This window comes from Actinomadura roseirufa, assembly GCF_900659635.1.
Lineage (GTDB): Bacteria > Actinomycetota > Actinomycetes > Streptosporangiales > Streptosporangiaceae > Spirillospora > Spirillospora roseirufa.
This window is the reverse complement of sequence record NZ_CAACVB010000013.1, coordinates 1-57671: the sequence shown is the minus strand read 5'-3', so window position 1 is coordinate 57671 and position 57671 is coordinate 1. Positions and strand designations below refer to the sequence as shown.

General features: G+C 71.8%; 45 protein-coding genes, 4 tRNA genes and 4 pseudogenes. 16 read left to right on the top strand and 37 right to left on the bottom strand.

Annotation, left to right across the window (positions count from 1 at the left end; translation table 11 throughout):
* Positions 1-22: 22 nt before the first annotated feature.
* Complete coding sequence (locus tag E1291_RS04960; protein WP_131736342.1) at positions 23-883, bottom strand: helix-turn-helix transcriptional regulator; 861 nt, start codon at positions 881-883, stop codon at positions 23-25.
* A gap of 112 nt (positions 884-995) precedes the next feature.
* Here E1291_RS04960 and E1291_RS04955 point away from each other — a divergent pair, with 112 nt between their 5' ends.
* From E1291_RS04955 to E1291_RS43780, 3 genes are all read left to right on the top strand, one after another.
* The gene (locus E1291_RS04955) at positions 996-2348 is read left to right on the top strand and encodes an MFS transporter (protein WP_131736341.1); all 1353 of its coding nucleotides are present in this window, start codon (positions 996-998) and stop codon (positions 2346-2348) included.
* 288 nt (positions 2349-2636) lie between these two features.
* Complete coding sequence (gene phoA, locus E1291_RS04950; protein WP_242613949.1) at positions 2637-3923, top strand: alkaline phosphatase; 1287 nt, start codon at positions 2637-2639, stop codon at positions 3921-3923.
* Positions 3924-4479: 556 nt separating this feature from the next.
* Positions 4480-4887 carry a hypothetical protein gene (locus E1291_RS43780; RefSeq protein ID WP_165494962.1) on the top strand — a complete coding sequence of 136 codons (408 nt, stop codon included), beginning with the start codon at positions 4480-4482 and terminating at the stop codon, positions 4885-4887.
* Between the two features lie 29 nt (positions 4888-4916).
* Here E1291_RS43780 and E1291_RS45040 read toward each other — a convergent pair.
* From E1291_RS45040 to E1291_RS04930, 4 genes and pseudogenes are all read right to left on the bottom strand, one after another.
* A pseudogene (locus tag E1291_RS45040) lies at positions 4917-4970 on the bottom strand (hypothetical protein); the annotation flags it as partial.
* Positions 4967-5260: a winged helix-turn-helix domain-containing protein gene (locus tag E1291_RS45035; RefSeq protein ID WP_442316388.1), complete on the bottom strand. Its 294-nt coding sequence runs from the start codon at positions 5258-5260 to the stop codon at positions 4967-4969. The pseudogene E1291_RS45040 and the gene E1291_RS45035, both read right to left, overlap by 4 nt.
* Positions 5261-5277: 17 nt before the next feature.
* Positions 5278-5547 (bottom strand): annotated as a pseudogene (locus tag E1291_RS45030) (helix-turn-helix domain-containing protein); the annotation flags it as partial.
* A gap of 557 nt (positions 5548-6104) precedes the next feature.
* Complete coding sequence (locus tag E1291_RS04930) at positions 6105-6596, bottom strand: matrixin family metalloprotease (protein WP_131736339.1); 492 nt, start codon at positions 6594-6596, stop codon at positions 6105-6107.
* 1411 nt (positions 6597-8007) lie between these two features.
* Between E1291_RS04930 and E1291_RS04925 the strand changes: the two genes are divergently transcribed.
* Positions 8008-8550, top strand: a complete 543-nt coding sequence (locus tag E1291_RS04925; protein ID WP_131736338.1) for a hypothetical protein — start codon at positions 8008-8010, stop codon at positions 8548-8550.
* A 765-nt stretch (positions 8551-9315) separates the two neighbouring features.
* Positions 9316-9447, top strand: a complete 132-nt coding sequence (locus E1291_RS44510; RefSeq protein ID WP_278045228.1) for a hypothetical protein — start codon at positions 9316-9318, stop codon at positions 9445-9447.
* 162 nt (positions 9448-9609) lie between these two features.
* On the opposite strand, the gene E1291_RS04920 is transcribed toward E1291_RS44510, so the two are convergent.
* A complete protein-coding gene (locus tag E1291_RS04920) occupies positions 9610-10335 on the bottom strand; it encodes a dienelactone hydrolase family protein (RefSeq protein WP_131736337.1) in 726 nt (241 codons plus the stop codon).
* A 607-nt stretch (positions 10336-10942) separates the two neighbouring features.
* Between E1291_RS04920 and E1291_RS41775 the strand changes: the two genes are divergently transcribed.
* Positions 10943-11287: a site-specific integrase gene (locus E1291_RS41775; protein ID WP_165494966.1), complete on the top strand. Its 345-nt coding sequence runs from the start codon at positions 10943-10945 to the stop codon at positions 11285-11287.
* A gap of 955 nt (positions 11288-12242) precedes the next feature.
* Here the strand turns inward: E1291_RS41775 and E1291_RS04910 are convergent.
* The 5 genes and pseudogenes from E1291_RS04910 to E1291_RS04895 form a co-directional block, all read right to left on the bottom strand.
* Positions 12243-15506 carry an NACHT domain-containing protein gene (locus tag E1291_RS04910; RefSeq protein ID WP_131736335.1) on the bottom strand — a complete coding sequence of 1088 codons (3264 nt, stop codon included), beginning with the start codon at positions 15504-15506 and terminating at the stop codon, positions 12243-12245.
* Positions 15507-15558: 52 nt separating this feature from the next.
* Positions 15559-15903, bottom strand: coding sequence for a hypothetical protein (locus tag E1291_RS45025; RefSeq protein ID WP_370770940.1), 345 nt, complete (start codon positions 15901-15903; stop codon positions 15559-15561).
* A gap of 70 nt (positions 15904-15973) precedes the next feature.
* Positions 15974-16057: pseudogene (locus E1291_RS45020) on the bottom strand (NUDIX hydrolase); the annotation flags it as partial.
* A gap of 67 nt (positions 16058-16124) precedes the next feature.
* Positions 16125-16559, bottom strand: a complete 435-nt coding sequence (locus E1291_RS04900) for an NUDIX hydrolase (protein WP_131736334.1) — start codon at positions 16557-16559, stop codon at positions 16125-16127.
* Positions 16556-17314, bottom strand: a complete 759-nt coding sequence (locus tag E1291_RS04895; protein WP_165494965.1) for a GntR family transcriptional regulator — start codon at positions 17312-17314, stop codon at positions 16556-16558. Before E1291_RS04895 ends, E1291_RS04900 begins: the two co-directional genes overlap by 4 nt.
* On the opposite strand from E1291_RS04895, the gene E1291_RS04890 reads away from it, so the two are divergent.
* Together E1291_RS04890 and E1291_RS04885 are read left to right on the top strand one after the other, a co-directional pair.
* Complete coding sequence (locus tag E1291_RS04890; protein WP_131736332.1) at positions 17280-18446, top strand: YfjI family protein; 1167 nt, start codon at positions 17280-17282, stop codon at positions 18444-18446. The genes E1291_RS04895 and E1291_RS04890 overlap by 35 nt on opposite strands.
* Before the next feature lie 133 nt (positions 18447-18579).
* Positions 18580-19836 carry a site-specific integrase gene (locus tag E1291_RS04885; protein WP_131736331.1) on the top strand — a complete coding sequence of 419 codons (1257 nt, stop codon included), beginning with the start codon at positions 18580-18582 and terminating at the stop codon, positions 19834-19836.
* A 101-nt stretch (positions 19837-19937) separates the two neighbouring features.
* Here the strand turns inward: E1291_RS04885 and E1291_RS04880 are convergent.
* A tRNA-Val gene (locus E1291_RS04880) sits at positions 19938-20009 on the bottom strand.
* Between the two features lie 97 nt (positions 20010-20106).
* The gene (locus E1291_RS04875) at positions 20107-20535 is read right to left on the bottom strand and encodes a PGPGW domain-containing protein (RefSeq protein WP_131736330.1); all 429 of its coding nucleotides are present in this window, start codon (positions 20533-20535) and stop codon (positions 20107-20109) included.
* A 299-nt stretch (positions 20536-20834) separates the two neighbouring features.
* Between E1291_RS04875 and E1291_RS04870 the strand changes: the two genes are divergently transcribed.
* On the top strand, positions 20835-21254 hold the full coding sequence (locus E1291_RS04870) for an SsgA family sporulation/cell division regulator (protein ID WP_131736329.1): 420 nt from the start codon (positions 20835-20837) through the stop codon (positions 21252-21254).
* Between the two features lies 1 nt (position 21255).
* Here E1291_RS04870 and sthA read toward each other — a convergent pair whose 3' ends face one another.
* Positions 21256-22659: a Si-specific NAD(P)(+) transhydrogenase gene (sthA, locus tag E1291_RS04865; protein WP_131736328.1), complete on the bottom strand. Its 1404-nt coding sequence runs from the start codon at positions 22657-22659 to the stop codon at positions 21256-21258.
* A gap of 77 nt (positions 22660-22736) precedes the next feature.
* Positions 22737-23333 (bottom strand): TetR/AcrR family transcriptional regulator, encoded by a 597-nt coding sequence (locus tag E1291_RS04860; RefSeq protein WP_131736327.1) that lies wholly within the window; start codon positions 23331-23333, stop codon positions 22737-22739.
* A gap of 136 nt (positions 23334-23469) precedes the next feature.
* Between E1291_RS04860 and E1291_RS04855 the strand changes: the two genes are divergently transcribed.
* From E1291_RS04855 to ppgK, 3 genes are read left to right on the top strand one after another with little or no spacing between them, the layout of a single operon-like run.
* On the top strand, positions 23470-24210 hold the full coding sequence (locus E1291_RS04855; RefSeq protein ID WP_131736326.1) for an SDR family oxidoreductase: 741 nt from the start codon (positions 23470-23472) through the stop codon (positions 24208-24210).
* Positions 24211-24223: 13 nt separating this feature from the next.
* Complete coding sequence (locus tag E1291_RS04850) at positions 24224-24541, top strand: DMT family transporter (protein WP_131736325.1); 318 nt, start codon at positions 24224-24226, stop codon at positions 24539-24541.
* 58 nt (positions 24542-24599) lie between these two features.
* Entirely contained in the window at positions 24600-25367 is a 768-nt protein-coding gene (gene ppgK / locus E1291_RS04845; RefSeq protein ID WP_131736324.1) for a polyphosphate--glucose phosphotransferase, read from the top strand.
* A gap of 3 nt (positions 25368-25370) precedes the next feature.
* On the opposite strand, the gene E1291_RS04840 is transcribed toward ppgK, so the two are convergent.
* From E1291_RS04840 to E1291_RS04820, 5 genes are all read right to left on the bottom strand, one after another.
* Positions 25371-28130, bottom strand: coding sequence for a glycoside hydrolase family 38 N-terminal domain-containing protein (locus E1291_RS04840; RefSeq protein ID WP_207400560.1), 2760 nt, complete (start codon positions 28128-28130; stop codon positions 25371-25373).
* Positions 28121-29347: a CehA/McbA family metallohydrolase gene (locus E1291_RS04835; protein ID WP_242613948.1), complete on the bottom strand. Its 1227-nt coding sequence runs from the start codon at positions 29345-29347 to the stop codon at positions 28121-28123. Before E1291_RS04835 ends, E1291_RS04840 begins: the two co-directional genes overlap by 10 nt.
* Before the next feature lie 255 nt (positions 29348-29602).
* A complete protein-coding gene (locus tag E1291_RS04830) occupies positions 29603-30439 on the bottom strand; it encodes an aminotransferase class IV (protein ID WP_242613947.1) in 837 nt (278 codons plus the stop codon).
* Complete coding sequence (locus tag E1291_RS04825; RefSeq protein ID WP_242613946.1) at positions 30393-31403, bottom strand: chorismate-binding protein; 1011 nt, start codon at positions 31401-31403, stop codon at positions 30393-30395. The genes E1291_RS04830 and E1291_RS04825 overlap by 47 nt, the downstream gene beginning before the upstream one ends.
* Positions 31400-32104, bottom strand: a complete 705-nt coding sequence (locus tag E1291_RS04820; RefSeq protein ID WP_131736322.1) for an ArsR/SmtB family transcription factor — start codon at positions 32102-32104, stop codon at positions 31400-31402. Before E1291_RS04820 ends, E1291_RS04825 begins: the two co-directional genes overlap by 4 nt.
* Before the next feature lie 158 nt (positions 32105-32262).
* Between E1291_RS04820 and E1291_RS04815 the strand changes: the two genes are divergently transcribed.
* The 3 genes from E1291_RS04815 to E1291_RS04805 all read left to right on the top strand — a co-directional run bounded on the left by E1291_RS04815 (position 32263) and on the right by E1291_RS04805 (position 32551).
* Positions 32263-32334 (top strand) — tRNA-Gly (locus E1291_RS04815).
* Positions 32335-32374: 40 nt separating this feature from the next.
* Positions 32375-32445 (top strand) — tRNA-Cys (locus E1291_RS04810).
* A 34-nt stretch (positions 32446-32479) separates the two neighbouring features.
* Positions 32480-32551, top strand: a tRNA-Val gene (locus E1291_RS04805).
* A 100-nt stretch (positions 32552-32651) separates the two neighbouring features.
* Here the strand turns inward: E1291_RS04805 and E1291_RS04800 are convergent.
* The 7 genes from E1291_RS04800 to E1291_RS04775 form a co-directional block, all read right to left on the bottom strand.
* Positions 32652-35138 (bottom strand): AAA family ATPase, encoded by a 2487-nt coding sequence (locus E1291_RS04800; protein ID WP_165494964.1) that lies wholly within the window; start codon positions 35136-35138, stop codon positions 32652-32654.
* Positions 35139-35517: 379 nt separating this feature from the next.
* Positions 35518-37350: a 3D-(3,5/4)-trihydroxycyclohexane-1,2-dione acylhydrolase (decyclizing) gene (gene iolD, locus E1291_RS04795; RefSeq protein ID WP_131736320.1), complete on the bottom strand. Its 1833-nt coding sequence runs from the start codon at positions 37348-37350 to the stop codon at positions 35518-35520.
* The gene (gene iolB / locus E1291_RS04790) at positions 37347-38207 is read right to left on the bottom strand and encodes a 5-deoxy-glucuronate isomerase (RefSeq protein ID WP_242613945.1); all 861 of its coding nucleotides are present in this window, start codon (positions 38205-38207) and stop codon (positions 37347-37349) included. The genes iolD and iolB overlap by 4 nt, the downstream gene beginning before the upstream one ends.
* Positions 38208-38215: 8 nt before the next feature.
* Positions 38216-39100: a Cgl0159 family (beta/alpha)8-fold protein gene (locus E1291_RS43765; RefSeq protein WP_242613951.1), complete on the bottom strand. Its 885-nt coding sequence runs from the start codon at positions 39098-39100 to the stop codon at positions 38216-38218.
* A gap of 2 nt (positions 39101-39102) precedes the next feature.
* Positions 39103-40131, bottom strand: a complete 1029-nt coding sequence (gene iolC / locus E1291_RS04785) for a 5-dehydro-2-deoxygluconokinase (protein ID WP_131736318.1) — start codon at positions 40129-40131, stop codon at positions 39103-39105.
* Positions 40128-41042: a TIM barrel protein gene (locus tag E1291_RS04780; protein WP_131736317.1), complete on the bottom strand. Its 915-nt coding sequence runs from the start codon at positions 41040-41042 to the stop codon at positions 40128-40130. The genes iolC and E1291_RS04780 overlap by 4 nt, the downstream gene beginning before the upstream one ends.
* The gene (locus E1291_RS04775) at positions 41039-42037 is read right to left on the bottom strand and encodes a Gfo/Idh/MocA family protein (RefSeq protein ID WP_131736316.1); all 999 of its coding nucleotides are present in this window, start codon (positions 42035-42037) and stop codon (positions 41039-41041) included. The genes E1291_RS04780 and E1291_RS04775 overlap by 4 nt, the downstream gene beginning before the upstream one ends.
* Positions 42038-42188: 151 nt before the next feature.
* Between E1291_RS04775 and E1291_RS04770 the strand changes: the two genes are divergently transcribed.
* On the top strand, positions 42189-42926 hold the full coding sequence (locus E1291_RS04770) for a GntR family transcriptional regulator (protein ID WP_131736315.1): 738 nt from the start codon (positions 42189-42191) through the stop codon (positions 42924-42926).
* A gap of 335 nt (positions 42927-43261) precedes the next feature.
* On the opposite strand, the gene E1291_RS04765 is transcribed toward E1291_RS04770, so the two are convergent.
* The 10 genes and pseudogenes from E1291_RS04765 to E1291_RS04720 form a co-directional block, all read right to left on the bottom strand.
* Positions 43262-45970: a sugar-binding protein gene (locus tag E1291_RS04765; protein ID WP_131736314.1), complete on the bottom strand. Its 2709-nt coding sequence runs from the start codon at positions 45968-45970 to the stop codon at positions 43262-43264.
* 52 nt (positions 45971-46022) lie between these two features.
* Complete coding sequence (locus tag E1291_RS04760) at positions 46023-46814, bottom strand: carbohydrate ABC transporter permease (RefSeq protein ID WP_131736313.1); 792 nt, start codon at positions 46812-46814, stop codon at positions 46023-46025.
* A complete protein-coding gene (locus E1291_RS04755; RefSeq protein WP_131736312.1) occupies positions 46811-47785 on the bottom strand; it encodes a carbohydrate ABC transporter permease in 975 nt (324 codons plus the stop codon). Before E1291_RS04755 ends, E1291_RS04760 begins: the two co-directional genes overlap by 4 nt.
* A 91-nt stretch (positions 47786-47876) precedes the next feature.
* Positions 47877-49235: an extracellular solute-binding protein gene (locus tag E1291_RS04750; protein WP_207400559.1), complete on the bottom strand. Its 1359-nt coding sequence runs from the start codon at positions 49233-49235 to the stop codon at positions 47877-47879.
* A 65-nt stretch (positions 49236-49300) separates the two neighbouring features.
* Positions 49301-50560: a carbohydrate kinase family protein gene (locus E1291_RS04745; RefSeq protein ID WP_131736311.1), complete on the bottom strand. Its 1260-nt coding sequence runs from the start codon at positions 50558-50560 to the stop codon at positions 49301-49303.
* 171 nt (positions 50561-50731) lie between these two features.
* Positions 50732-52099, bottom strand: a complete 1368-nt coding sequence (locus tag E1291_RS04740; protein ID WP_131736310.1) for a 6-phospho-beta-glucosidase — start codon at positions 52097-52099, stop codon at positions 50732-50734.
* Positions 52096-52857, bottom strand: a complete 762-nt coding sequence (locus tag E1291_RS04735; RefSeq protein WP_131736309.1) for a DeoR/GlpR family DNA-binding transcription regulator — start codon at positions 52855-52857, stop codon at positions 52096-52098. Before E1291_RS04735 ends, E1291_RS04740 begins: the two co-directional genes overlap by 4 nt.
* Positions 52858-53132: 275 nt before the next feature.
* The gene (locus E1291_RS04730) at positions 53133-54440 is read right to left on the bottom strand and encodes a phosphodiester glycosidase family protein (RefSeq protein WP_131736308.1); all 1308 of its coding nucleotides are present in this window, start codon (positions 54438-54440) and stop codon (positions 53133-53135) included.
* A gap of 91 nt (positions 54441-54531) precedes the next feature.
* On the bottom strand, positions 54532-57021 hold the full coding sequence (locus tag E1291_RS04725; protein ID WP_131736307.1) for a P-loop NTPase family protein: 2490 nt from the start codon (positions 57019-57021) through the stop codon (positions 54532-54534).
* 31 nt (positions 57022-57052) lie between these two features.
* A pseudogene (locus E1291_RS04720) lies at positions 57053-57671 on the bottom strand (hypothetical protein); the annotation flags it as partial.

Genomic DNA, 57671 nt, shown 5'->3' with positions numbered 1-57671 from the left:
GGGCCCGGCCCGCTGACGCTGGTCAGGCAGAGCGTGCCTCCGGCGCCAGGGCCGCGCCCACCGAGAACCGGCGGATCAGGGCACGGTACGACGCAGAGCCCTCGGGGGCCGTCATCACGACCAGTTCCAGGTGGTCCGCTCCCGGCTGGAGGTAGTTGGCGTAGTCGAGGGTGAGCGGTCCCGCCTCCGGGTGCGTGAGTTCCTTCCGGCCGGTATTCGGGCCCCGCACATCGTGCCGTTCCCATCTCTCGGCGAATGCGGGACTTTCAGCGGTAAGAGCGGCGACCAGTTCGGCGCCGCGTTCGCTGTACGGGTCCGCCGCGAGAGCGTCGCGGAGGCGGTGGGCGTTTCCCGCCGCGACGCCCTCCCAGTCCACGTAGAGGTCCTGGGCGCGTGGGTCGCAGAATGCGAACCAGGCCAGATTGCACCGTCCGGCGGGCAGTTCGGAGAAGTCGGTGAGGAGCCACGCGGCCGCGTCATTCCATGCCAGGACGTCCCGCAGCGGGCTGACGACATATGCCGGCCACGGCTTGACGGACCGCAGCAGCCGCCGCGTCGTCTCCGAAACGGCCGGCGTACCGGAGGACGGGGCCGGGCGTGACGGGCGCTCGGCGAGGCGCCGAAGATGGCGGTGCTCATCCTGGTCGAGGCGGAGCGCGGCGGCCAGGGCGTCCACGACATCCCGCGAAGGGCGACGCTGCCGACCCTGCTCAAGGCGGGTGTAGTACTCGGGACTGATGCCCGCGAGGGCCGCCACCTCGGACCGGCGCAGGCCCGGGAGCCGCCGGACGCCCGCGGGATCCAATCCGGCGCGCTCCGGAGACAGGCGGGCACGCCGCGTCCGCAGGAAGTGCGCCAGCTCCGGCAAATCGTCTCCAGCCATGAGACCCAGTATCTGCGCTCCGCACTGGGGCGTCCCGCTCGGAGCTGGCCCTGGGAGGGCCTCCCCTCAGCGGTGTCTGGTGGCCTTACCGGGCCGGTAGAAGACTGCCGCCATGATCACAGAAAGACCGGCCCCGCCGGCGAAGGCGTCCGCCGTACCCTTGGCCGTCCTCAGCCTCGCGGCGGGACTGGACGCCGGAGGCGTGGCCGTCATCAACAGCGCCCTGCCGGCGATCGGACGGGAGTGGTCCGCGTCCGCGCAGAGCCTATCCTGGGCGGTCACCGGGTACGCGCTCGCGTTCGCGGGCCTGCTGCTCGGCGGCGGTGCGCTGGCGGACCGGTTCCCGCGCCGCCGGGTCCTGGTCGCCGGGCTCCTGGTGCTGGCGGCCGGAGCGGTGATGGCCCTGGCGGCCCCGGCCTTCTGGGCGGTCGCGGCAGGGCGCGTCGTGCAGGGTGCCGGTGCCGCGATCACGCTGCCGGCCGCGACGGCACTGGTCACCGACGTGTATCCGGCGGGTCCCGCGCGGGAGCGGGCGCTCGGGGTCTTCTCCTCGGCGCAGGCCGCCGCCTATGGCGCGGGACTCGTACTCGGCGGGGTTCTGACGAGCTCGACAGGCTGGCGCTGGGTGTTCGGCGTGCAGGCGGCGATCGCGCTCGCCGCCGTCGCCGCCTCCTGGCTGGTGCCGTCCGTCCGCACCGAACGCCCCGAGCGCGTGGACGTGCTCGGGGCGGTCTCACTGACCGCTTCGATCGCGCTGCTGATCCTCGGCGCGGACCTGACCATGCACGCTTCGGCGATGGGGACGCCCGCGCTGGCGGCGGCGGCCGGCTTCGCGGTGCTGTGGTGGTGGCGGGGCCGCGCCGGCCGGCCGGCCCTGCTCGACCGGGCACTGCTGCGGCTCCGTTCGGTCCGACTGGCGGCCGCCGGCGCGGTCGCGTTCTATTTCTGCGTCACGGGATCGCTGTTCTTCGTCCCGCTCTACCTGCAGGACGTCCGCGGCATGACGGCCGCCGCCTCGGGCCTCGCTGTGCTGCCGGTCAGCATCGCGGTCGCGGGCACGGCGGTGCTCACGGGACGGCTGCTGCCCCGCTTCGGGCTGCGAACAGTGCTCACCGCCGGCCTGCTCCTCACCGGTGGCGGCGTCGCGCTCTGGTGCCTCACCAGCGAGCACAGTTCGTACCGGTGGCCGATCCTCGCCGGTCTCGTCGTCACCGGCATCGGCCAGGGCCTGGCGTTCCCCGCCCTCACGGCCGCCGGTCTACGAGACGTCCCGGACTCCGCGCGCGCCACGGCCTCGGCGGTGACATCGACCGCCCTCCAGGTCGGCAGCGGCATCGGCCCGGCGGCGCTCGTCGCGATCGGCGACGGGAGCACCGCCCTGTCTCTCGGCGGCTACCACGCCGCCTTCGCCGTGGCCGCCACCGTCGTCGCGGCCTTCGCCGCGATAGCGGCCCGCACAGTCTGATCGGCATCGCGGCACCGACAATGGCGCCCCGTACAACCGCGGACCCGCCCACTTCCCTCGCCTCACGGCCGCTCGCCTCCGAACAGCCGTGCCACCAGGCGTATCACCTGCGCCTTCACTGAGGTTTCACCGTCACGTCACGCTCGACGGGGTCTGGGTCATCCGGGGCCTGATGGTCTCCTTCCCGGTATCAGAAGACCCTTACTCCAGGAGCGACCTATGACCTCTTCGTGGCGACCGACTCGGCGGGTGGCCGTTTCCGCGGTTGCTCTACTCGGGGCGCTGGGCGTGGCCGCCCTTCCCACGTTCGCCTCGAACGGCGATCACACCGGTGCGGTCCGTTCGGCGATCCACGGCGGGAAGGCGCGCAACGTCATCCTGCTGATCGGTGACGGCATGGGCGATTCGGAGATCACCATCGCCCGCAACTACACCAAGGGCGCGGCCGGGCGCCTGGCGCTGGACACCCTCCCGCTGACGGGCGCGTACACGACCTACGCCGTCAACAAGGACAACCCCAAGCTGCCGAACTACGTGACCGACTCCGCCGCGAGCGGCACCGGCTGGGCCACCGGCCACAAGTCCTACAACGGCGCGATCTCGGTCTCCCCGGACGGCAAGCCGGTTCCGACGATCCTCGAGATCGCCAAGAAGGCGGGTTTCCGTACCGGTGACGTGACGACCGCCGAACTGGGGGACGCGACACCGGCGGTGCTGGCCGCGCACGTGGCGGACCGCACCTGCCAGGGCCCGGCCGACATGGCCAACTGCCCTGTGCAGGACAAGGCCAACGGCGGGATCGGTTCCATCTCGGAGCAGCAGGTGCAGACGGGCGCCGACCTCTACCTGGGCGGTGGCAAGGCCCGCTGGGTGCAGACGATCAAGGGCGGCCCCTTCAAGGGCAAGACGGTCGTCGATCAGGCCCAGGCCGCCGGTTACAACGTCGTCACCGACGCCTCCGGGCTGCGCTCGGCCAAGCCCGGCCAGAAGCTGCTCGGCCTGTTCGCCGACGGCAACATGCCGCAGGAGTGGACGGGGCCCGCGGCCAAGGTCGGTGGCACCGACCCGGCCAAGTGCGCGCCCAACGCCTCGTTCAGCGGTCCGCACCTGAGCGACATGGCCGACAAGGCCCTCGGATTGCTCGGCGCTCAGACCAAGAAGTCCAAGCGGGGCTTCTTCCTGCAGATCGAAGGCGCCTCGATCGACAAGCGCGACCACGCCGCCGACCCGTGCGGCCAGATCGGCGAGACGGCGGAGTTCGACAAGGCCGTCAAGGCGTCCCTCGACTACGCCCGGACCCACCGCGACACCCTCGTGGTGGTCAGCGCCGACCACGGCCACACCAGCCAGATCATCCCGCTCGAGGCCAAGAGCCCGGGGCAGACCGCGACGCTGATCACGGCGGACGGCGCCCCGATGCAGATCAACTACGCGACCAACACCCCCGGCCAGTCGCAGGAGCACACCGGCACCCAGGTCCGGATCGCGGCCCAGGGGCCCCAGGCCGCCAACGTGGTCGGTGTCACCGACCAGACCGACCTGTTCCGCACGCTGCGCCGGGCACTCGGCCAGTAGCACTACGAGCCAGGCTCGCGAGCCGGGTAGTGCCGATCGCATCTGCGACCGGCACTACCCGGCTCCGGGGCTCTATCCGCAGCCGGAACTGCGGGCCGGTCCACTACCCGGTGTGCTTGCTGCCCCTGGCCGGCGGAGGCCTGGCGGTCGCGGTGTGGGTGGAGCGATCGCGGCGTCAGGTCCGAGCCGAGGGCGGTGCGATGTTCCTGGGAAGGCCGCGTTCGTCGCGCCGCGACAACGGAGAGTCCAACTCATGACGCATCAGGCCTCGCTCCGAGGCAGCACTGGGGCGTGGACCACCCTGGGGCGGCCAACATCAGTACCGGGTTCAGCAAAGCCCGGCGGATCAGCATGACGTCACACCGTACGCGGGGCGATCGTGTCCAGCGGAGATGCCTCCCAGCGTTGCGGGCGCCGTCCCCGGCCTTCCCTGCGAAGGCCGCGTGAGGGGCCTCACAACCCCGGCCGCGTGATCGTCGGCCAATGCCTGAAAAACATGCCTCATCCTCGGCTCTTCGAACAGCGCCGGCCGGGCGGCGCATGATTCGGAGACGTCATGCCCAAGGACGAACTGGCTCGACGCCGCGTCCGCTACACCGGCCAGGCCCACCAGCACGCATTGAACTCGGTGCGCCGCGACGGCCGCGAGCACAGCGCCATCCCGGTCGCGAGACCGCCGCAGTCCTTTCTGGAAGCCCTGGCCCTGGAACGCATTGGCGACTGGAATCCAGCGTTCTGGGCCCATAACATCCTGGGCGTCGGGCTCGCATGGGTGGATCCCGCACCGAACGGCATCGCCCTAGGTTGTGTTGCGAAATGTGTGGACCCAGGCGTTGATGGCGGCCATGTGAACCCTGGCCTGGTAGCGGACGGTGAGCTTGTCGAAGCGGGCGGCCAGGGCCCGGTGGTGTTTGAGGAGGTTGATGCCGCACTCGACTTCTGCCAGCGGCGAAACAGGCCGTAGACCGCCTGCCAGGACCCGCAGAACTCGGGAACATCACACCACGGAGCCCCGACCCACAGCCGCCACCGGACCCCGTCGATCAACTGGCGTCTGGTCCATCTCGACGATCGACCCGGCTGCCATGGTCACCGCCGTGCACCCTCACCCGCGGACGCCGTCCCCGCCGGCTCCAGGAGCCCCCGGGGCGGCTTGAGCCCTTGACCGGTCTCGCCCTCGAAACAGATCCAGGCGCCCAGGTCGCCCGCGATGGTTCCACCTGCGGCCACACCCGCTCTTTCCACACTTGGACGGCCTGGTCGTCACGCTCGACCGCCCGGCGTCCGGGAACCTGCACCGACCAGCCGTTACGCCGCAGCCCCCCAGCAGGGTGCAATCGACGGCGAACAGCTCACCGATCAGCGCGGCCATACGTCCCAGGGTCCACCGCTGGTCATCGGCGTACCCGTGCGCGGCCGGGCCGCGGTTCAGCTCCGCCTCCAGCCGCGCGACCATCGCATCGTCCAGGCGCTGCCGCCGGTGCGGGCCCTTGGAACGCAGCGCCCCGGCTCCGCCCTGCCGCCAGGCCTGGCGCCACTTCTCCACCTGCCGCAGCCCCACCCGCAACTCCGCAGCGATCCACGCATTGCGCCGGCCCTCACCGAACCACCGTGCGGCCTGCATCCGCACCTGCTCACGTCTCCGGCGGCCCGCGTCGGTCATCCCGCAGCCCTGGGGGGTATCTGGCCACACCACCGGCCCGTCCACTCACCCAACAGCTATGGCCAATTAACCCTGGTTAGTTCGGCGACCTTCCGTGTCCGTAACCGTATCCCGTATGATCTTGCCGGGATTTCTCAGTCGAGACTTCGACCCTGGAGCCCATTGGACACGTCTCGTCTTTCGGAAGAAGACGACATCGCCTAGACGAGGTGCGGGCCCTCCACGGGAAACCGCGATGGTAGTCACAGTGGATGCTCGGTGTCCCGGACAGAGAACACAGTGGAGTGATGTTGTGTCATTGTCGCGCTCGCGTATTGCAGCCGCCTTCATCGTGATGACGCCTCTACTTTGGTTCCTACTTGCGTGTGGGGAGCAACAGGGAGAAAGTGAGCGCGCTTGCAAGGCTCCTGCGCCGAACCAGAAGAACTATTGGTGCGCGGATACGCCTACTCCGGATCGGAGCTAACCTCCAGTAGTGTGGTGCCGCTATTCGCCGGGCACCACACCACGTGCCGCAGTTACCTTGGGTAGAGGTGCATCAGCCCGTCGCAATTGCCTTGGCCGCACGTTTCCCCTCTCTTGTCGCATGGGTAGGTGTAGGGGTACATCGTGAGTTCCTCATGGGATGGGTCTGTCACGTGTTCGAGGCCGAGGAAATGCCCGACCTCGTGCGTGGCCACGCTTATCGGGTCGTATGCCGCGCTGCATGTGGTCGGATGGTTCCAAACATCCCACCACTTGATAGTGTCAGACCGCATGGCGATGTCGGCCTCCCTGATGTATTTCCCTTCCGACCAACTGCAGGTGACTCCAAGTGTGCCTGCGGACTGCGGCATCGGAATCCAGCCCCACACGTTGAATCCATCCCGGTTCGCGCAGGTGGCGTCCGCTTTGATGTTGGGCTTGCTCTTCGTTGTGCCCGTCTCCTGGCCGGAACCGCCGTCCCCCAGAACAAAGTTCGACTTGGTGGCGAATCGATCATCGCGGGGTATGCAGTCGGTATAGCCCACGGAGTTGGCCCAGGCTCCGCTTCGCAGGGCTGCCTGGGCTGCTCCTTCGATGAGGCCGGTATCTTTCCAGGTTCCCGGGTAGTAGAGCCAGTCGATACTCAGGTCGGCGAGCGGGCAATCGCCTTGGTGCGCGATGTCCGTTCAGGCGGGAATTACGGGGTCGGTGGGAGCCGACGTCGGTAGAGGCGGGGAACGCCAGGCTTGTGGATCCCGTGGTGGCGAGTACGTCCATCGTGACCTTTGAGTCGGTCGACGGCACGACCACCCCTCCACCACCGCGGGCCTTGATCGTCCGGCCTCGCATATCACAGTTTGCGATACTGAACTTCCGCGAGAGATCCAGTGCTCGGACGTTGCCGTCCTTGCACCATGTCGGTCCGCTCTGCGCTCCTTGTAACTCGCCATGAAATTCTCGTCATTGACTCCCCTCTCGATTACCTGCCTTGGTGATCATCGGCCAGCCCGGAAGAGTGATCAACATGGATGACTGACCCACTTCGGCCAGAAGGAAGTGTTTGAGGTCATGACGATTTCGAGAGGGTTAACGATCGCCATCCAGCCGAATAAGGGCGGCACAATGGTTCCCTGGGCAAATTTCGACAGAAAGCGGCAGCCATTGCGGGCGTGCCGAAACGATGAGCGGCGTCCACCAAACCCCGAGGCAAGAGCAGAGACAACAACAGCCGTGCGCAGAACAGCCGCCCACCAACTCCGCGGCCAGAACCGTGACGGCACCGCAGAACCAGCGCTGCGCCGAATACGACGCCCAGCAACAACAACGCCAGCAGATCTCCGGGAAACCGTCCACCGGCGGCGGGCACGACCCATGGCAGAGGTGTTCACCGCCCGCCGCGACGCGTGGGTCGACAACGAAGACAGCGTCTACGGCGGCTCCCCGGCGGCAACCAGACGGCCAACAAGCGCGCGGACGCCGGGTCCGGGTCCCTCTACCGAGGTAGACCCCCGGTAGGCCCCCGTGAGAGAGGCGGTAGAGGGAAAAAGAGGACCCGCCGTGGCGCTGCGCACCAGGGCGTCCCGGTTCCGCAGATCGTGGCCGAGCTGAAGGTCTCCGCGGGGAAGAACACGGGCAAGCGGCCCTCGGTCGCCTCGCTGTACGGGCCCTGGCCGACACTGACGCCGCGGCCGCCGCCTCGGGCGTGGAGGTGACCGAGGGGGCCACGTGACCGGCGGCGGGCACGGTCGGCCCGTGGGACGCGGTCGGTCCGCCGGGACGACGCCGCGTTTCGTCGGCCCTGAACATGGTCCGGCTGGATGCTGTTCACCTGCACGGCAGCCCAGGGGAAGGGCACAGCGATGGGCAAGGGCGGCAAGGAACCGGGCACGGCGCGGTGGGGCCGAGTGGCGCCCCGCTGCCACAGACTGTGCGGGCTCACGACGGCGTCATGTGGTCGTGGAGACGATGGAGGCCGGCCATCGCAGCGGGATGGTCACGACGCGGATGGGCCTAGAGGACGACGAGCCGGTGCGCCTGGTGGTCCCGGCCGGGCAGGCCGCGTCGCTGCTGGACGGCCTGCGGGCGGCGCGGCTGGATGCCGAGGAAACCTACTGGACGCAGATCGCTCCCGGTGAGGTCGCCCGGCAGCGAACGGGCGTGCCGTTCCCGGTCGTGCTGGCCGAGCGCCGGGAGATGCTGCTGCGATCGGAGGGGACAAGGTTCTGGCCGCGGCTCCCGATAGCGAGCGGCCGCAGCGCACGCCCTGATCACCGCCACGGCCGAGCCGCCTGCGAACCCGGCCCACGGCCGGGAGCGGGGCGTCCTGCGTGGGCGCCCGGCCAGTGGTCCCCGGCCGAGGGACGCCAGCGGCTGCTGGATCTGCGGGAGAGCGACCAGCACACGGCACCGGCACCCGGCGCGCAAGTCCGCGCAGGAGGCGCAGCGCCGCGCGGACGCCTGGGCCCGGCGGGCCTGGGGCCTGTCGCCGCGCGAAGGTGACGCCGGGCTGCCGGCCGAGGTCGACGGCGAGCTCGCCGCCAAGTACGGCGTGCACCTGCGATCGGCGTGACGCCGCGGTGAAGGGCCGTGTCCTGGACGTGGCCGCCCTCGTCGACGTCGCCACCACCCGCACCCGCTACACCCGCGCCCTGGTCACCATCGCCCTGGAACAGATCACCCCGCCGGCCGTCCCCGTCACCGCGCCCGCCTCGGCATGGGTACAGGTCCCGGCCCGAGGACGCCTCACCCTCGCCACGCCGTGCGAGCAAAGCATGACCCTGAGCTTTTCCCTCGACCTTCCAGCGGCCGCCGCGATCGGCGAGATCGGCACGCGCCGACCACCGCACCGGTCCGCTGGACATCGCCTGCACGCATGTCGCGGTCATCGACGCCGACCGCGACTGGCCGATCGTCACCGACCGCGCTCCCCAGCTACGCGTCCTCATTCCCGGCCTGCAGGTCGAGTCCCTGCCCTGACCCGGCCAAGCCCCCCATGGGCCGGAGCACCCGCAAGCAGGGATAAGGCTCTCCCCCGCCTCGGTCCAGGGCGTCCCGCTGGGCGGCCGCCCCTGAGCAGCAACCGAACGGTCCACGGCGATAGCGAGCCGGTTCGGGTGGTGTTATCGCCGTCTACCGGTCCGATGTGAGTCGTGTCGCCGATGGTTCGGTCCTGTAACGGTTCGCTTGTGCGGTGGTCCGCCCTACGTTGCGGGGCATGCCGTCCGCCAGCCCAAGGCCCAGGGGTACCCAGTCCGAGACGAGAACATGGCCCGACTCAGCCCGTTCGTGCGCAAGCACCTCGGCGTGCACGGCGCCTGCAACTCCCTCCTGCCGGATCTGGCACCCGGCGCCATCCGCGACCTGCGCGACCCCGACGCACCCGACGACGAGGAATGAGACCCCCGTGACAGACAACGCCGGCGTCGCCGCAACCTCCGTCCCACCCCAGGCCACCAGGCTGCTGGGGATGGGCGAGCTCACCCACATCATCGGCCTCGGTGCACCAGTACAGCCGTTATCGGTGAGAACAATCATGGTCGGCTTGCGCTCTGATGTAGATCACTCCGGCACGGGTAGGCATTCGGCGAGCAGGTTGATGATGTCGTGCCAGGCTCGCTGGGCGTGTTGTGGGTGGTGGCCGACGCCGGGGACCGCGGCATGGTCGACCGGTGGGTGGTGGAAGGCGTGCAGGGCGCCGCCGTAGACCACCAGGCGCCAGTCGACGCCCGCGGCCTGCATCTCGGCGGTGAAGGCGTCTCGCTGTGCGGGCGGCATGATCGGATCTTGGGATCCGACTCCGGCCCACACCGGGCAGCCGATGCGCGCCGCCTCGCCCGGTCGGCCCGTGGTCACGGCGTTGACCGTTCCGATCGCGCGCAGGTCGGCGCCGTCGCGTCCCAGTTCCAGCGCGATCGCGCCTCCGGTGCCGTAACCGATGGCAGCGATCCGGTCGGGGTCGGACCGTGGTTCAGCGCGCAACACCTCGAGCGCCGCGTGGCCGATGTCGCGCATCCGGTCGGGGTCGGCGAGCAGCGGCATGCAGCGGGCCAGCATCTCTTCGGGGTCGGCCAGATAGCGCCCGCCGTGGATGTCGAAGGCCAGTGCCACGTATCCCAGTTCGGCCAGGGCTTCGGCCCGGCGGCGCTCGACGTCGCTGAGCCCCAGCCCCTCGGGCCCGATCAGGACTGCGGGCCGGCGCTCGACACCGGCGGGGAGGGCGAGGTGGCCGATCATTGTCAGGCCGTCGGCCGGGTAATCGACCGTACGCGTTGTAACCGTCGTCATGAGAGCGGACAGTAGTGACCCGTCGGGCCTGGTCGAGCCGGTGTTCACCGCTGGCGGACGGCGCTGTTCACGAGGACGGATCGCTCACCCTCCTACGAGGGTTCGCAACGGGCGCCCGGGGGGATGGGGCGGGCAGCGAGGCAGAGGTCGCTCATCATCCCTGGAGGGCTCGCAACTCCTCCTGGCCGTTGTCCTCCCGACCGGCATCGCCCGGTCGCTCATCATCCCTGGAGAGTTCGCAACGCGGCCCAGGTGTGGTGGCTACGACGTTGCGAACCGGCTCCACCAGGACGTCTTCCGGTGGCCCACCGCGAAACAGACACCGTCGATGACGGCCAGAAACGGCCCCACCTCCGAGCTAGGCGGACACCGATCCGCAGTGACGACGTGGGGCCATTTCGGGACGTCCGCCATCCGCCGAGGTGGAACCACCCGAGGACGTCACCCCGGGGCCAAGCGTGAACGTCATAGCCACCCCAAAGGCACCCGGCAGACCGGAAAGCGCGTCCTGGTGGACACGACGGCATGGCCGGGGACGCCGGTTCCGCCTTGGCCCGACGCCGTCTCCGGGCAGTCGTTCCTGCCGCCCAGGGGGAAGGGGATCCGGGTGGTGACCGAAGAACATTCTCCGTCGGTGTGGTTGCCTCTCATCGAGGGGCTCACGCCGCACGGACTGCGGCACAGCCACAAGACCTGGATGCTGGAGGACGCGGTGCCAGAGGTGCTCCAGGCCGAACGTATGGGTCACACCGTGCCCGGCATCCGCGGCGTGTACGCCCACGTCTCGGACAGCATGCGAGACGATCTCAAGGCCAAGCCCCAGAAACGCTGGGAGATCTCGCTACAGGAACGGCTCCGGCTCAGCGTCGGCTCGCCGATTCCCGTTCTGCACGGATTCCTGGAGGGTGCTCAGAGGCGGGTCCAGTCCCCGGTTTCGATCTTGAGCGCCTAGCGGCCGTCATGCTGGTGGGGGCTGGATGGGGCCTTGCTCTACCCCCACCACATGGCTACTCAGAGTGAAGAAGACCGGGGCGTTCTTGTGGCCTCGTTCGGGTGGGAGGGAGATGATCTCCCAGAATCCTCCCAGTTGATCAATCAAGCCCTGCCGCGAGTGCGCGGGAGGGCCTGTGTCATGGGGGTGGGCGATACTGGGTTCGAACCAGTGGCCTCTTCGGTGTGAATGATCCTGATCACCCTCTGACAACGTTCAACACGGCCACCACCTCGCCACCAGAGTCCCGCGCCATCCAGTCCCGTCCGCAGAGGTGTTGGCCGATCGCCACGCAGATAGCCACTCACCTCCGAGGCAGCGTGCAACCCTCAGCACCTTGGCCCCCAGGGCCTTGAAGTGCTGGGTGCGTGCACCAACCGATTCAGCCCAGGCAGCAGCCCTGCTTAATAGTGCTGCTCTCCGCCTGGCCCGCACTCGAACCAAGCGGACTTGCCCATAGAGCCCACCCGTTCGGTGCGGCGACGCCCCCGAGGGCACCACAGGCCCACGCCCGAGTGCCCGCTGAGAAGTATCGCCGCACTCTCAATGGCGCCCGCTTCGCGGTCGCCGCCGGTCGGTCCGGGCCTGGGCATGCGGCCTCTCCGGGCGGGTCTCGCCCAGCCGGCCAGCGAACACTTTGGGCGCATTTTGCCATAGATCGTTCGGTAATAGCTGTGGCCTGCGGTCGCAGGTCGGCTAAGGCTCAGGAGTACAGCCAAAGCCGGCACCGCTCTGGCTTGGCCATCCGCAACCTCGCCCATCAGTTACGCCCATCAGCTAAGCGATTAAGCCATACAGGTCTGGACGATGTGATCCATCCTCGAATGACGGCGGATATGACGTACGCGCCTCCTGGTCTCCGTTCGGCCCGTCACCAAGTCAGACCATCCCGATCCCGCAACTCATCGGTGACTCGTCACACCATCACGAGTCGACGCCCCAGAGCCTCTGCATTTCGCACCACCTGGCCAGACGAGACCTGGACAGTCAACTCCCGGTTCGCACCGAGCGGCTCCACGTCCACGCCGGGTGGGAGGCCAGTGATATCGAGCAGACGCAGGCGAGGCAGTTGTGCGAGCGGAGTCAGGTCCGGTATCCGCTTGCACAGACCCAGCCACAGTGTAGACAACCGTTTCAGTGTCGAGAACGGTTTCAAGTCGAGGACGGGCAGGTCGGGCAGGCTGAGAGCCTCAAGATCCTCCAGCTCTGCCAGCGGAGTGACATCGGAAATTCCCGTGCTATCGGCCAGGTAAAGTTCGCTAAGCGGGAGATTTGCCAGCGCCGTCAAATCACGAATCCAGTCACAATATGCGAGCTGGAATCTGCGGAGCTTGGGAGCGGCATTGGCGAACTCTGCGAGGTCACATGTCGCTTTGGTGTAGTTGAGGTTCAGTGCCGTCAGGTCAGCAAGTCTTGGCAATCTACTGGGATTGATATCCCGAGCCCCTTCGATTCCGAGTTGTTTCAAATTGCCAAGTCTCTGCAACGGCGTGAGATCTTGGATCTCAAGGCAGGGAAGTTGGATGGTTTCTAGACTTGGAAGTGAATCCACAAAAGTTATGCCAATCAATCCTGGCATTCTCAAACTAAAGTCCCGCAACTGCGGAAGGTTGGGTAGTTGCGCAAAATCTGGGCCGAACCCGTCTGGGTCTATAACAATACGGAGATTTCGAATCACGTCTGCATGATTCCGCAAAAAGCTAAAATTGGGCAGACTATCGACATATACGTTCAGATTGACGGTCTTGCGGCCGAGTAGAGGAACTGAGTTGAGCTGTCCCAGCGAACTTATGTTGACCATTCTCCCGGGAGGAGCCTTGGTCAGCACTCGTTGCGCATACTGCTCTGGGTCGAAATAGATCCACGCCTGCTGGAGTTGCTGTTGAACCCCCGGACGTGGGTCGTCCCCATAGTGGGCGAGGACGTTCAGAGCCTCAGGACCGTTGATCAGATAGGCCGTGCGGATGCTCGCCGACGCGGCCGCCACCGAGAGGTCGTCCAGCCGTTCCGGCAGCCTGGACAGCACCGGCTCCCCCGCCGCCGCGAGCGAACGCGCCGCGTTGGCGTCGCGCGGCGGGACGAACTCGGCCAGGCAGTTGTCCAGGCGCTCCTGGAGTTCGCGCGGAATCGATTTCAGCGTCTCAAGGCAGGCGACCGCTAGCAGCTTGAGCTGCCGTGAGCGCCTGCGTTCCGCGATCGCCCGGTCGAGAAGCCCGGTGATCAGCTCCTGCCGGAGCGGCTCGTTGGCGTGTCCGGCGGCCATGATGACGGTCTCCCGCCACTGGTCGCGGTGGGCATTGCCGATGAGCAGCTCCATGTCACCGAGGTCGGCGAGCTGCTTGGCTGTCAGGTATTCCTGGACGGTCCGATGCGCGAAGTCCATCCGTCCCGGCACCGGCTCGCGGATCACCCCGCTGCGTTGCAGAAGGTGATTTAGGACCGCGGTGGCGTCCGCCCGGACGCCAGGCATGCCGACGAGCCGCTCTTCGATCACTTGCTGGGCAGTGCTCTTGGGGAGCTCGACCCGTTTACTCACGGACAGATGCCACGCCAGCGCCTGAAGGATATGAATCCTCTGGTCGCGTGGCAGCGAGATATCCGAAGCGCTGGGGATGTTGCGTTTAGCATCGCGCGTCTCTAGGAGGAGTTCGAGCGCGGCTCCGTACAGGCTCATGCGATCACGCGGCAGTGTTTCCCGGTCGAGGTTGAGGGCGCAGAGCATGGCCGCCAGTAATGGCGAGGACGCGAGCACGCGCAAATGTGGCGTGGCCTCCATCCTCGCCAGCAATCGAGCCTCGTAGGTCGGCAATTTTTCCGGCTCGCATGGGAGATCGGCGCAATCACGTACAGCCCGATGCCAATGTTCGATCAGCGCGCGAAGTTCGGCCGGTCCCAGTTGTTCGAGAAAAATTGCTGAAAAACCTTCGGCACGCAGCCAGTCGGAGGTGGCGGCGGCGGGACGGGAGGTGACCACGACTCGGATGTTGGGAAAATCAGCGATAAAACCTTTCAGCCATTGCCGTACGGCGGCGCGTTGGGATGCGGTCACCTCGTCCACCCCGTCCACTAGGAGCAATGCACGGCCCGACCACAAGTGCCGGTGCACCCACCCCTTGGGCATGATTCCGGCCAAGTTGGGGGCGGTCAGATCGAGGAGCTCCTCGGGCCGAGGGAGCGGTTGGCCCGCGTAGTTTCGCAGCTTGATGAGGAGGGGGACGCTGCCGTTCCAGTTCTCCAGCGCGCCGGTGAACACGCCACGCGCCGCCGTTACCGCGAGCCAGCGCAACAGCGTGCTCTTGCCACCGCCCGCCTCACCGCGAATCAGCATCAGCCGCTGGTCGGCCAGGGCAGACTCGACCCGGACCGCCCCACGCCTGCCGTGGTCCTCGCGCCAGTCGGAGATGGGCACCGCTCGCGCGTCGGGGCGGCGCTCCCGTTCGTCGGAGACATTCAGGCTGATGTAGGCGACGCTGAGCGTGGTCTGTGGACGGGTGAAGCGCTCGAACCGGACACCGAACAGCTCGAGCGTATCGAGGCTCTCACTGATCAAGGAGAGGTACCGGCGGGTGAACTCCTCGTCGTGCGAGCTGCCCTCGGGAGCGGTCAGCGAACGGGCCGGCAACCGGGAGAGAACGGCGGCGACCTGGTCAGCGAGCCCCGTGAGCCTGCTAAGGGTCTCCGCCGCCGCGCGTGGCTGGAACTGCGGCAGATGGACGATGATACGGGCCAGGCAGTCGCAACATTCGTCCAGGACGACGTCATAGAGCCGCGTCCCGGCCTCACCCAGCTGTGCCTCGACCCGCCTGGCCGGAACGGTCGCCCGTAGCCGTCTGGCCAGCTTCACCGGGTCGGCGTCGTCGGTGAACAAGGCTTGGTCGGTCAGGTCAGCCTCCTCCAGCGTGAGAACGACCTCGTGCATCGCCGCCTCGCGGTCGCCGTCGGTCAGACCGCGGTACTCGTGGTTCACGAACGTCATCAGACGTTCCACGACCGAGTCGGCGATGTCCTCGAACTGGCGTTGGGTGCGGCGGCGCTTGATGTCGTCCGGCAAACCGGTCTTGACCAGGTCGATGAGATCCTTGGACGGGGATTTGCGGTCCATACGTCCACCGAGCAGGCGGCTCAGCGCAAGTTGTGCAACCGCCCTGCCGACCCCAAGGGCGGCCATTTCGACTGTCATGAGATCCCCCGTGGATGCGAGGCCCCAGTATTGCGGGGATTGGTCCGGCTTGTCAGGACAACGCAGGCAGACCGTGGGCGATCAGTATCCGCTGGACCACGGAGGTGCTCTTGCCGACCGCGAAGATCTTGGCATCGCAGTAGAAGCGGCCCTCCGCGTACTCCTTCATGAAGCCGTAGCCCTCGAAGATCGGGGTCGCCTCGCAGGCGCTATCCATGGCGGCGATGGACACGGCCGAGTGCGTGGTCAGGGCATCTTGGACTCGGATGGCGAAGGCTTCGTCGGCCAGTTCGGTCGCCTCGTCGACTGTGACCCAGCGGAAGGCGGTGGTCTCGTCGAAACTCTCGGAGGGAGCCGGGTGCGGCCTTGCAGCGAAAGACCATGGCCACGATGCCACGCGTCATGTTCTTGTAGACACCGGTCAGGGCGGTCGGCGCCACATCTAAGCCAATCTCCTCCTGGACCTCGCGGCGAGGGCTCGTGACGATGTCCTCGTCTTGCTCCAAGACGTCGTCGGGTGCGTCCCAGTGGCCGTTGTCACGGCGCTTGATCAGAAGGGCGCAGCCCTGGTCGCCGACGACACGCCTGCCGCGCTGGCGGAATGGCGACTTTCAGCAGTCACAGTAGGGAAGTTCCATCGTGGACTCGCACGAAGGGGCCGCCATCCCGAAGTGCATCCGTCACGCGGACTGCGCGGGCTTCTGGCATGGTTTCGATAGCCTCAGCGGGCAGCAGCCAGGCCACCGATACGGCTTCCTCCGTGGTATGGGGAATTCCCTCAATCGGTGTACACAAGATGGCCAAGGAAACCACTCCCCGGTTCATGTTCTTGTACACGCCGGTCAGGCGTTCGGGTTCGACCCTCACGCCAGTCTCTTCTAGTACTTCCCGAACTACGCCTTCGAACGGCGTCTCGTTCAACTCCAGAACGCCCCCAGGTGGAACCCAGCGGCCGTCGTCTGCGCGTTTGATCGCTAGGATGCGGCCGTCAGCGCGCCTGACGATGCCAGAAACACTGACCGAGTGCAGAGGAAGGCCGTTGTCCGATTTCACTCTTCAGCCGTCCATTCATAGGTCAGCTTCCATAGCTGGCTCGGGAAGACGTTGAGCACGATCTCAAGAGGCTTGCCCACTCGATCCAAAGCGAAACGGGTGACCTCTAGGACGTGTTGCGCTGAGCTGATCAGGAGGAAGTCTGCCTCTTCCTCTGTCGGTCGGCGAGACTCGATCTCCTCCGCGAAACGGACGACGTGGTGACCGCGTTCCGCCAGTCGCTGGTATAGCCCTGTTGGCCCAGTGTCGGGGAACGCGATGCTCACGTCGCCAGCGATCGACATCGGCACGTAGGACGCGGCTATTTGAACTGGGCGGTTGTCGGCGAACATGTGGCGCTTTCGAATCAGAGTCAGTTCGCCTTCATCGAGATTCAACCGCTCTGCCACTTCGGCGGGTGGCTTGATGGCCTCCGCTTGCTTGAGTTCGGTGCGAGGCGTTAGGCCAGCCTTTTTCATCTCTTCGGCGAAGCTGCTGCCGGTTCCTGGACCGCGAGAGGGGATCCGGCGGACTCGCTTGACCGTCGGGATGTCGAGGACGAACGAGCCCACGCCCCGCTCGGTCCGGATGAGGCCCTCGGATTCCAGCACACCGATGGCCCGATTGATCGAAGTCTGATTCAGCCCGTACTTTCGCGCCAACTCGGGCTGACTCGGCAGGGCGGCTCCGGGCCCGTATGTGCCACGGATAGCGCTGCAGCGCCGCGTCGCCGAGGCCGACATGGACAAGGCCGAGAAGGCGGCCATCAACGCCATCGATGCCATCGTCCGCGAGCAGCACCTGGCCGACGCCCGCATCGCCGCCGAACGCCTGGAGGAGCTGCAGGTTCCCGCCGAGCCGCGGCTGTTCTCCGACGACGCCACCCCCGAAGTCCTCACTTCTCTGCTGGCCCAGCAGGCGGGGCGCATGGCGGTGCTGTCGCCGGAGGGAGAGATCTTCTCCATCGCCGCCGGCCGCTACAGCGGCGCACCGAACTTCGCCGTTCTGAAACACGGCCACGCCGGTGAGGGCATGCGCATCGACCGCGTCGGACGCCCTTCCGAACTCATCGAATCCGCGCACGTCACTCTCGGAGTCTGCACCCAGCCCGACGTCCTGGCCGGTCTCGCCGACACCCCGCAATTCCGCGGTCAGGGGCTGCTTGGACGGATCCTGTACTCCGTTCCCGCGTCGCTGCTGGGCTACCGTGACGCCTCTCCCGACCTCATCCCGGCACACGTCGCCCAGACCTACGCCACCACCCTGACCAACCTCATCACCCGGCTGCACGGCCTCCCCGAGCCGATCGCCGTGTCCTTCGACGACCAGGCGATCGCCGCCGTGCAAGAGCTGCTGCGCGAAACCGAGCCCCGCTACCGCCCCGGCAACGACCTGGCCCACATGCACGACTGGGGCGGCAAATACCCCGGCGCCATCGTCCGCATCGCCGGCCTGCTCCACCTCGCCCAGCACCACCACGGCACCTGGCACCAGCCCATCACCGCCGACACCTTCGCCCGCGCCCGCCACATCGGCGACTACTTCCTCACCCACGCCCAGGCCGCCTACGACCTCATCGGCGCCGACCCCGACCTCGCCGACGCCCGCGCCCTGCGCGACTGGATCGCGCGCACCGGCATTCACCGCTTCACCGCCAGCGACGCCGTCCAAGCCCTCAGGCCCCGCTTCCGCAAGGTCGCAGACCTTGATCCCGGGGTGCGGCTGCTAGAGGCGCACGGCTGGATCCGCCGTCTCCCGTCGCCCCCTCGCGGCAGCGGCCCCGGACGAGCCCGTGCCTCGCTGTACGAGGTACATCCCGAAGCCCTTCACGACCCGGCACAGACGTGCTGCCCGCCCCACACGCCCGCTACGCAGAGTCACGACCCTGGCGGCCGAACGCGCGTCTGAGGGCCTGCATGCCTGCAAGTAATGCAGAGAAATCAATTGTTCTGCATTTCCTGCAGGCATGCAGGCCCCCGGACGCCGCTCAGACCCCGAGAGCACTCACGCACAGCGACGATCACACATGGAGGAACCACCCATGCCCGAGCACGTCCCGCCTGCCCCCGACGGCTCCGACGAGAGCGGCCAGAACAAGCGACTCGGCGAGTCCAAGCGGCGGCCGCGAGGCGATGGCGGCCTGCGGTGGAGCGAGAGTCGGCAGCGCTGGATCGCCGAGCTCACGATCGGGTACACGCCCGCCGGCAAACGCATCGTCCGGACGGCCAGCGACAAGAGCAAGACCAAGGCGCTCAAGAAGCTGCAGGCCAAGCTGCGCGATCGCGAGGACGGCCTGCCGAGCGAGGACACCAGGTACACCGTCGCCCAGGCCGTTGAGAACTGGTTGCAATACGGTCTCAGCGGACGGGCGGCCAACACCGTCAACACCAAGCGGATCCTCGCCCGCAAGCACGTCATCCCCGAGCTGGGCGCGCGCAAGCTCCGCGAGTTGTCCGCCGACGACGTCGACCAGTGGCTGGCTCGCGAGGCTGAGCGGGTCAGCACGCGGACACTGCAGGAGCTCCGCTCCATCCTCAAACGGTCGGTGGCCCGCGCCCAAGCCCGCGACAAAGTGAAGCGGAACGTGGTCATGCTCTGCGAACTCCCCCAAGGCCGGACCGGACGTCCGTCCAAGTCCCTGACCATGGCCCAGGCCGAAGCAGTACTGGAGGCGGCCGAGAGCGCCAAACCCTGGCTACGCGCGTACGTAGTCCTCTCACTTCTCACCGGGGCCCGCACCGAAGAGCTGCGCGGACTGACCTGGTCGCATGTCGTCGCCTATGAGGCCGAGCGGGAGCAATGGCGTCCGGTCACCGAGGCCGGCTGGGAGCATGACGAGTTCGCGCTGTACGTCTGGCGTTCGGTGCGCGCCACCGGAGACACCAAGACCCCCAAATCGCGCCGGACACTCAAACTCCCCCGGCTGTGCGCCCTCGTCCTGGCCGCTCTGTGGGACGACCTCAGCGCACGCGGCCTCACGCCGGGCGAAGGCGAGCACCTGGTGTTCGGCACCCGCCACGGCACCAAGAAGAGCGCCGGGAACGTCCGGCGCGAGTTCCGCCGGGTCATCAAGCGGGCCGGCCTGGACGAGGCCGAGTGGACGCCGCGCGAGATGCGGCACAGCTTCGTCTCGGTGCTGTCGGCCAACGGCATGGCCGTGGAGCACATCTCCCGGCTGGTCGGCCACAACGGCACCGCGGTGACCGAGAAGGTGTACCGGCTCCAGATCCAGCCGGTCATGGAGGAGGGCGCGACCGCCATGGACCGCATCTTCCCCGGCGCCGACGACGAGGCGTAGTCAGGCAGTTGGTCAGGTTCGACGCACGGGGCACGCACCACAACGCGAAAGAGGCCGCTTCCGGCGATCGGAAAGGGCCTCTGACCTGGCGTTTCTGGGGGTGGGCGATACTGGGTTCGAACCAGTGGCCTCTTCGGTGTGAACGAAGCGCTCTCCCACTGAGCTAATCGCCCCTGCGCGGTCCGCCGTGTGGGGCGTTCCGACTTCGGAAACTCTAGCGCATGTCGGCGGGTGTTCGCGCCCTGGAATAGGGGGCGGACGGGGCGTGGGTCAGTTCCAGAAGGTGGGGTCTTCGATGTTCCAGGGCAGGACCAGGCCGTACAGGACGAGGTAGGCGACCACGGCGGCGGTGGCCAGGGCGGCGCCGGCCAGGGCCAGGAGGCTGTTGCGGGCCTTCTTGCGGGGGTCGAGGGCCTTGTTCTTGGCGCGTTCGGCGGCGTCCTTGGCGCGGTGGAGGGCGCGCTTGGCCCAGGTGAACTCCGTCGCGAGGATCGCCAGGCCGAGGACGATCGCGACGAGGCCCGGGCCGGGGGTGACCATCATGATCAGACCGCCCACGAGGACGGCCGCGCCGACGGTGAAGACGCCGGCGCGCCAGGCGGTGTTCAGGACCGCGTTTCGGCGGACGCGCTCGCGGAACCGGTGGAAGGGACCGGGCTCCTTGTCGGGCGGGGCATCCTTTTCATGATTTATTGCCACGGTTTTACCCTAAGCCAGGACGTCGGGCGGCGACCATCTGGAGCGTTCCAGCTATCCCCTGGATCGTGACACATGGGACCCGCCGTTGGCACGCGTATCCTCCGGAAAGATCCGCTTTTGCGCAGGTCAGGGGATGGTTTTGCCAGAGTGAGATGGATCACAATGGGCCGGGGCGGCGGAATGTTCGGCCGAGTTCCGGCAGTTAGGCGTCATAGATCGCGGGGACATCCGTGAGGGGGAAGAGAAGCATCCACCGGAACGCCCGCGAGCCAGCGGTACCGACGTATGAAGGAATGGCCATGGACAGCAGCACCACCGTCTCAGCCGAGCTTGGCCTCCGCCTCGTCGTCCCCGACCGCACGACCGTTCCCCTGCTGGCCGGGCTGGAGTACGCGGCGGACGACCCGTACGCGATCAGGATGGCGTTCTACGTCGGCGACGACGAGCCGGTTGAGTGGATCTTCGCCCGTGAGCTTCTCACCGTCGGCATCGTGCGGAAGGTCGGGGACGGGGACGTCGAGGTCTGGCCCACCGCGCCGGACGACGACACCTCGCTGAACATCGCCCTTTCGTCCCCGTTCGGCAACGCCCTGTTCGAGGTGCCGCTGTCGCCGCTGGCCGACTTCCTGCACCGCACCTACCAGGCGGTGCCGGCCGGGCAGGAGTCGGAGTTCATCGACATCGACGCTGAGCTGGAGAACCTGCTCTGGCCGTCCTGAGTCAGCCGGTGAGGCGGGCGATGTGCCGCATCTTGTTCATGGCGTCGAGCGCTGCGACCTTGTAGGACTCGGCCAACGTCGGGTAGTTGAACACCGCGTTGACCAGGTAGTCGACCGTGCCGCCGCAGCCCATGACCGTCTGCCCTATGTGGACGAGCTCGGTGGCGCCGGTGCCGAAGACGTGCACGCCCAGCAGTGAGCGGTCCTCCGGGGAGACCAGCAGCTTGAGCATGCCGTAGGAGTCGCCGATGATCTGGCCGCGGGCGAGCTCGCGGTAGCGGGACACGCCGACCTCAAAGGGGATCTTGGCCTCGGTGAGCGCGTCCTCGGTGCGGCCGACGAAGCTGATCTCGGGGATGGTGTAGATCCCGATCGGCTGCAGCTCGTGGATCTCGGCGACGGGTTCGCCGCAGGCGTGGTGGGCGGCGAGGCGGCCCTGCTCCATGGAGGTCGCGGCGAGCGAGGGGAAGCCGATCACGTCGCCGACGGCGTAGACGTGCGGGACCGCGGTGCGGTAGTTCGCGTCGACCTTGATCCGGCCGCGGTGGTCGGCGCCGAGGCCGGCGGCCTCCAGGCCCAGCTCCGCCGTCATGCCCTGGCGGCCGGCGGAGTACATCACGGTGTCGGCGGGGATGCGCTTGCCGCTCTCCAGGACGGTGATCGCGCCGCCGTCCATCCGCTCGACGGACGCGACGGTCTCGCCGAACCGGAAGGTGACCGCGAGGTCGCGCAGGTGGTACTTGAGCGCCTCGATGATCTCCAGGTCGCAGAACTCGAGCATCCGCTCGCGCCGCTCGACCACGGTGACCTTGGTGCCGAGCGCGGCGAACATCGAGGCGTACTCGATGCCGATCACTCCGGCGCCGACGACGACCATGGTCTCGGGGATGCGGTCGAGGTGGATGATCCCGTCGGAGTCGATGACGGTGCGGTCGTCGAACTCCACGGTGTCCGGGCGGGCGGGGCTGGTGCCGGTGGCGATGACGACGCGGTCGGCGGTGACGCGGCGCTCGCGGTCGCCGCCGCCGGTGACGGCGATGGTGTTCGGGTCGACGAACCTGCCCGCGCCGGTCAGCACGGTGACGTGGTTGCGGGCGAGCTGGCTGCGGATGACGTCGACCTCGCGGCCGATGACGTGCTGGGTGCGCAGGCCGAGGTCGGCGACGGTGATCTCGTCCTTGACCCGGTAGCTCTGCCCGTACAGCTCGCGCTGGTTGAGGCCCGTCAGGTACAGGACCGCCTCGCGCAGCGTCTTGGACGGGATCGTCCCGGTGTTGATGCAGACGCCGCCGATCATCTCGCGGCGGTCGACGATGGCGACCCGCCGGCCGAGCTTGGCGGCGGCGATGGCCGCCCGCTGCCCGCCGGGACCCGACCCCAGGACCAGCACATCGAAGTCGCTCACGCCCCTAGTGTGCCGGGACGGGGCCGTTCCCATAAGGGCTTTCACCGGACCGATCCCGATCTTTCACCCCTCGGACGTCACGGGGCGCCGAGCCCGGCCAGCAGGGCGTCCAGGCCCGCCTTGATCCGCTCCAGCGGCATGGCCCGGACGCGGCGCTGGTGCAGGAAGAGGTTGGCGGCGAGCGGGGCCAGCAGGGCGTCGGCGAGGTAGGGGGCGTCGGCGGCGGGGGCGGTGCGGCCGATGAGCATCGCCAGGTGCCGGTGGTAGAGGCCGTACGAGCCGTCGCGGAACCGGGCGTCGGGCGGGCCGGACTCGGCCATGAGCAGCAGGTCGGCCTGGGCCTCGGTGCGGTCGGCCAGGGCGTGCAGGAAGGCGCGGAGCCGGACGAGGGGCGGGGCGCCCGGCCCGAGCGGCGGCGGGCCCTGGATGAACGCGGCCTGGAACTCCCGCTCGCGGTCGTCGATCACGGCGTAGACGAGCCGGGCCCGGTCGCCGAAGCGGCGGTAGACGGTGCCGACGCCGACGCCGGCGGCGCGGGCGACCTCGTCCATGGACACCGCCTCGACGCCGCGGGTGTCGATCAGCTCCGCGGCGGCCCGCAGGATGCGGCGGCGGTTGAGCGCCGCGTCCGCGCGTTCGGCGGGCGGGCGCCCGGTGACCGGCAGCTCCCGCATCCCGTCCTCCTGTCTCGGCGTTCCCGGCAGCGTACCGGGGCGGACGGAGCGCGCCCGGCCATCCCGGGTTGTATCCGGAGAATTCTCCGGTTAACCTCTGTAACCGGAATCTTTTCCGATTAGAGCGGGGACGGCGATGACGGATCTGACGGGACGGGCGGCGCTGGTCACCGGCGGCGGCCGGGGCATCGGCGCGGCGATCGCGCTGCGGCTGGCGCGGGACGGGGCGGACGTCGCGGTGACCTACGTGCGGGCCCCGGAGCGGGCGGCGGAGGTCGTCCGCGGGATCGAGGCGGCCGGGCGGCGCGGGGCGGCGATCGCCGCCGACGCGGCCGACCCGTCGGCCGTCGCGGCGGCGGTGGACGTCGCGGCGGAGCGGTTCGGCCGGCTGGACGTCCTGGTGAACAACGCCGGGATCGCCCCGTACGGGCCGCTGGAGGACGTGCCGCTGGAGGAGGTCGACCAGACCCTCGCGATCCACGTGCGGGCGTCGTTCGTCGCGGCGCAGGCGGCGGCGCGGCACCTCGGGGAGGGCGGCCGGATCATCACCATCGGCAGCAGTCTCGCCGAGCGCGTCCCCTATCCGGGGTGGACGCTCTACGCGATGAGCAAGTCGGCGCTGACCGGCCTCACCCGGGGCCTGGCCCGCGACCTCGGGCCGCGCGGGATCACCGCGAACGTCGTGCACCCGGGGTCGACCGACACCGAGATGAACCCGGACGGCTCGCCGGACGCCGAGTTCGAGAAGGGGTTCACCGCGCTCGGCCGGTACGGTCGCCCCGACGAGGTGGCCGCGATGGTCGCCCATCTCGCCGGGCCGGGCGGAGCCTATGTCACCGGGGCGTCGATCGCCGTCGACGGCGGATACGCGGCCTGAGGGGAGAACGACGATGCCGTGGGTCTTTCTCGTGATCGCCGCGTTCATGGAGCTGGTGTGGGCGACGGCGCTCAAGCAGTCGGACGGGTTCACCCGGCTGTGGCCGAGCCTGATCGGCCTCTCGGTGGCGCTGCTGAGCGTCGTCGTCCTGTCGCTGTCCCTGCGCGACCTCCCGGTGGGGACGGCGTACGCCGTCTGGGTGGGCCTCGGCTCGCTGGGCGTCGCGGTGACCGGCATGATCGTGCTCGGGGAGAGCGTCACCGTGCCCCGGGTGGCCTGCCTGGCGCTGATCCTCATCGGAGTGATCGGCCTCAAGGCCGTCGAGGGCTGAGTGCCGCCGGTCCCGGGAGATCGTCTTTAGCGGGCCATGATCGGGGCACAGGAAGGTCATGGGCGAGGAGATGCTGGGGATCGACATCGGCGGGACGGGCATCAAGGGAGCGCCCGTCGATCTGTCGGACGGGACGTTCACCCGCGACCGTTTCCGGGTGGAGACGCCGCGTCCGGCCGAGCCCGGTCCCGTCGCGGAGGTGATCGGCCGGATCGTGGACCACTTCAGCTGGGACGGGCCGGTCGGCGTCACGTTCCCCGGGGTGGTGATCGACGGGGTGACGCTGTCGGCCGCGAACGTGTCCCGGCACTGGATCGGGGTGGACGCGCGGTCGCTGTTCGCGGAGGCGACGGGGCGGCCGGTGACCGTGCTCAACGACGCGGACGCGGCCGGTGTCGCGGAGATGCGCCTGGGCGCCGGGCGCGACGTCCCCGGCACGGTCGTGCTGCTCACGCTGGGCACGGGGATCGGCAGCGCGCTGTTCACCGGCGGGGTGCTCGTGCCGAACACCGAGTTCGGGCACCTGGAGATCCGCGGGAAGGAGGCCGAGAAGCGGGCGTCGGCCAAGGCGCGCGAGGATCACGACCTCGGCTGGGAGAAGTGGGCCAAGAAGCTGGGCGAGTACATGGCGCATCTGGAGGCGCTGGTCTCGCCGTCCCTGATCATCGTCGGCGGCGGGGTGAGCAAGAAGGCCCATCACTTCGTTCCGCTGATCGAGGGAGTGCGGGCGCCGATCGTGCCGGCGCGGCTGGTCAACAACGCGGGGATCGTGGGCGCCGCGATGGCCGCGGCCGCCACCCAGTCCGCCGGGACGGCTCCCGGCTGACCGTCAGCGCATGTCGAGCCGGACGGTGGCGATCTCCCAAGGGCGCAGCGGCAGCGTGAGCGTGCCGGACCGCACGGCCAGCGGCGTGCCGGGCCCGCCACCGAGGCGGTCACCGAGGCCGGTGCGGACGGCTCCGGTGAACGGGCCGCGCAGGACGGCGGTGACGGGCGCGTCGCCCTGCGCCGTCACGCGGACCTCGACCCGGCCGTCGTCCCGGGGCCGCAGCGCGGTCATGACCACGCCCGGCCCGGTGATCTCCAGTCCGTGCAGGCCGGGCGGCGCGGGCGTGTCCACCGGCCCCTGGCCCGCGGCGGTGAGCAGATCGTGCCGGAACGCCTCGGCCGCCCGGAGGACTTCGAGGCCCGGCCGGTCGCCGTCGTACGGCAGGACGGCGAGGTCCACCGTCCGCTCGCCCCGGCACTGCGCGCCGGGCACCGGCGTCTCCGGGCCGGCGGGCTGGTCGCGGCAGGCGTTCCGGTCGCGCGACAGGAGACCGATCGAGCGCAGCAGCGTCAGGGCGATCTCGTCGCCCGCCCCGCCGGTCTCGCCCGCCCGGCCGCCGACGATCTCGTACTCGGTGACGTGCTCCAGCAGGACGGCGAGGCCGCCGGCCGCCACGAACCCGGACGTGGGGTAGGTGGGGACGGGCCGTTCGCCGAAGCCGCCCTCGGCGGCCCGCCCGCGCTCGGTGATCGCGAACTGTCCCTCGGCGAACGACGAGCGGGCGCGGCGCGGGAGCGCCATGTGCAGCCGCACCCAGTGGTCGTCGCAGCGGTTGTCGAACGTGACGCGCAGCCGCAGGAACGGCTCGTCCGCGCGCAGTTCGGCGCGCATCGCCACGGTCACGTCCTCCTCGTCCGCCGACCGGGCGTCGCCGGGCAGGTCGCCGGTGGCGGGCCAGCGGTAGGACCGGACGATGTCCAGCGCGGCGACCAGCGGGCCCTGGTGGACCGGGTCGACGCGGATGTCCAGCGGCGTCGCGATGAGCCGGTCGTGCGCCGGGGACGCGTGGTTGTACGTGTCCCCGAGGTCGCCGCCGTCCACGACGCGTCCGACGCCCTTGAGGAGATGACCGTCCGGCGTGCGCACCTCCAACGTGCCGTCGTAGCGCACCTCCGCCCTCACCAGCCCGTTGTCCAGGACCCGGGGCCCGGCTTCGGCCGGTCGCCCGGCGAGCACGTCAGACCGCTCGCCCGCGGGGGCGGGGGCGACGGAGACCAGGCCCAGGGCGGGGACGGTGACCATGGCGGCCACCGTGCGGCGCGGGTCGGCCAGGATCCGCACGCGCCAGTCGCCGTCCGCGCCATGGAGGGCGGCGCGGACGTCCTCGATGTCGAACGGGGCGTCCGAGCGGGCCGTGACGCGGAACGTGAGCGTGCGGTCGGCGCGAGAGACCGTCCAATCTCGGATCTCCCGCCCGAACAGGACGCGCCCGTACACCCGCTCCAGCACGACGGGCAGCGCGGACGCGGGGTGCACGGCGTCGTCCAGCACGGTCGGCGCCACCTCCAGCGTCTGGACGGGCACCGGGCGCCCCTCCCCCGTCACCAGGCGGGGCTCCACGCCCTCCGCCGCCGGGACGTCCAGAATGGTCAGCGCGGTGCGGGGCTCCGGCGACGGGTTGAACACCAGGTGCCCGCCGAGCGGCACCGCCGCGGCCCGCTCCGCCAGCACGAGGTCGCAGACCGCGCGGCCGAGCTGCTCCGCCTCGGCCGTCCGCGCGGCGACCTGCGCGGCCGTCTCGTCGGAGCCGCAGCCGGTGACCGAGTCGTGGCAGCTCGCCTCGATGATCCGCCGCCACGCCAGGTCGAGGTGGAACCGCGCGTCCCCGCCGTACCAGAGCGCGGCCAGCGGCTCGGCGTACCGCTCGACGCGGCGCTCGGCGCGTCCCAGCAGCCGCTTCAGCCCGATCCTGGCCGAGAGAACGCCGGGCAGCAGGTTGGCGCGGGCGTGCGAGCGCAGCTCGCCGCGGACGCGGACCAGCCCCTCCGTGGACGGGTCCTGCGCCGCGAAGTACCCGGCGAGGGTGTCCAGGCGCATGTCCGTCCCGGGCGCCGCGACCCGGTCGGCTAGATCGGCGGCTGGCGCGGTGTGGTCGGCGCCGTACATCGCCAGGACGGGCGCGCCGTCCGCGCACCAGGGACGCATCCGCTCCGCGAACGCGGCCGCGCGGGCTGCGGGCGACCCGCCGCGGTCCTCCAGCAGCAGCGCCGCGTTCCCGTAGCCGCCCTCCGCCAGGTACTGGGCGCGCACGGCCGTCCCGTCCGGCGCCTCCCAGGCGAACGAACGGGACCGGACGCGGGCGGGCACCCCGCGCCAGACGCACGCGTGCTCGATGCCGGCGGACCGGAGGATCTGCGGCATCTGCGCGCAGTGCCCGAACTGATCGGGCAGGTAGCCGACCATCATCGCCGCGCCCAGCTCCTCCGCGCGGCGCAGCCCGAGCTCCAGGTTGCGGACGATCGTCTCGCCCGAGCAGAGGAACTCGTCGCCGAGGATCTGCCAGGGGCCGACGGCGAGGCGCCCGGCGCGGACGAGCGCGGCGACCCGGTCCCGGCGTTCCGGGCGAACCTCCAGGTAGTCGTCGACGGCCGCCATCTGGCCGTCAAGGGTGAACCGCCAGCGCGGGTCCGCCTCCATGGCCTCGACGACCGCGTCCATCAGGGAGACCAGCCGGAGGCGGAACCGCTGGAACGGCAGGTACCACTCGCGGTCCCAGTGGGTGTGGGGAACGACGACGATGGCCGGGCCGGTCAACCGCACAACGCGAGCACCTCGTTCTCGTGGGACTCCAGCCGGTACATGCCCGGCCCGTCCGCCGGGAACCGGACCCGGTCGCCGCGGACCGCGGCGCGGCGGCCGTCCGGCCGCACCAGCACAGCGCCGTCCGCGCCGTCGGCGATCAGGTCGTCCTCGACGCGGAGCAGCACCGGCGCGTCCCGGCCCGCCGAGACGGACGTGCGGCCCGCCGCGAGCGCGTCGAGCACGCCGTCCTCGTCCTCGGCGAGCACCCACGTGGTGGGCTCGCCGAGCGTCTTGTGCTGGGCCGGGTCGTGGAAGTCGCTGCCGCCTAGCGGGACGGCCCCGCAGGGCAGCCACAGGTCCGTCCAGGCCAGCGGGGCGCCCCAGCGGCGGTCCCACCAGGAGGAGTGCCAGATCTCCACGAACCGGGGCCGGGCGGCGGCGGGCAGCGGCCGCCGCCACGCGCAGTCGCCGCTGAGCGGATGGTTGATCGACATCAGGCCGCCGCGCGCCGCGGCGAACGCGGCCCAGTCGGCGCTCGGCCGCCGGAAGTCGACCCAGCCGGTGTCGCCGAACACGTTGGCGTGCCCGAGGTCGGTGGTGACCTCCTGCCCCGGCACGAGCGCGACGCCCGCGTGCGCGGCGGCGGCGGGCAGCTCGGCGTGGTGGCTGACGGTGTTGTGGTCGGTCACCGCCAGGAAGTCCAGTCCCTGGGACGCGGCGAGGCAGGCCAGCTCGTGGACGGTGAGCGTCCCGTCGCTGTGCACGGTGTGGGAGTGCAGGTCCCCGGCCAGCCAGCGGAGCCCGGCGGGCGCGGGCAGGTCACGGCGGGGCGGGCGGTCCGGCCGCGGCGGGGGCGGCGGGACGTCCGGGCGCGGGACGGGCGACGCCGACGTGGTCACCGTGACCTCGTACGGGACGCCGCCCGGCGGGACGCGGTGCAGCCCGAGCCACACGTGCCAGGTGCCGGGCTCCGGCTCGCCGGGAAGGTAGCCGGGCGTGGCCCAGTCCGCCGCGACGGTGTAGGCACGGCGCGCGCCGCCCGACCAGCCGCGGAAGCCGCCGGGGCCGTGGCAGCCGAGGTCGATCACGCCGCCGTCGAAGGACAGCTCGACCGTGACGGACGCGGTGCCCGCGGGGACGTCGAAGGGCAGTTCGCGCAGGCCCCTTTCCAGCCGGTCCTCCAGGCTCCAGCGCCCGCGGTGCACGACCATCCACGTCTCCCATCGCTCGATCATCGGCACGGCCGTTGACACGGCCCGGAACAGGGCGCGCACCGCGTCCGCGACGCGGCCCCGCGCCGGGTCCGCGCGGTGCGCGCACAGTGCGGGGGCGGGCTCTGAGCCCGCCCCGTCCCGTACTCGCGATGCTCCGCCTCGCCGCCCCCGGGATCAAGCGGTGCGCGCGATCAAGGGGGTGCGGACGATCAGCCGGTGCGGGCGATCAAGCGGGGGCGCGCGATCGAGCGGTGCGCGCGGCCGGAGACGTGCCCGTCAGGGATCCCGCCGCTCGGCGGCGCGGGCCGCGAACGTCTCCTGGGCCTTCGCGGTGACCGGGCCCGGGGCGGCGGGCAGCGCGGTGCCGTCCACCGCCCTGATCGGCTGGATGATGCGGGTCGTCGAGGTCAGGAACGCCTCCTCCGCCGTGTAGAGGTCCTCCAGCGGGATCTCCTCCTCCACGCCGTCGCACCACTCCAGGATGAGCCCGCGGGTCACGCCCTCCAGACAGCCCGACGTCGACGCCGGCGGCGTCAGCAGCCGCCCGCCCTTCACCACGAACACGTTGCTGCCGGTGCCCTCGCACAGGTCGCCCGCGAGGGTACCGAAGAGCGCCTCCCCACAGCCGCGCTGGCGTGCGTAGTCGAGCGCCAGCGCCATCTCGGCATAGGAGGTCGTCTTCAGGCCGGCCAGTGCGCCCCGCTCGTTGCGCGGCCATGGCGCCACCGACACCTCCTCCGTCGACGGGAACGGGGCCTGCTCGGCGACGATGATCGATATGGTCAGGCCGGAGTCGCCCCGGTTCGAGCCGAGCGGTCCCACCCCGCTCGTCACGGTGACGCGGATCCGCGCCAGCGGCCACTTCGGCGCCGCGTCCAGCACCTCACGGGTGCCCCGGGCGAGCGCCTCCTGATCGAGCTCGGGCAGGTTGAGCCCCGCCGCCGAGCGGGACAGCCTGCGCAGGTGCCGGGTGAGCCCGAACGGCTCCCCGTGCTCGGCCCGCACGGTCTCGAAGACCCCGTCACCGACGAGCATGCCGTGGTCGAACACCGACACGACCGCCTGCTCAGGGTCGACCAGGTTCCCGTTCAACCAGATCTTGGTCTGCGTCACCCGATGCCACCTCCAGTAGCCGAGCCGCCTTCAGCTCGGTCTCGCGCCACTCGCCGCGTGGATCCGACCCCCAGGTGATGCCCGCGCCGGTACCGAAGCGGAGCAGGCCGTCCGTGATCCAGAAGGTCCGGATGCCCACCGCCAGGGCGCCGCGCCGGGAGTCCGCGTCCACCCAGCCGACGGCCCCACAGTACGGGCCGCGTGGCACGGGTTCGAGCCTTTCCAACAGGGACAAGGCGCTCGCCTTCGGCGCACCCGTGACCGAGCCGGGTGGGAACGTCGCGGCGACCAGCTCCGGCCAGCCGCCCGTCAGACGGGCCCGGACGGTTGACACCAGATGAACCAGGCCGGGGTGCTCCTCCAGCTCGCACAGCCCGGGCACCTCCACCGTCCCCGGCCGCGCCACCCGGCCGAGGTCGTTGCGGACGAGATCGACGATCATGACGTTCTCGGCGCGGTCCTTGGGCAGCAGGCCGTCCGCGGTGCGGGCCGTGCCCTTGATCGGCCGTGACTCCACCACGTCCCCGTCCCGCGCCAGGTACAGCTCGGGCGACGCCGACGCCACCGCCAGCCCCGGCACCCGCACCGTCATCGCGTAGGGCGCCGGATGCAGGCGCGCCAGCCGCGCCCCGAGCCCCTCGACGCCGGCGCCGGGCGCGAGCGGCGCCGACAGCACCCGGCACAGGTTGGCCTGGTAGACGACGCCCTCGGCGATCGCCGCGCGGATCCGCTCCACGCCCAGGACGTAGGCGCTCTCGTCCAGGGAGCTGGTCCACTCCCCCGGCGGGCTCCACGGGCCGTCCGGGTGGGGCGCCGGCCGTACGTCCGCGAACCGGGCGCAGGTGATCTCGCCCTCGTACGTCACCACCACGGCCCACCAGCCGCGCGAGTCCAGCGCGGCCGGGTCGGTGGTCACGTCCACAAGGCCGGTGGCCAGCAGACCCCCGGCGTAGGCGAAGCTCACGGCAGGACGCACCCGAACGCGTCCGCCAGGCCCCGCCGTCCCGCCTCCGTCACCTCCAGGGCCCGTGGCGTACGGCCCCGTTCGAACCAGCCGAGCTCGATCATCCGCTCCGTCAACGCCGCGCCGAGCGCCCCGTTCAGGTGCGGGCGCCGCTCCGTCCAGTCGAGGCAGTGCCAGGCGAACCGGCGCCGCGACCGCCGCACCGCCGCCAGGTCCAGCCCGAGCCCGCCCAGCCGGTCCTCGCCCTTCTCCGTCACCGCGTACGACTCCGGGCCGTCCTGCTCGATCATCCCGCCGGACAGGAGCGCCTCGAACAGCGTCACGCCCGCCTCGCCCGCCAGGTGGTCGTAGCACGTCCGCGCCTGGTGCAGCCGCCGCGCGTCCCGCGACTGGCGCAGGCTCCGCGCCCGCACCGGCGGACTGATCCGCGACAGCGCCTCGATCACCTGCGCGACCTCGGCGCCCCGCAGCCGGTAGTACCGGTGCCGCCCCTGCCTGAGGACGGTCACCATCCCGCCGTCCAGCAGCCGGGCCAGATGGGCGCTGGCCGTCTGCGCGCTGACGCCCGCCGTCCGCGCCAGCTCGCCCGCCGCCAGCGGCCGCCCGTCCAGCAGGGCCGTCAGCATCGCCGCGCGGGCGCGGTCGGCCAGCAGCGCGGCGACCGGGGCGAAGTCGGCGTCCAGGACATGTTCGGAAGCCATACCGCCGAGCCTAGGCGACCCACCCTTCGGCCGGCGTCGAAGCGTCCGCCGCGCCCCTTCGCCGAAACCGGTTTGGGGAACCGGCCAGGACGCGCTAATGTTTCCTCCGTCGCCGCAAGGAGGCAAGGCCCGGAAGGGCCCGCCACCGGGCAGCACACGCGGAAGTGGCTCAGGGGTAGAGCATCACCTTGCCAAGGTGAGGGTCGCGGGTTCAAATCCCGTCTTCCGCTCTGAGGGACCTTTCGGGTCACGATCCAGAGGTCTCGATCTGGTGGAGTGGCCGAGAGGCGAGGCAACGGCCTGCAAAGCCGTGTACACGGGTTCAAATCCCGTCTCCACCTCAGCACCGCTCCTCCCCCGGGAGGCGCAGGTTCCGGGCGATTAGCTCAGTGGGAGAGCGCTACCTTGACACGGTAGAGGTCACTGGTTCAATCCCAGTATCGCCCACAGACCGGGCCCTGGGGCCGATCATCTGATCGGCCCCAGGGCCCGAGACGTTCTCCCGGCGGGACGGCCCGCCCTCCCCCGCCTCGGTCGAGGCGCCGGATCAGGCGCCGTTGGCGGTGACCGATAGTTCCCCCTCCTCTGAGGCGAGGGAGACTCCTCTCTCGGCCAGGCCCTCCTCGAGCTCGGACCGGCCCGAGACGCCCAGCTTGCGGTAGGCGCGGGTCAGGTGCTGCTCCACCGTGCTGACGGTGATCCAGAGCTTGCGGCTGATCTCGCGGTTGGAGTGACCCGTGGCGGCGAGGACCACGACCCGGTGCTCGGCGTCGCTGAGCACCGGATCCGCCGTCTTCGCCGAACCGGTCTCCGACAGCGCGCGGTGCGCGCGGGCCAGCTCCAGCCGGTCCCCGGACCGCTCGAGATGGGCGACCGCCTCCCGGAGGAGTGCCGGACGCTGGGACGGGTCGCTGCACGCGGCCAGGACCCGCAGTGACATCCCGCGCAGCCGGGGGCCGCGGGCCGCGCGGAGCTGCGCCACGGCGAGCTCGCGGGCGGTGCCGCGGCGGCCCAGGCGCAGGTTGGCCTCGGCGAGGTCGTGCTCGACGGGGACGAGCGCGCGGACGTCCAGGCCGTGCTCGCGGATGAGCCGGCGGCACGCCTGGAAGTCGGTGACCGCGGCGAGGACGCGGTCGGTGGCGAGGTGGGAGCGGCCGCGCGCGTGCAGGTAACGGGCGCCGAGCACGGTGCCGAGCATCGCGTCCGGGACGGGGTGCCGCGGCGGCTCGGGACGCCCGAGGGCGGCACCGGCCAGGAGCAGGCAGGTGAGCGGGTACCCGATGAGCACGCCCCACTCGCGCGGCGGCAGCAGTTCGAGGGCGCGGGACGCCTCGGCGTGCGCCCCGGCCGGGTCGCCGAGCCACAGCGTGATCTCCGCGCGGACGCTGCCGAGGACCGCCTGCCAGAGCGCGCCGCGGCGGCGGGCCGCCTCGGCGACGAGATGGTCGCACCAGCGGGCGGCCCGGTCGCCCTCGCCGCCGTGCGCGAGGGCCAGCAGCGCCGTCGCGAGGACCTCCAGGGTGCCGTCGCCGAGCGCGCAGCTGCGCAGGACGTGCTCGGCGCTGGCGGTGGCGGCGCGGTGCCCGCCGCGCGCCCACAGGGTGGTCAGGGCGTCGGCGGCCTGGTTCCACGGGTCGTCGCCCGGCGCGTGCTCCCGCGCCGCCGTCCCGTAGTACCAGTGCAGCGCCAGGCGCAGCTCGGCGGCGAGCCGGTGGTCGGGCGGCCCACCCGCCAGCCGGTCCAGCGCGCCGGACACCGCGGCGCGGTCGCCGCGCCAGAGCGCGTGCCTGATCACCGTGGCGGCGTCGTGGTCGGTGACCGACTCCGACAGGTAGGCGTCCGCGGTGGCCGGCGCGACGCGCCAGGTCGCCTCGGCGAGCGTCGCGCCGATCTCGGCGCGCCCGGCGGGGTCGTCGCAGGCGGTCATGGCCAGCTCCAGGAACCGCTCCGCACGGCCCGGGAGGTCGTCGGCGAGCGCCGCGCGGGCGGCCTCGCGCAGCACGTCCACCGACCACGGGCCGGCGGCGCGGCCGGCGGCCAGCAGGTGCCCGGCGACGGCGGTCGCGGCGGCGCCGCGCCGGTGCAGCAGGTCGGCGGCGCGGATGTCGAGCCAGGCCCGCTCCGGCGTGGACAGGTCGCTGAGGACGGCCCTGCGGACGGGCTCGTGCCGCAGCCGGCCCGCGGCGAGCAGGCCCGCGCCGGTGAGGATCTCCATGATCTCCGCGACGCCCTCCGGACGCGCCCGCAGCAGCCGGGCGGCCAGCTCGGCGGTGGCGTGCTCGCCGAGCACGGCCAGGGCGCGGCCGACCTCCAGGACCTGCGGGCCCCACCGGTGCAGCGCGTCGAGCACGGCGCGGCCGACATGGGCGCCGCCGCCCGCGGCGCCGGCGAGGTGGTCCTCGATCAGGGCGCTCGCCAGCATCGGGTTGCCGGCGCTCCGTTCGAGCAGCTCCGGAGCGAGGCGGGCGGCGGCGCCGGCGTCCATGGAGCGGGCCGCGAGGTCGGTGACGGCGGCGCGCGACATCGGCGCCAGCCGCAGCCGGTGGTAGGGACGCCGGGTGAGCTCGGCGCAGAAGTCCGACAGCGTCGGCCGGGGCCGCTCCCAGAAGTTGAGGACGAGCAGGACGCGCGCCGTGCGGATCCGCCGGTGCAGGTACAGCAGGGCCAGGAGGGAGCGGCTGTCGGCGAACTGGACGTCGTCGACGCCGATGACGACCGGCCGATCCCTGGACAGGGCCAGGAGCGCGCCGCAGGTGGTGCGCACCAGCGGGAGGTCGGCGCCGTGGGAGGCGGCGCGCCCCGTCTCGGCGGGCAGGAGATCGCCGCCGCGCACGAGCTGCTCGATCACCCCGCCGGGCAGATCGGACTCCGACCGCGCGCCGGTGGCGCTGAACGTCGCGGCGCCGCGCTCGCCGCAGTGCCGCAGGAAATCGTGCAGCAAGGTCGTTTTTCCGCTCGCCATTCCCCCGTTCACGAGCAGTGAGCCGCCATTGCCCGATGACGCCTCTTCGTACATGTTCCGCAGCACCGTCATGGCGTCGCGGTACTCGACACACACCATCCGAGAAGCCCCCGTAGTTTCCCCGAATCACCTCTGGCCACGAGTCGTGCACACCCCGTGCCCGCCTGCCACAGACCGGGCGAGCATACCTGTTACCCTTTAGATATGTGAAGCTCTCTTACTCCCTGGAGAGACTTCCAGAACTCCCGGTCACCGACCATTCACTGGCCGAGCCAATGGCGGGGAAATGGATCGGCTGGTACAGGTGGAGCGGCGCTGACGATTGTAGTGTCCAGCGCTAATGGCTCGCTAACGCCGTGATCCTTTTCGGCGACAAATGATCGCGACGCAGAAGAGCCGCCGGGCACCTGGCCTCATGGCCGGTGCACGGCGGCTCTCACACGCGGTGCTCTCACAGCAGCGGACGCTGGGCCTTGCGCTCCTCCTCGTAGCGGGCGCGGGCCTCGGCCGTCGCCTCCAGTGTCGAGACCTCCGCGACCGGAACGTCCCACCACGCCTCGCTGTCGGGGGCGGGGACGGCGGGATCCGTCTCGATGTGCACGACGGTCGTGTTCGCGCTGTCGCGCGCCTGGCGCAGCGCGGCGCGGAACTCCCGCGCGGTGGTGGCGCGCAGCACGTCGGCGCCCATCGCGGCGGCGCTCGCGGCGAGGTCGCCCGGGAGCCGGAACCGGGTCCCGAACCGCTGCGCCCCGACCGACTCCGACAGGTTGCCGATGGACGCGAACCCGTGGTTCTGGACCAGGACGACGACGAGCTTGACGCCGTCCGCCACGGCGGTGACCAGCTCCTGCGCCATCATCAGGTACGAGCCGTCCCCGACGAGCACGAACACCTCGCGGTCGTCGCCCGCCGCGAGCTTCACGCCGAGGCCGCCCGCGATCTCGTAGCCCATGCAGGAGTAGCCGTACTCGACGTGGTAGCCCTTGGGGTCCCGGGTGCGCCACAGCTTGTGCAGGTCGCCCGGCATCGACCCGGCGGCGCACACGACCACGTCGCGCGGGCCGCTCACCTCGTTGACGATGCCGATGATCTCCGACTGGACGGGCAGCGGCCCGGGGCCGGGCGCGTAGGCGCGGTCGACGGCGGCGTTCCAGCGGGCGGTCAGCTCCGCCGTCTCGGTCCGGTAGGACGCCGCGACCGTGTGCCCCGCGAGCTCCGCCCGGAGCGCGGCGAGACCGGCGCGGGCGTCGGCGGTGAGCGCCAGCCCGGCGTGCTTGGCGGCGTCCAGTTCGGCGACGTTGAGGTTGACGAACCGCACGCCGGGCCGGGCGAACAGGCTGCGGGAGGCCGTGGTGAAGTCGCTGTAGCGGGTGCCGACGCCGAGCACGACGTCGGCCTCGCGGGCCAGGGCGTTCGCGGCGGCCGTCCCGGTCGCGCCGATCGCGCCCACCGCCGAGGGGTGGTCCCAGGGCAGCGAACCCTTGCCCGCCTGCGTCTCGGCCACCGGGATCCCGGTCTCCCCGGCGAGCACGCTCAGCTCGCCCGTCGCGCCCGAGTAGATGACGCCGCCGCCGGCGATGATCAGCGGCCGTTCGGCCGTCCGCAGCAGTCGCGCGGCCTCGGCGAGCACCGCCGGCTCGGGCACCCGCCGCGGGACGCGCCACACCCGCCGCTCGAACAGCTCGGCCGGCCAGTCGTACGCCTCGGCCTGCACGTCCTGCGGCAGCGCCAGCGTCACCGCCCCCGTCTCCGCCGGGTCGGTGAGCACCCGCATCGCCGCCAGCAGCGCCGCGGGCAGCTGCTCGGGGCGGTTGATCCTGTCCCAGTACTTGGAGACGGGCTTGAAGCAGTCGTTGACCGACACGTCGTAGGACCGGGCGTCCTCCAGCTCCTGAAGGACCGGGTTGGCGACGCGGGTGGCGAACACGTCGCCGGGCAGCAGCAGCACCGGGATGCGGTTGATCGTCGCGAGCGCCGCGCCCGTCACCATGTTGGTCGCGCCCGGCCCGACCGACGTCGTGCACGCGTACGCGCGGAGCCGGTCGTTCATCCGGGCGTAGCCGACGGCGGCGTGCACCATCGCCTGCTCGTTGCGGGCCGCGCGGTAGGGCAGTGCGTCGCCGTACTGCAGCAGCGCCTGCCCCAGTCCCGCCACGTTCCCGTGGCCGAAGATGCCGAAGCAGCCCGCGAAGAAGCGGTGCCGCTCCCCGTCCCGCTCGGTCCACTGCTCCGCCAGGAAGCGGACCACCGCCTGCCCGACGGTGAGCCGCACGGTCGCCGTCATCGTTCCTCCTCCGGTCCCGCCGCCGAGGACATCGGCAGCCTCGGGTCGGCCGGCAGGTCCGGCCAGGTGCCGCGGATCCAGGCGTGCGCCGGATCGTCGCAGATCAGCCAGGCCCGCTCCGCGCCGGGTCCCGCCATCACGTTCAGGTAGTACAGGTCATGCCCCGGAGCCGCCATGGACGGCCCGTGCCAGCCGTGCGGGATGAGCACCGTGTCGCCCGTCCGCACCTCCGCCAGAACGTCGATGGGCCGCTCGGCGGTGCCGTAGACGCGCTGGTAGCCCATCCCGGCGCCGCCGTCCGGCGCGCCCGCGACCTCGAAGTAGTAGATCTCCTCCAGCACCGCCTCGGTCGCGGTCTCCTCGTCGTGCTTGTGCGGCGGGTAGGACGACCAGTTGCCGCCCGGCGTCAGCACCTCGCAGGCGATGAGCCGGTCCGCCTCGAACGCCTCCGGCGTGCAGAAGTTGTTGACCTGCCGGCTCATCTGACCGGCGCCGCGCAGCTCGACCGGCACGTCCTCGGCCGGGCCGTAGCGGGGCGCCAGCCGCCGTTCGCAGCGGGCCGAGGGCAGCGCGAACCGGCCGCCGTCACGCGACGCCAGGACGAGCGACGCCTCGCGCGGGGCGTAGGCGAAGTCCGTCACCCGGGAGAACACGTCCCGCCGTCCGTGCAGCTCGAAGGTGACGGCGACATCGTCCGCCGGGACGCCGACCGTCACCGCGCACGCCCCCGCGAGGGGCAGCACGAGGGTCTCGGCGTCCCCGGTCTCCAGCACGATCTCCTCGCCGGGGGCGAGCGTCACCACGCGCAGGCCCGAGTAGGCCCAGCCCGCGCCCTCCGGCGTGACCTCGGTGGTCACCCGGCCGATCACAGCAGCCCCACCGCGGCGTCGACCGCCGCGGCGACGTCGCCGCCGGGCGGGTACAGCAGCGACCGGCCGACGACCAGGCCGCGCACCGACGGCAGCGCGAGCGCGGCCTGCCAGCCCGCCAGCGCCGCGTCCGGGTCGGCCCGCACCTCGCCGCCGAGCAGCACGGCCGGCAGCGTCGAGGCCGCCATGACCTCCTCCATGCGGTCCACCACCGGGATTTTCAGCCATGTGCGGGCGGACGTGGCGCCGAGGCCCGAGGCGATGGACACCGCCTTGACCATCGCCTCGGTGGTCAGCACGTTGGTGACGGCCCCGTCACCGCCGCGGGTCGACATGAAGGGCTCGACCATCGCCATCAGGCCGTGCCCGGCGAGGTCGGTCACCGCGTTCGCGCACGCCTCCAGCGTGCGGACGGTCGCCGGGTCGGCCAGGTCGACGCGCAGCAGCATCTTCCCGCCGTCCAGGCCCGCCGCCGCGATCGCGGGCGCGGTGTAGGCGGTGAACCGGTCGTCGAGCTCGAACGCCGAACCGGCCAGCCCGCCCCGGTTCATCGACCCGATGACGACCTTGCCGTCCAGCGCGCCGAGCAGCAGCAGGTCCTCGATGACGTCCGGGGTGGCGAGGACGCCGTCCACGCCGGGCCTGGCCAGCGCGACGCACATCCGCTCCAGCAGATCGAGGCGGTTGCCCATGGCCAGCGGATCGGTCCCGGCGCGCAGCGCGCCGCGCGCCGGATGGTCCGCGGCGATGATCATCAGCCGGCCGGACGCGCCGGGCGGCGCCGCGGGCCGCGGACGCAGGGCCGCGGCCTCGGCGATGGCCTCCGGCCGCGCGGCCCTGGTCTCCAGCAGCGCCGCGAGGCGTTCGGGGAACGTGCCCATGCTCAACCCGTGCTCTCCTTGTCACTCGTTCCGCCGGTCGTTCCCATGCCGTCGTCGGCTCCGTTCCTCGTCGCCCGCCCGTCCGGCGTGCCGGTGCCCGCGCCGCCGCCGAGGATCCGCTCGACCTCGCCGGCGTCCGGCATGGCGTCCGCGCAGGCGAGCCGGGACGCGACGATCGCCCCGGCCGCGCCCGCGAACCGGACGGTGCGCTCCAGGTCCCATCCGCGCAGCAGCCCGTGGCAGACCGCGCCGCCGAAGGCGTCGCCCGCGCCGAGCCCGTTGACGACGTCCACCGGGGTCGGCGGGACCTCGACGATCCCGTCCGCCGACGCGGCGAGCGTCCCGCGGGGCCCCTGCTTCACGATGGCCACCGACACGCCGCGCGCCAGCAGCGCGCGGGCCGCGGCGCGCGGCTCCCGCTCGCCGACCGCGACCTCGCACTCCTCCAGGTTGCCGATCGCCACGGTGGTGTTCCGCAGCGCCGCCGCGATCCGCTCCTGGGCGTCGTCCCGCGTCTCCCAGAACATCGGCCGCCAGTCCAGGTCGAGGACGGTCGTGCCCGGGTGGACCTCCAGCGCGTCGAGCGTCGCGGCAAGGCTCGGCTCCTGCGACAGCCCGGTGACCGTCGCCCAGAAGATCCGCGCCGAGCGGAGCGCGTCCAGGTCGAGCTCGTGCGGATGGATCTCCAGGTCGGGGGCCTTGGGGTAGCGGTAGAAGTAGAGCGGGAAGTGATCCGGCGGGAAGATCTCACAGAACGCCAGCGGCGTCGGCAGGCCGGGGACGGGGGTGACGAACCGGTCGTCCACCCCGTACTCGCGCAGCTTGCGGTGGATGAAACGGCCGAACGGGTCGTCGCCGGTCCGGGTGATCACCGCGGTCCGGTGCCCGTACCGGGCCGCCGCCACCGCGACGTTGGTGGGGCTGCCGCCGAGGTACTTGCCGAAGGACTCGACGTCCTCCAGCGGGACGCCCGTCTGGAGCGGGTACACGTCCACGCTCACCCGCCCCATCGTGACGAGGTCGTGGCTCATGGCGCGCCTTCCTCCCCCGGACCTCCGCCCAGGGCGGCCAGGAACGCCAGGCTTTCGCGGACCCCGGCGCACGGCCCCGCGCCCGGCGCGGGCTCGTCCGTGAGCACCGTGTCCTGCTCCAGGACGTACCAGCCACCGTAGCCCGCGCCTTCGAGCGCGCCGACGATCCCGGCGACGTCGACGTCGCCCCGCCCGAGCGGCCGGTAGACGCCGTCCCGGACGGCGGCGGTGTAGGTGGTCTCCCCGGCGCGCACCTTCGCGGCGAGCGCGGCGTCGACGTCCTTGAGGTGGACGTGGGCGATCCGGTCCGCGGCCGACCGCGCCAGCGCGAGCGGGTCGGTGCCGCCGATGAGCAGGTGCCCGGTGTCCAGGCACAGCGGGACGTCCGAGCCGTCCAGGACCCGGTCGACCTCCGCGCTCCGCTCGACGACCGTGCCGACGTGCGGGTGCAGGGTGGCACGGTGGCCGCGGGCCTCGGCGCGGGCGGCGGCGCGGCCGAGGTTGCGCAGCAGCGCCGCCCAGTTCTCCGCGTCCAGGTCGGGCCGCCCGTCGTAGCCGTCCAGGCCCGTCGCGGCGGCCAGCACGACCGTCGCGCCGGGGTCGCCGAACGAGTCGAGCGCCCGTTCGAGGTCGGGGATCGGGTCGCGTCCGGGGTCGTGCAGGACGAGCGGGACGAACCCGCCCACCGGCCGGAGCCCGTAGGCCCCGAGGAGCGCGGACCGCTCGGCGGGCCCGGCGGGCAGGAACCCGTCCGGGCCGAACTCGGTCGCGGCGACGCCGAGCTCGCGCATCTCCGCGAGCACCCGGGCCGCGGCCATCTGATGGCCCCAGCCGGGCACCTCGCAGACCCCCCAGGAGATCGGCGCGGCGGCGATCCGCGGCGCGGGGACGGCGGGGGCCGCGGGCGTCATCGGCGCACCTCCTCGATCGTGACGGTGCGGCGCTCGCGCCGGGAGATCTCGCACGCCTCGGCCACGTAGAACGCCTCCAGGCTCTCCTCGGGCGGGCAGGGGTTGGGGGTGCGCCCGGCCACCACGCCGACGAAGGCGCACAGCTCGGCGGCGTAGGCGTCGGCGAACCGCTCCAGGAACCCCGTGTGCGGCGGTCCCGCCGGGCCGAACCCGGCGGCGGCGGACGACAGCGGAGTGCGGTCGTCCAGCCCGGCGACGACCCCGTCCCGCGAGCCGAGAACCTCCAGCCGCACGTCGTACCCGGCCGCGTTGTAGCGGGTCGCGGACACGAGCGCGAGGGTGCCGTCGTCCAGGGTGAGGACGGCGGCGCCGGTGTCGATGTCGCCGGACTCGGCGAAGACCTCCGCGCCGCGGTTGGCGCCGGTCGCGGTGACCTCGGCGACCTCGCGGCCGGTGACGAACCGCACGGCGTCGAAGTCGTGGACGGAGCAGTCCCGGAACAGCCCGCCGGAGGTCGGGATGTAGTCGTCCGGCGGAGGCGCCGGGTCCAGCGTGCAGGACCGCACGGTGTGCACCCAGCCGAGCCGCCCGGACCGCACCGCGTCGCGCGCGGCGACGTGGCCCGGGTCGAAGCGGCGCTGGAACCCGACCTGGACGGGAACCCCGGAGCCGCGGACCGCCGACAGAACTTGGATCGTTCCATCGAGGTCGGCCGCGACGGGTTTCTCCACGAACACCGGCAATTCCGCCTCCACCGCCCGGATCACCAGTTCCGCGTGCGCGGCGGTCGGCGTGGCGACGACGACGGCGTCCGGGCGCGCGGCCAGCAGCGCGCCGACCCCGTCCACCGCGCGCGCGCCGAGCTTGCCCGCGACCGCCCGGGCGCGCCCGGCGTCGGCATCGGCGATGACGACCTCCTCGACCTCGGCGAGGCCCCGCAGCGTCTCCGCGTGCCCGGCCCCGATCCGCCCGGCCCCGGCCAGCCCGACCCTCATGCAGTCCCCCTTCGGATGCCGCGGTGAATGCGTTCGAGTGTCATGGAACGCTCCAAATTCTGTCAAGGTCATGTCCTGACATACAGACTTAAGAACTTTGTAGCACCGAGTCCGTTATCCTCGTCCGCGACCGAGGCGAGGAGGCTCCGACGTGCACAAACCCGCGGTGACGCTGGACCGTGGCAGTCCCGTCCCGCTCTACTTCCAGGTGGCCCAGCAGCTCGAGGCCGCGATCCGCGCGGGCGAGCTGCCGCCCGGGTCGCGGCTGGAGAACGAGCTGGAGCTGGCGGCGCGGTACCGGCTGTCCCGGCCGACCGTGCGGCAGGCGATCCAGCACCTGGTCGACAAGGGGCTGCTGGTGCGCCGCCGGGGCGTGGGCACCCAGGTCGTCCAGTCACAGGTGCGCCGTCCTCTGGAGCTGTCCAGCCTGTACGACGACCTCGTGGCGGCCGGGGAGGAGCCGGGCACGCGGGTCCTGGAGCTGGGGCCGGTTCCCGCCGGGGGCGAGGCGGCCGACCGGCTCGGCGTCCCCGTGGGCACCGAGGTGCTCCGGCTGCGCCGGCTGCGGCTGACCGGCGGCGAGCCGCTGGCCCTGATGACGAACCTGCTGCCCGCCGGTCTGATCGACGTCACCGCCGCCCACCTGGAGGAGCACGGGCTGTACGAGACGCTGCGCGCGGCGGGCGTGAACCTGCGCATCGCCCACCAGACGATCGGCGCGCGCGGCGCGACGACGGCCGAGGCCCGGCTGCTCGACGAGCGGCGCGGTACCCCCCTGCTCACGATGACCAGGACGGCCTTCGACGACAAGGGCGAGGCCGTCGAGTACGGCACCCACGTCTACCGGGCCGACCGCTACACCTTCTCCCACACCCTCGTAGGCAAGTAACACGCCCGCCCCCAACCGTCAGACGAACACCGCGGCCCCTCTGACCACGCCCGAAGCAGCGCGCCCGGCCTGCTTGAGGAGATCCTCACCCACCCCGCCCAGGAACGATGAGCCTTGCGCCCCTAAGCCACAACCGGCCGTCGACCGCCCAATGGTCAGACTGCATTGACGGCATCCGGACGGGCATACTCAGCCGTCACGCGAGCGCGCTACCTGCCCGCTTGAGGCGAAGCCGAAGGCGAGCCTCAAGCGGGCAGATCGCGAAGCGATTCGCGCTCGCACAAGCACGGTCACGGTCCGAGCCGCCAGGCGAGGATCGTGGGCCGGGATTGCAATTAATCCAGCTGCACGACGGTGCTCGCGGTGCCTCCCTTCTTGGCGGCGAAGGCGAGGGTGAGCAGGCCGCTGGCGCCCTGGACGGTCACCTTCTGGGTCCCGGACCGCTGAACCTCGACCTTGGTGGTGCCGAGGACCTTGCCGTCCCAGACGTGGACGTACGCGGTGCCCGGTCCGGTCGCCTTCAGCGTGAAGGTGACCGAGCCGCCGGAGACGACGGGCGCGCCGCTGACGGTGGCGCTGTCATCGCGCGGGGCGGCGGGTCCGGCGGCCAGCGGCACGCCGGTGCGCACCGCCTGGACGATGGACTCCGGCGAGTTGACCGAGGCCGCGGCGTCGGTGGGCATCACCGGGGCCGGCGGGGTGGTCGGCAGGCCGGACGGCGGGGTGTGACCGGGAAGGGTGGTCAGGCCCCACCGGTACGGGTCGCCCTGCACGCCGCCCCAGGTGGACCACCCGATGCGGGTCTGGCCGGTCTTGTCCTGGGTGTCGGAGTCGTAGACGAAGATGTTCAGGCCCATCCGCGCCGGGTCGACGGCGGTCGGCAGCGCCTTGAACGGGATCTTCGCCTCGATGACGTAGCCGTCGTAGGGGCTGGTCACCGACGAGGCGACCTGCATGCCGGGCGCGGTCTCCGCGCCGCCCTGGTGGGCGTCGGCGTCCCGTTCGAAGCAGGGCTTGCCGTCCGACATCTGGGGGAAGATTCCGGTCTTGAACGTGGTGGAGGTGTTCTCGGAGTCGCCGCGCGGGTCGATCCCGATCTCCACCGAGTCGCTGCGCCAGTGCCGCTTGCAGTCGTCGGCGCCGAGGACGGTGCCCTGCTTGTCGTCGCGGACCTTGACGAGCACGTGGAGCGCGTCGTCGGTCCAGGTGACCTTGCCGGTGGCCGAGCAGTCGGCGGCCGAGTCGCAGGCCGTCCCCTCCCAGAGGCGGGACAGGTTCAGCTCGGGTCCGGGGTACTCGCCGGGCGTCTCCTTGCCGTCCACGGCCGGGGCGCTCGTGGCCTTGGGCAGCTCGGCCGCCGGGACGAGCTCCAGGGCGCCCTTCTGGACGTCCGGCGCGCCCGAGGCGGAGGTCGTGGTGATGGTCAGGTCGTAGTCGCCGCCCGTGCCGCCCTGGTTGGAGGTGGGCAGCGAGGCGTCGGTGTTGGTGACGGTGAACGTCGCCGAGCCCTTCGCCCCGGCGGCGAGCGTGTACGGCTTGGACGCCGCGTCGGCCGCGAAGCCGGCGGGCAGGTCCAGCTTGACCGTGCCCGACTGGGCGGACGCGGTGGTGTTGGCCAGGTCCACCCGGACCTTGCGGGACTTGCCGGAGGCCAGGGTCAGCACCCGCTTCATCCGGCCGGTGAGGGCCTGGACGTCGTTCTTGGCGGCCCAGGCGTCGAAGTCCGCCACGCGGGGCAGCGGCTCCTGCGCGCCGGTGACGGCCGGGCGGACCTCGACGAGCGTCGCGGTCTGGCCGGTGGCCTTGCCGGAGGCGAGGGTCGCCGAGATCCGGGCGCGGCCGAGCGCGGCGCCAGCCGGGGGCGTGACGGTGAACGTCGCGGTGCGGTCGTCGTCGCGGACCTTGCCCAGGTCACCGCTTCCTGTCACGTTCCAACCGGTGGGCACGGCGAGCGTCGCGCGCGCCCCGGAGAGTGTCCGCGGGGAGGAGGCGTGGGCCGTGACCTTGAACGCACGACCGGGAGTGACGCCGAACGAGTCGGTGGTGAGGGAGAACTGCGTGCCGAACGGGAGGCCGCCCTTGGCGGGCTGCACCGCGCCCTCCAGCGGGGCCGTCGGGTCGGTGTTGCCCAGGGTGAACGGCACGCGGCTGTGGATCTGCGTGAAGTAGTCGCAGCCGACCTTCGCCGGGTCCGCGGGGACGTCGGGGAACCCTCCCCAGCCCTGGCTGACGTAGGTGCGCTGCGCCTCGCGCTCGACCTGCGCCCAGGTCTTGCCGCCGTTGCGCGCGGACGCGCGGCCTCCCCACACGCCGTAGGCGAGCGCGCCCTGGCCGGCCGGGGTCAGGTCGGTCGCGCACGCCGCCCCCGCCGGGCCGGACGCCCCGCCGGTCTGGAAGAGCCGTCCGGGCGCCCAGGCGTCCAGCCGCTCCTTGCCGCGGAGCTGGCCCGGGTAGGCCGCCGGGTCGGCGGCGGCGAAGTACGCCTCGGTCGCCAGCCGCGCCGCCTGCTGGTGGTTGCCGTGCTGGCCGGGCACCGGCGCGGGCTCCATGGTGACGATCACCTTGGGCCGCGTCTCGCGGACGAGCCGGACGACCTTCTCCAGCGTCGCGTCGTGGTCCCAGGTGGCGCTGGTGAGCGGGGCGCTCACCGTGTAGTAGAAGTCGACCTTGTCCAGGTAGTGGACGTCGGTGACGCCGGCCTTGCCGACGGCGCGGCGCTCCTCGTTCTCGCGGAGCAGGCCGAGCGGCGGGCCCTCCTCGTTGCCGGCGGCGTTCCCGCCGCCCTCGCCGCGGGTGACGGTGAGGACCCCGGTCCGGACGCCGCCGGACTTGCCGGTGGCGTACTCGTTCCACTGGCCGAGGGTCGACAGTGTGCCCGCCTCGTCGTCGGGGTGCGCCCCGACGAACAGCACGTCCAGGCCGCCGCGGTCGGACGGCCCGCCGCGCCCGGACGGGGATGCCGCCTGCGCCGAGGCCGGCGGACCGGCCAGGGCGAGGGCCGCGAGCGCGGCCGACAGGACGGCGGGTAGGGCGAGTCTTCGCATGAACTCTCCTGTTCGTTCCCTGCGTCCGGGACCGCGCGCGGCCCCGGACGCCCTACTCCTTGATGGCCCCCGAGAGCATTCCTGCGATGAACTGCCGTTGCAGGAAGACATAGACGATCACGACGGGCGCGGCGATGATCAGCGCACCGGCCATGAGCAGCGGATAGTCGGTCTTGTGCGAACCCTGGAAGAAGGACAGGCCGAGCGGCGCGGTGCGCAGCGCCTCGTCCGAGTTGATGATGACCAGGGGGAGCAGGAACTCGTTCCAGGTCCACATGGTGGTGAGCAGGAGCATGGTGAGGATGGCCGGGCGGCCGATCGGCACCAGCACCCGCCACAGCGTCGTCCAGCTCGACGCGCCGTCGATCCGGGCCGCCTCCAGCAGGGAGCGCGGGACGCTGCGGAAGTAGGCCCGCATCCAGAACGTGCCGAACGCCACCGACATCGCCACCTGCGGCAGGATCAGCCCCGCGTAGGTGTTGTCCAGCCCCATCGAGCGCAGGTCGAAGTAGAGCGGCACGACGATGGTCTCGGTCGGGATGGTCAGCCCGGCCAGGAACAGCAGGAACACGGCGGTGGCGCCGCGGAAGCGCATGGTGCCGAGCGCGTACCCGGCCATGATCGACAGCGTCGCCGAGACGACGACGGTGATCGAGGTGACGATGACGCTGTTGCGCAGGTAGGTGGCGAAGTGGCCCTCGCGCCACGCCGTGCCGAAGGTCGAGAAGTCCAGGCCGGGCAGCCGCAGCGCCTGCGTCACGATCCCGATCATCGGGAACACGGCGATGACCGCGAAGACGGCCAGGACCGCGTGGTTGACGAGCCGTTCCCCCCGCGTGCTCATGCGCCCTTCCCTTCCACCAGGCGGCCGATGCCCGCCGTCGCGGCGAACGCCAGCACCGCCAGCGTGATGCCGATGGCGCAGCCGAGCCCGACCTCGCCGGTGTTGAACGTGCGGTTGTAGACCTCGTAGGCGGGCACCTTGGTGGAGTTGCCCGGGCCGCCCGCGGTGGCCATGTAGATGAGGTCGAAGTTGCGGATCGCCATGATCGTCGTGAGGGTCAGCGCGACCGCCAGCTCGCGCCGCAGCCCCGGCAGGGTGACGGCGAAGAACTCGCGGACGGGACCGGCTCCGTCGATGCGCGCGGCCTCGTACAGCTCTCGCGGGATCTTCTGCACGCCGGCCAGGAACAGCACCAGCGCCAGGCCGATCCCGACCCAGGTCCCGACGAGCCCGACGGCGGGCAGCGCGAAGGTGAAGTCGCCCAGCCAGCCGCGGCGCCAGTCGGGGAGGCCGAGGTCGTGGAGCCATCCGAGGACGGTGTTGACGGGGCCGTCGGCGGAGTAGACCCACTGCCAGGCCACGGCCACCGCGACCATCGCGACGACCTGCGGCAGGAACAGGACGGTCCGGAAGAACACGAGACCGCGGATCTTCGTCCGGGACATGACGGCGACCAGCACGAACGCGATGCAGCACGGCAGGACGGCGTAGAACACCACGAGGATCAGCAGATGGCCGAAGGCGCCGCGCAGCGCCGGGTCCGTCCAGATGCCGGTGTAGTTGGAGAGGCCCGCCCACTCCGCCGTGCCAAGGCCGTCCCAGTCGTACAGGGAGAACTGCGCCCCGCGCACCAGCGGCCACAGCAGGAACCCCCCGTACACCAGGAGGGCCGGCAGGACGTACAGCCAGCCCAGCCGGCGGGGCTCTCCCGGCGATCTGGTCACCTCAGCGCGCCCCGGGCGCCGGACGGCGCCCGGGCCGGCGGACCCGGTCCCGGACTTCGGGGTCTTGCGCCGCGCGACGGTCGTCATGTGCGGGCTCCCTTGCTCTGCGGTCGTCAGCCCGTGTCCCGCCGCCGGCCGCGCGGCGGACCGAGCGCGGCCGGCGGCGGGAGCTGATCGGCTACTTCTTCTTCTGGAAGGCGGAGTAGTCGTCCTGCGCCGCCTTCATGACCTGTTCGGCCGACTTCTTGCCGGCGACGAGCTCCTGGAGCGGGCCGCCGAACCCGTCGGTGAACGTGGGCGAGGTGTAGTCGATGTAGGGCGTGGTGCCGTCGTTCTTGCTGAGCTCCGCCCATGCCGCCGACACCTCCTTCATCAGCGCCGCCTCGGGCTGCTTGCTCGGGGCGGCCAGCACCGGGAGGCTGCCGGTCTCGACCGCGACGTCCATCGCCGCGGGCGAGGTGATGAAGTTGATGTAGGCGGCGGCCACGTCGGCGTGCTTGGACTTGGCGGTGATCGACCAGGGCAGGCTCTCCCCGCCCATGGTCGCCGCCGGCGCCCCCGCCTGCGCGGCGGGCGGCAGGATGAAGCCGACCTTCTCCTTCATCCGGTCGTTCAGGTCGGGCGCCCACCAGGTGCCGCCGAACATGAACACGCCCTGCCCCTTGGCGAAGTTCACCGGGGTGTCGTCCCACTTGATCGAGTTGGAGTCCTTGGTGAAGTAGCCCTTCTTGGCCCAGTCGGCGAGCTTCTGCGCCGCCTGGACGTTCGGGGCGTCCGTCCAGGATCCGCCGCTGCCGAACACGAGCTTGCGGACGGCCTCCTTGTCGGTGAGACCGTCCTGGAGGATGCCGTAGAGCTGCATCGCGGGCAGCTTCTCCAGGTTGCCGAACGCGATCGGTACCTCGTTCTTGCCCTTGGCCGTGGCGAGGGCCTGCTCGAACTCGGCCCACGTCTTCGGCGGCTGGACGCCCAGCTTCGCGAGCTTCTCCTTGTTGTAGTACAGCCCGACGATCTCACCGTTCAGGGACACCCCGTACAGGTTGCCCGAGCCGATCAGCTTCCCGTCGGGGGTGACGCTGTTCAGGTCGAGCAGGCCCTTGGGGTAGCGCTTCTTCCACCCGTAGACCTGGTCGTAGGAGTCCATCGGCAGCAGCATCCCGGCCTTGACGAACTGCGCCATGGACGCGTAGCCCTGGTTGGCCTCCACGACGTCGGGCGGGTTGCTGCCCGACAGGGCCAGCCGCAGCGTCTTCTGCAGGTCGCTGAACGAACGCGACACCCGGTTGATCTTCACGTTCGGGTACTTGGCCTGGAACTGGGCGTTCAGCTTCTCGATCTGCTCCTTCAGGCCGCCCTGGACCTCCTGGTCCCAGACGGTGAGCGTCACGTTCCCGGCCTTGGCGACGTCGGTGCTGACCGCCGCGGGCGCCTTGCTCTCGGGCTTGTCGTTCGACGAGCCCGGGGCGCACGCGGCGGCGAGCGCCGTCACGAGGGCGACGGCCGTGGCCACCGCCCCTCGCCTCATCAGTGTCGGCATTCCAGCGGCTCCTTTCTCTGTTGCGCGATCCTGGGGGTGGGTGGTCCCGCGTCGCGGGACCGGGGTCAGGACGGCTGCTGGAGGTCGGCCCGGAGGGTGGGCTCGGCCCGGACGACGGTGTCGGTCGCCGAGTCGGGGATGTAGTCCACGACGAAGGCGTACTGCTCGAGCACGGACTCGGGAACCTCCCCGGACTCACCGAACGCGGCGATCTCGCCCCAGCAGGGCGCGCCGAGCGAGCCGCTGCGGTGCCGCACCGACAGGCCCGCGCACAGGTTGGCGAACCGCAGGCGCTCGGCCAGCGGAAGCTCGGCGAGCGTGCCGAACAGGAACCCCGCGGCGAACACGTCGCCGGCGCCGGTCGCGTCGAGCGCCTCGACCGGCAGCGCCGAGGTCTCGGCGACCTCGCCGGTACGGGAGTCGATCGCGATCGCGCCGTCCCCGCCGCGCTTGACGACCACGACCGGGACCCGCGCCGACAGCGCGCGGGCGGCCTCCTCGGGGCTGCCGGTACGGGTGTAGGCCATCGCCTCCACGGCGTTCGGCAGGAACACGTCCACGTGCTCCAGCCGGTCCAGCACCTCGCTCGACCAGGTCTCGGTCGCGTCCCAGCCGAGGTCGGCGAACACCAGCGCGCCCGAGCGGCGCATCTCCCGCGCCCAGCCGGGCACGGGACGCTCGATGTCGACGAAGCACGCCCGCGCGGACGGCGGCGGGGAGCCCAGCACCGCCCCCGCCCCCGTGCCGGCGTCCGTGCCGTCCCCGTCGTCGTTCACGGCGCCGCCGACCAGGCCGGCGGCTGCTCCCGTGAGCTCCGGCATGGGCTTGGCGTAGGTGACCATGCTGCGGTCGGAGTCGTAGGCCAGCGACACGGTGACGGGCGTCGGCCAGGCGGGGATCTTCCGCGAGTGCCCGAGGTCGACGCCCTCCTGCTCGGCGAGCGTCCGCCACAGGTAGGCGCCGAACAGGTCGTCGCCGAACGGCGCCGCGAGGCCGACCCGCAGGCCGAGCCGGCTCATCGCCACCGCGATGTTCGCGACGCCGCCGGGCGCCGAGCCGAGCCCCTCGGTGAACAGCTCCGTGCCGGGCGGCGGCAGCCCCGGCAGCCCCGTGAAGATCATGTCCATGAAGACCTGGCCGCTCAGAAAGACGTCCAGGCCGGGAGCGGTGCCGCCGGCGTCCCCGGTCCGCCGGAGCAGTTCCCCGGCCAGGCCGCGCTCGGCGCACGGGTCGGTCAGCGACGGCTCGGGCGGCCGCCCGGGTGCCGCGGCCTCAGCTCCCGGGGAGTCCGCGGCCGCGGCCCCGCTCAGAGTTTCTGCTGTCATGACGCCTCCTCACGAGGGCCTTCGTTGATGACGTTCGAGGTAAGGGAGGACCGCGGGCCCGCCGGCGACGTCCCGGCGGACCCGCCTGGGTCCGGTCGTTGAAGGTGGGGGGTGGGATGGGTGAAGTGGGGTGGTGTACGGAGGTGGATCGGTCGGGTCAGAGGACGGCGGTCACCGGGGGCCGTCCTTGAACACGGCCGCCACCTCGGGGATCCGGTCGATGTAGCCGTCGAGCAGCCTGCGCCCGACCGAGACCGAGTCGACCAGCGGGTGCAGGGCGAACGCCTTGACCGCCTCGGTCCGCGAGCCGCTGAGGGCCGCGCCGATCGTCAGCCGCTCCACCGCCTTCATCTGCTGCATCAGGCCCGTCTGGTGCAGGTCGGGCTGGTCGAGGACGAGCGGGTGGATCCCGTTGGCGTCGACGGTGACGGGCACCTCGACGACCGCGTCCGGCGGCAGCGCGGTGACGGTCGACCCGTTCCGCACGTTGAGGATCATGGAGGCGGGCTCGTTGCGGCTGATCGCCGCCATCACGCTCAGCGCCACACCGGCGTACCCCTCGTCGACCGGGTCGACGCCGGAGTGGTCCTCCAGGGCCTCCCCGGTCGCCGCGCCCTTCATCTCGGCCATGTAGCTGGCGCTGCGGGAGGCGGTCGTCTCGCGCCAGATCTCCAGGGCCGCGCCGCCGGACGCCGCGGCGATCCGCTCGTAGAACGCCTCCTGCTGCCGGACGAGGAACTCGCCGCGGGTCTGCGGGGCGTCGAGGGTGGCGCGGACCGCCTCCCGGTTGAAGTAGTAGTAGTACAGGTACTCGTTGGGGATGGAGCCGAGTTCGCGCAGCCACTCGCGGCCGAAGACCACGCCCTCCTCCAGCCCGCCGAGCAGGTCGTCGTCGGCGAGCAGGCGCGGCAGGACGTCCACGCCGTCGTGCAGGATGCGGCGCATCCAGCCGAGGTGGTTGAGCCCCACGTAGTCGAGCTGGAGGCGCTCGGGCCGTAGCCCGAGCGCCAGCGCCACCCGCGTGCCGAGCCCGGACGGGGTGTCGCAGATGCCGAGCACCCGGTCGCCGAGGACGGACTGCATCGCCTCGGTGATCATGCCGGCCGGGTTGGTGAAGTTGATGACGTAGGCGTCCGGGGCCAGCTCCTTCACGCGGCGCGCGACGTCCACCATGACGGGGATCGTGCGCAGGCCGTAGGCGAGACCGCCCGGCCCGGTCGTCTCCTGTCCGAGGACGTTCAGGTCCAGCGCCACGCGCTCGTCGCACACCCGCCCCGCCAGCCCGCCCACGCGGACGGCGGAGAACACGAAGTCGGCGCCCTCCAGTGCCCGGTTCAGGTCGGTGCTGGTGCGGACCACGGGGGCGCCCTCGGCACCGGCGGCGGAGGCCGCGAGCACGGCCGCCATCGCGGCCAGGCGGCCGTCGTCGGTGTCGTGCAACCAGACCTCCCCGATGCGCGGGGAGCCGTGGTCGCGCAGCAGGGCCTGGTACACGTACGGCACCCGGAACCCGCCCCCGCCAAGGATGGCCAGCTTCATGCGATGAACACCTTCCCGCCCGCCTGCCGGCAGAGCTCGAGAGTCTGTGGGTCGGCGCCGGCGGTGGTCACCACCGCGTCGACCGCCGCGAGGGAGCACACGCGCAGCGATCCGGTGCCGGGGAACTTCGCCTCGGAGGCGACCAGCACCACCCGGTCGGCGGACTCGATCATCGCCTGCTTGATCGGCGTCTCGACCTCCATGTCGTCGACGACATGGCCGTCCGGCCGTACCCCGGTGCAGCTGAGGAACATCAGGTCGGCGCTCACCCGGCGCAGCGCCGTCTCGGTGAGCGACCCGACGAGCGAGAGGTAGTTGCGCCGCACCACCCCGCCGAGCAGGCACAGCCGCACGGCCTCGTCGTCGCGGAGCTCGTCCAGCACCGCCAGGTTGGCGGTGATGACGGTGACGGGCCGGCCGCGCAGGTGCCGGGCGAGCAGCCGGGTGCTGGTGCCGATGTCGAGCACGACGACCATCTCGTCCTCGACCAGCGCGGCGGCCCGCCTGGCCACCGCCTCCTTCTCCGCGCTGTCGTGCTCGGCCGAGGCCGCGAAGGAGATCTCGGGCACCGCCGCCTGAGGCGACAGCGCCGCTCCCCCGTAGGTCCGGACGAGCTCGCCGTTGCGGTCCAGCACGTCGAGATCGCGGCGGATCGTCGACTCGCTCACCTGAAGGGTCTCGGCCAGCTCCCGGACGGACGCCGCACCCTTCGTACGCAGCGAGGACACGATCTGCGCACGCCGCTTGCTTGATGTCACGCAGGGAACGTAGCACCCATGCGCGACTTCAGTCATCTGTCACCGCTTATTTGCTCGAAGTCCGTCATCTAGGGACGTGACCTGCACAGACGCGGTCAATCCGGGTGTGGAGTCAGGCCGTCCGGTCAGGACCGCCGCCGAACGCCGAACCGCCCGCGGCGGGTGCCGCGGGCGGTGGCCGGTCCGGTGATGTCAGGCCGGGCGGTCAACCCGGACTCCGTGGTCAGGGACGCGCGCGAGGAAGTTTCCGGGCCCGGGACGAGAGCGGGCGTCGCTCAGGACGCGGTGAAGACCCCGATCCCGTTCGCGACGGCGCGCTCGGTGCCGTCCGAGGGGACGTTGCGGACGGTCGCCTCCGGCTCGCCGGGCCCCCGCGCGACGAGCGTCGAGGAGCCGCCGCCGTCGAGGTTCACCGCGTCGTCGGCACCGGCGCTCTCCAGCAGTTCGGCCAGCTCGGCGACGGTCAGCCCGGCGCTGAGCACGGACCGCCCGTCGGCCACCACGAGGTAGAGGTGGCGGCCGCCGTGGCCGACCCCGGCGGCGGTGCGGGGCGCCGGGCCGCGCGGGTCGAGCCCCTCCAGCGGCTCTCCGCCGCGCAGGATCGGGAACCCGCCGACCGCGGCGCGGAACCGCTCCGCACCGGTGAGCGAGTAGCGGACGCGCACCCGCTGGCCGGGCCGGAACGCGCGCAGGGCCGCGGCGGACGCGCCGCGCCCGACCAGGACGGTCGTCCCCGGCGGGATCGCGCCGCCGCCGATCGTCCCGGCGACCTGGGTGACCCTTCCGTTCCGCACGGTCACCTCGGCGACGTCGGTGTCGCACGGGTCGGCGCGGCGCTCGTCGGTGCCGCACACGGCGCGCAGCCGCGACACCGCGCCCCACGCGCTGGTGAACGCGCCCGCGCCGCCGACGGGCAGCGCGTACTGGTTCAGGCCGCGCAGCGGCAGCGTCCTGCCGCCGGTAGTGATCGTCCCGGTCAGGCGCAGCCGCGCCACGCGGCCGCGCCGGTCGGGACCGACGCCGATGACGTCCTCGGCGGACGTCGTGGGCGGCAGCGCCGGGCCGAAGCGCTGCCCGTCCGGGACCGCGGCCTTGAGCGGCCGCCCACCGTCCACCTCGGGGCCGGACGACGACCCGGTCGGGGTGACGCCCGGGTGCGTCTCGCTGATGTTGAAGAAGTCGCCGTTGACCCCGGCGACGGCGCGCTGCGCGGCCGCCATCCGCGACACCGTCAGCCGCGCGGCGATCGCGGGCGGGCGCAGCAGCCCGACCCGCACGTGCGGCGCGCGCAGGTCGACGTCGACGAGGTCGCCGCGCACCGGCCCGCCGATCCCGGACGTCTCGAACGCGCGCAGGACCACGCCGGGCGCGAGCCTGGTCTCGGAGGTGTAGCGGAGCGCGGGCAGCGCGCCCGGCCGTGACGAGACGGCCGCGCGCCGCGCGTCCGGGCGCTCGCCGGAGCCCGCGCCGTCGGCGCGGTTCGCGTCCGGCGGGACGGGGACGCCCGCGTGCGCCGGGACGGCACCGCAGAGCGCGACCAGCGCACCGGCCGCCGTGAACGCGGCCGTGAACCTTCCCAGCATGGGGCACCACCTTCGTCGACTGCCGAACGTGCCGATCATCGCCCGCAGACGGTGAAGAGGCGGTGGGGCGGACGTCAACGGCAGTCGACGATCAGGGCTCGGCACCATGACCCGGCACCGACCGCCAGGCCGCCTCGTATCCGGCGAAGGACTCGCCGACGGCGGCGGCGCGCAGCTCGACGTCGCGGGCGAGCGCCGCCAGCAGGGCCGGGCCGTCGTCGGGGGTGACGGCCCCCAGGTGCGGGCGCAGTAGCTCGCGCAGCTCCAGCTCGGTGCGCCGGTGCCGCAGGAAGCCGTCGAAGAACTGGTCGGCGCAGGCGAACAGGGCCCGCACGGCCGCCGCCGACTCCTCGGCCAGCGCCCGCGACAGCCGCTCCAGCACGTCCTCGACGACGGCGGTGAGGGTCTCCCCCAGCCACCGCGCCGTCTCCTCGGCGCCCTCGGTGACCGGGATCATCTCCGCGACCCGCGCCGGGGACAGCCCGCGCGGGTCACCGCGCCGCCACCCGCGCAGCGGGATCGAGGCGCTGACGCCGACGTCCGCGGGGATCGCCCACGGCGCCAGGTCGACCGCGACGTGAAGCTCGGGCCCGCCGTGGCCCGCGCCGGACCCCGCGCCCGGTGCCGGCGCGGCGGGCACGACGGGGCCGCCCTCGTCGATGCCCACCACGATCGGCTGGACGACGCGCAGGAACAGGCTCTGGTCCCCGTAGCCGACGCTGAGCGCCGCGAGGTCCTCGATCGGGGTCGCCAGCGCGGCGAGTCCCTGCTCGCGCAGCGCCGCGCCGAACGCGGCGAGCGTGTGCTCGCCCGGCAGCACGGGCGCGGGCAGCCGCGCCCACAGCGCCGCGACGACCATGCCCTGCAGCTCGCCGATGGCCTGCGCGAGCGAGGGGTCCACGAGCCGCTTGAAGGTCTCGGCCACGAAGTGCCGGGCCCGGATGAACTCCTGCTCGACCGTCGCCCGGCGCAGCACGAGGATCCGCTTGCGGACCCGTTCCAGCCACACGTCCCGGCCGCCGCCGCCGAACCCGTCCGCCAGCCACGCCCGCACCTGCCCGGCGGCGGCGAGCGCCGCGGCGTCCAGCTCCTGGCTGCGCAGGCCCTCGCGGACCCGCGCCAGGTAGCCGTCGCGGACGCGGGCCAGGTCGTCGGCCAGCTCGTCGACCACGGCCGGGACGAGCTCGGCGAGCCGCTGGTCGTCGCTCGGCACCCGCAGCCCGGCCGCGCGGATCCCGTCCGCGAGCGCGCCGGCCGCCTCGACGGCGGCCCGGCCCGCACGGACCGTCGCCTCGTGCGCGTCGTAGAGCGCGGCACGGTCCATCGCGGCGAGCCGGCCCGCCAGATGGGTCAGCACCGGGCCGAGCACCCGCTCGCGCACCTCGTCCGGGGAACTGAGGTCGCCGGACAGCACCCCGACGCCGTGCGAGGCGCCCGCCGCCCGCGCCTGCTCCACCGCGCTCCCGAACTCCTCCGCCGTCAGGTCGGCCCTGGCCTCGTCCCGGTTGAGCACGATGAACATGAAGTCGCCCAGCGCTACGCCCGCGCGGGAGGCGTGGGCGAGCTCCTGCAGCTCGGTGTCGCCGGCGGAGAACAGCACGTTGATGCGGCTCGGCCGCTTGACCTGGATGAGCAGGTCCACCTCGTTGCGCAGGTCCTGCATGAACTGCCGGGCCACGTCGAGGCCCCGTTCCTGCGTCCCGGGCAGGTCGATGAGCGCCAGGTCGCGCACGGGGTTGTTGGGGAACGGATGGTAGATCCGCACGTCCCGGACCGCCAGGTAGCGGCGCTCCGCCGACGGCGGCGCCGGGTCGGCCGGGTAGGAGACGAAACCGGGCACCTCGGGCAGCTCGATCTGCCGGACGCGGGCCCCCTCGAACAGCTCGCGGTAGCGCGGCAGCGCCGTCTGCGCCTGCCGCAGCCGGGTCAGGTGCTCGTGGTTGGACGGCACGTCCCGCCCGGACGCCGCCGCCGGCCCGGCGAACTCGGTCCAGGACGGGTACCGGAACGCCGCGAAGTCCTCGATCCCCGCCGGCACCGGCAGGCCGAGCGCCTCGTGCCGGGGCCGCAGGTAGACCTCGCGGAAGTCGTCGAAGGTCCGCAGCACGACCTCGGCGCGCGGCGACGGGGAGTTGAAGATGCGGCTGCGGGCCGCGGTCGTCGGCAGCAGGTCGGCGGAGGTGGGCAGCACGTCCGTGCCGAGCCGGTCCAGGCCGGAGACGGCGCGCAGCAGGGTGCTCTTGCCCGCCTGCGTCTGGCCGATCACGCCGATGTTGAGCGTCGGGCGGAGCGCGCGGCTGCGCACCGCGTCGACCCGTCCGGACGCCTCGGCCAGCGACTGCCGCATCCGCCGGGCGCTGCCGCCGTCGAGGAACAGGCGCAGCGCGGCCGCCAGCGCCTCGCCGCGGCCGCCCGCCGTGAGCGCCGGGTCGAGCTGCGTCCGCTCGGCCTGGTCGACGAGCGCGCCGAACCCGTCGCGGAACTCCCGCCAGGCCCCCGACAGCCGCTCGACCCGGTCGCGCTGCGCGTGCCGCGCCGCCAGCGCCGCCGCGATCTCGGCCTGGATCCGCTGGTCCTGCATGTGCCTCCTCTTGTGGGCGTGCCCGGCCGGTTCAGGCCGGCCAGGTCGAGACCGTGAGCTTGGCCTTGTAGCGGTCCGCCGACACGACCGTGATCAGTGCGACCCGGTCGTCGGCGAGCAGGCAGAGGCTCTGTGCGTCCTCCGGCACGAGGAAGGCGAAGCTGGGCTTCTGGCCCCGCACGCGCTGCGGGCACCCGCCCTTGTCGTCCTCCGGATGTTCCGCGGCCACCAGGATGTTGCGCAGCCCCGCCTTCAGCACCTTGTCGGAGTAACGCACGTCCCCTGCCTGGGCCGCCGGCCGGGGCGCGGGCGACACCTTCAGCCACTGGCCGTTCGGGACGGTCACCGCGACCCCGCCGGGCGGCGGCTCCGTGGACGCGGCGGTCGTGGGCGGCGGGGACGGGACGCTCGTCGTGCTCTTGAAGACGGGGTCGGGCCGTCCTCCGGCGTCGTCGGATCCGGCACCGCCTCCGGTCAGTCCGACGGCGAGCACGACGACGGCGACCAGGGCCAGCAACGCGCCGCCGCCGGCCAGCGCCGGGACCAGCCAGCGGGGCGGCGGGGACGGCCCGGCGAAGAGACCGCCCGGCACGGGGACCGCCGCTCCCGGACGCTCCGACGGCGGTCGCGCCGGGCCGGGCGGGGGCACG

What these genes read in the sequence shown, in the direction of transcription:
- E1291_RS43780 (WP_165494962.1), top strand. Translation starts at nt 4,480, where the DNA reads ATGCCCAAGGACGAACTGGCTCGACGCCGCGTCCGCTACACCGGCCAG.
- E1291_RS04740 (WP_131736310.1), bottom strand. Translation starts at nt 52,099, where the DNA reads ATGAAGCTGGCCATCCTTGGCGGGGGCGGGTTCCGGGTGCCGTACGTG.
- E1291_RS04725 (WP_131736307.1), bottom strand. Translation starts at nt 57,021, where the DNA reads ATGCAGGACCAGCGGATCCAGGCCGAGATCGCGGCGGCGCTGGCGGCG.
- E1291_RS04850 (WP_131736325.1), top strand. Translation starts at nt 24,224, where the DNA reads ATGCCGTGGGTCTTTCTCGTGATCGCCGCGTTCATGGAGCTGGTGTGG.
- E1291_RS04755 (WP_131736312.1), bottom strand. Translation starts at nt 47,785, where the DNA reads ATGACGACCGTCGCGCGGCGCAAGACCCCGAAGTCCGGGACCGGGTCC.
- E1291_RS44510 (WP_278045228.1), top strand. Translation starts at nt 9,316, where the DNA reads ATGGCCCGACTCAGCCCGTTCGTGCGCAAGCACCTCGGCGTGCACGGC.
- E1291_RS04955 (WP_131736341.1), top strand. Translation starts at nt 996, where the DNA reads ATGATCACAGAAAGACCGGCCCCGCCGGCGAAGGCGTCCGCCGTACCC.
- E1291_RS04920 (WP_131736337.1), bottom strand. Translation starts at nt 10,335, where the DNA reads ATGACGACGGTTACAACGCGTACGGTCGATTACCCGGCCGACGGCCTG.
- iolD (WP_131736320.1), bottom strand. Translation starts at nt 37,350, where the DNA reads ATGACGGCGACCGTGCGGCTCACCGTCGGGCAGGCGGTGGTCCGCTTC.
- E1291_RS04855 (WP_131736326.1), top strand. Translation starts at nt 23,470, where the DNA reads ATGACGGATCTGACGGGACGGGCGGCGCTGGTCACCGGCGGCGGCCGG.
- E1291_RS04745 (WP_131736311.1), bottom strand. Translation starts at nt 50,560, where the DNA reads ATGACAGCAGAAACTCTGAGCGGGGCCGCGGCCGCGGACTCCCCGGGA.
- E1291_RS04750 (WP_207400559.1), bottom strand. Translation starts at nt 49,235, where the DNA reads ATGCCGACACTGATGAGGCGAGGGGCGGTGGCCACGGCCGTCGCCCTC.
- E1291_RS04960 (WP_131736342.1), bottom strand. Translation starts at nt 883, where the DNA reads ATGGCTGGAGACGATTTGCCGGAGCTGGCGCACTTCCTGCGGACGCGG.
- E1291_RS04870 (WP_131736329.1), top strand. Translation starts at nt 20,835, where the DNA reads ATGGACAGCAGCACCACCGTCTCAGCCGAGCTTGGCCTCCGCCTCGTC.
- E1291_RS43765 (WP_242613951.1), bottom strand. Translation starts at nt 39,100, where the DNA reads ATGGGCACGTTCCCCGAACGCCTCGCGGCGCTGCTGGAGACCAGGGCC.
- E1291_RS04895 (WP_165494965.1), bottom strand. Translation starts at nt 17,314, where the DNA reads ATGGCGTTGATGGCCGCCTTCTCGGCCTTGTCCATGTCGGCCTCGGCG.
- E1291_RS04730 (WP_131736308.1), bottom strand. Translation starts at nt 54,440, where the DNA reads ATGCTGGGAAGGTTCACGGCCGCGTTCACGGCGGCCGGTGCGCTGGTC.
- E1291_RS04885 (WP_131736331.1), top strand. Translation starts at nt 18,580, where the DNA reads ATGCCCGAGCACGTCCCGCCTGCCCCCGACGGCTCCGACGAGAGCGGC.
- E1291_RS04910 (WP_131736335.1), bottom strand. Translation starts at nt 15,506, where the DNA reads ATGACAGTCGAAATGGCCGCCCTTGGGGTCGGCAGGGCGGTTGCACAA.
- E1291_RS04765 (WP_131736314.1), bottom strand. Translation starts at nt 45,970, where the DNA reads ATGCGAAGACTCGCCCTACCCGCCGTCCTGTCGGCCGCGCTCGCGGCC.
- E1291_RS04860 (WP_131736327.1), bottom strand. Translation starts at nt 23,333, where the DNA reads ATGCGGGAGCTGCCGGTCACCGGGCGCCCGCCCGCCGAACGCGCGGAC.
- iolC (WP_131736318.1), bottom strand. Translation starts at nt 40,131, where the DNA reads ATGAGCCACGACCTCGTCACGATGGGGCGGGTGAGCGTGGACGTGTAC.
- E1291_RS04760 (WP_131736313.1), bottom strand. Translation starts at nt 46,814, where the DNA reads ATGAGCACGCGGGGGGAACGGCTCGTCAACCACGCGGTCCTGGCCGTC.
- E1291_RS04835 (WP_242613948.1), bottom strand. Translation starts at nt 29,347, where the DNA reads ATGATCGAGCGATGGGAGACGTGGATGGTCGTGCACCGCGGGCGCTGG.
- E1291_RS04820 (WP_131736322.1), bottom strand. Translation starts at nt 32,104, where the DNA reads ATGGCTTCCGAACATGTCCTGGACGCCGACTTCGCCCCGGTCGCCGCG.
- E1291_RS04775 (WP_131736316.1), bottom strand. Translation starts at nt 42,037, where the DNA reads ATGAGGGTCGGGCTGGCCGGGGCCGGGCGGATCGGGGCCGGGCACGCG.
- E1291_RS04780 (WP_131736317.1), bottom strand. Translation starts at nt 41,042, where the DNA reads ATGACGCCCGCGGCCCCCGCCGTCCCCGCGCCGCGGATCGCCGCCGCG.
- E1291_RS04800 (WP_165494964.1), bottom strand. Translation starts at nt 35,138, where the DNA reads ATGACGGTGCTGCGGAACATGTACGAAGAGGCGTCATCGGGCAATGGC.
- E1291_RS04890 (WP_131736332.1), top strand. Translation starts at nt 17,280, where the DNA reads ATGGACAAGGCCGAGAAGGCGGCCATCAACGCCATCGATGCCATCGTC.
- ppgK (WP_131736324.1), top strand. Translation starts at nt 24,600, where the DNA reads ATGGGCGAGGAGATGCTGGGGATCGACATCGGCGGGACGGGCATCAAG.